Origin of the sequence: Zooshikella ganghwensis DSM 15267 (assembly GCF_000428585.1) — a bacterium.
Classification (GTDB): Bacteria; Pseudomonadota; Gammaproteobacteria; order Pseudomonadales; family Zooshikellaceae; genus Zooshikella; species Zooshikella ganghwensis.
The window spans coordinates 1-57671 of record NZ_AUAF01000008.1 but is presented as its reverse complement, the minus strand read 5'-3'; the positions used below and the strand labels follow the sequence as shown (position 1 = coordinate 57671).

Annotated in this window: 48 protein-coding genes (1 of these 48 running past the window's edge); 20 read left to right on the top strand and 28 right to left on the bottom strand. The window is 43.6% G+C overall.

Going from position 1 to position 57671, the window contains the following annotated elements; all coding sequences use genetic code 11:
* The 13 genes from rnr to F607_RS0103205 form a co-directional block, all read right to left on the bottom strand.
* Positions 1–1452, bottom strand: partial view of a ribonuclease R gene (gene rnr, locus F607_RS0103270; RefSeq protein ID WP_027706904.1) — the 5' portion only. It extends 1062 nt beyond the left edge of the window; only the first 1452 of its 2514 coding nucleotides appear in the window; the start codon lies at positions 1450–1452; the stop codon falls past the left edge of the window.
* A gap of 348 nt (positions 1453–1800) precedes the next feature.
* Positions 1801–3093 carry an adenylosuccinate synthase gene (locus F607_RS0103265; RefSeq protein WP_027706903.1) on the bottom strand — a complete coding sequence of 431 codons (1293 nt, stop codon included), beginning with the start codon at positions 3091–3093 and terminating at the stop codon, positions 1801–1803.
* 55 nt (positions 3094–3148) lie between these two features.
* A complete protein-coding gene (locus F607_RS0103260) occupies positions 3149–4336 on the bottom strand; it encodes an ATP phosphoribosyltransferase regulatory subunit (protein WP_027706902.1) in 1188 nt (395 codons plus the stop codon).
* Positions 4337–4366: 30 nt separating this feature from the next.
* Positions 4367–4558, bottom strand: coding sequence for a DUF2065 domain-containing protein (locus F607_RS0103255; RefSeq protein ID WP_027706901.1), 192 nt, complete (start codon positions 4556–4558; stop codon positions 4367–4369).
* A gap of 132 nt (positions 4559–4690) precedes the next feature.
* Positions 4691–5590: a protease modulator HflC gene (gene hflC / locus F607_RS0103250; protein WP_027706900.1), complete on the bottom strand. Its 900-nt coding sequence runs from the start codon at positions 5588–5590 to the stop codon at positions 4691–4693.
* A complete protein-coding gene (gene hflK, locus F607_RS0103245) occupies positions 5587–6759 on the bottom strand; it encodes an FtsH protease activity modulator HflK (RefSeq protein WP_027706899.1) in 1173 nt (390 codons plus the stop codon). The genes hflC and hflK overlap by 4 nt, the downstream gene beginning before the upstream one ends.
* A gap of 156 nt (positions 6760–6915) precedes the next feature.
* Complete coding sequence (gene hflX, locus F607_RS0103240; protein WP_027706898.1) at positions 6916–8193, bottom strand: ribosome rescue GTPase HflX; 1278 nt, start codon at positions 8191–8193, stop codon at positions 6916–6918.
* Positions 8194–8214: 21 nt separating this feature from the next.
* The gene (hfq, locus tag F607_RS0103235; protein WP_027706897.1) at positions 8215–8463 is read right to left on the bottom strand and encodes an RNA chaperone Hfq; all 249 of its coding nucleotides are present in this window, start codon (positions 8461–8463) and stop codon (positions 8215–8217) included.
* A gap of 214 nt (positions 8464–8677) precedes the next feature.
* A complete protein-coding gene (miaA, locus tag F607_RS0103225) occupies positions 8678–9625 on the bottom strand; it encodes a tRNA (adenosine(37)-N6)-dimethylallyltransferase MiaA (protein WP_038289837.1) in 948 nt (315 codons plus the stop codon).
* Positions 9625–11580 carry a DNA mismatch repair endonuclease MutL gene (gene mutL, locus F607_RS0103220; RefSeq protein WP_027706895.1) on the bottom strand — a complete coding sequence of 652 codons (1956 nt, stop codon included), beginning with the start codon at positions 11578–11580 and terminating at the stop codon, positions 9625–9627. The genes miaA and mutL overlap by 1 nt, the downstream gene beginning before the upstream one ends.
* A 140-nt stretch (positions 11581–11720) precedes the next feature.
* Positions 11721–13061 (bottom strand): N-acetylmuramoyl-L-alanine amidase, encoded by a 1341-nt coding sequence (locus F607_RS0103215; protein ID WP_038289834.1) that lies wholly within the window; start codon positions 13059–13061, stop codon positions 11721–11723.
* Positions 13062–13075: 14 nt separating this feature from the next.
* Complete coding sequence (gene tsaE, locus F607_RS0103210; protein ID WP_027706893.1) at positions 13076–13561, bottom strand: tRNA (adenosine(37)-N6)-threonylcarbamoyltransferase complex ATPase subunit type 1 TsaE; 486 nt, start codon at positions 13559–13561, stop codon at positions 13076–13078.
* Positions 13558–15111, bottom strand: a complete 1554-nt coding sequence (locus F607_RS0103205) for a bifunctional ADP-dependent NAD(P)H-hydrate dehydratase/NAD(P)H-hydrate epimerase (RefSeq protein WP_027706892.1) — start codon at positions 15109–15111, stop codon at positions 13558–13560. Before F607_RS0103205 ends, tsaE begins: the two co-directional genes overlap by 4 nt.
* 283 nt (positions 15112–15394) lie before the next feature.
* Here F607_RS0103205 and queG point away from each other — a divergent pair, with 283 nt between their 5' ends.
* Positions 15395–16480 (top strand): tRNA epoxyqueuosine(34) reductase QueG, encoded by a 1086-nt coding sequence (queG, locus tag F607_RS0103200; protein ID WP_038289831.1) that lies wholly within the window; start codon positions 15395–15397, stop codon positions 16478–16480.
* Between the two features lie 45 nt (positions 16481–16525).
* Here queG and orn read toward each other — a convergent pair whose 3' ends face one another.
* Complete coding sequence (gene orn, locus F607_RS27965; protein WP_084611086.1) at positions 16526–17128, bottom strand: oligoribonuclease; 603 nt, start codon at positions 17126–17128, stop codon at positions 16526–16528.
* Positions 17129–17334: 206 nt separating this feature from the next.
* Here orn and rsgA point away from each other — a divergent pair, with 206 nt between their 5' ends.
* Positions 17335–18357: a small ribosomal subunit biogenesis GTPase RsgA gene (rsgA, locus tag F607_RS0103190; RefSeq protein ID WP_027706890.1), complete on the top strand. Its 1023-nt coding sequence runs from the start codon at positions 17335–17337 to the stop codon at positions 18355–18357.
* 28 nt (positions 18358–18385) lie between these two features.
* On the opposite strand, the gene motB is transcribed toward rsgA, so the two are convergent.
* Positions 18386–19342 (bottom strand): flagellar motor protein MotB, encoded by a 957-nt coding sequence (gene motB, locus F607_RS27960; protein WP_051310800.1) that lies wholly within the window; start codon positions 19340–19342, stop codon positions 18386–18388.
* A gap of 24 nt (positions 19343–19366) precedes the next feature.
* Positions 19367–20218, bottom strand: coding sequence for a flagellar motor stator protein MotA (gene motA, locus F607_RS0103180; RefSeq protein WP_027706889.1), 852 nt, complete (start codon positions 20216–20218; stop codon positions 19367–19369).
* A gap of 188 nt (positions 20219–20406) precedes the next feature.
* Here motA and F607_RS0103175 point away from each other — a divergent pair, with 188 nt between their 5' ends.
* From F607_RS0103175 to asd, 3 genes are all read left to right on the top strand, one after another.
* On the top strand, positions 20407–22338 hold the full coding sequence (locus F607_RS0103175; RefSeq protein WP_027706888.1) for an HDOD domain-containing protein: 1932 nt from the start codon (positions 20407–20409) through the stop codon (positions 22336–22338).
* 137 nt (positions 22339–22475) lie between these two features.
* On the top strand, positions 22476–23327 hold the full coding sequence (locus F607_RS0103170) for a sulfurtransferase (RefSeq protein WP_051310798.1): 852 nt from the start codon (positions 22476–22478) through the stop codon (positions 23325–23327).
* A 59-nt stretch (positions 23328–23386) separates the two neighbouring features.
* Positions 23387–24265, top strand: coding sequence for an archaetidylserine decarboxylase (gene asd, locus F607_RS0103165; protein WP_027706886.1), 879 nt, complete (start codon positions 23387–23389; stop codon positions 24263–24265).
* Positions 24266–24425: 160 nt separating this feature from the next.
* Here the strand turns inward: asd and epmA are convergent, their stop codons facing one another.
* The gene (epmA, locus tag F607_RS0103160) at positions 24426–25418 is read right to left on the bottom strand and encodes an elongation factor P--(R)-beta-lysine ligase (protein WP_027706885.1); all 993 of its coding nucleotides are present in this window, start codon (positions 25416–25418) and stop codon (positions 24426–24428) included.
* A gap of 226 nt (positions 25419–25644) precedes the next feature.
* Positions 25645–26220, bottom strand: coding sequence for an elongation factor P (gene efp, locus F607_RS0103155; protein ID WP_027706884.1), 576 nt, complete (start codon positions 26218–26220; stop codon positions 25645–25647).
* Between the two features lie 31 nt (positions 26221–26251).
* Between efp and epmB the strand changes: the two genes are divergently transcribed.
* From epmB to F607_RS0103140, 3 genes are all read left to right on the top strand, one after another.
* Entirely contained in the window at positions 26252–27268 is a 1017-nt protein-coding gene (gene epmB / locus F607_RS27955) for an EF-P beta-lysylation protein EpmB (RefSeq protein WP_038289827.1), read from the top strand.
* A gap of 232 nt (positions 27269–27500) precedes the next feature.
* A complete protein-coding gene (locus F607_RS0103145) occupies positions 27501–29288 on the top strand; it encodes a hypothetical protein (protein WP_027706883.1) in 1788 nt (595 codons plus the stop codon).
* A 210-nt stretch (positions 29289–29498) separates the two neighbouring features.
* A complete protein-coding gene (locus F607_RS0103140) occupies positions 29499–31583 on the top strand; it encodes an EAL domain-containing response regulator (protein WP_027706882.1) in 2085 nt (694 codons plus the stop codon).
* A 132-nt stretch (positions 31584–31715) separates the two neighbouring features.
* Here the strand turns inward: F607_RS0103140 and serB are convergent, their stop codons facing one another.
* The gene (gene serB, locus F607_RS0103135; protein ID WP_027706881.1) at positions 31716–32921 is read right to left on the bottom strand and encodes a phosphoserine phosphatase SerB; all 1206 of its coding nucleotides are present in this window, start codon (positions 32919–32921) and stop codon (positions 31716–31718) included.
* Positions 32922–33242: 321 nt separating this feature from the next.
* Between serB and F607_RS0103130 the strand changes: the two genes are divergently transcribed.
* Positions 33243–34469, top strand: a complete 1227-nt coding sequence (locus F607_RS0103130; protein ID WP_027706880.1) for a hypothetical protein — start codon at positions 33243–33245, stop codon at positions 34467–34469.
* A gap of 61 nt (positions 34470–34530) precedes the next feature.
* Here F607_RS0103130 and parC read toward each other — a convergent pair whose 3' ends face one another.
* The 5 genes from parC to F607_RS0103105 form a co-directional block, all read right to left on the bottom strand.
* Positions 34531–36789 (bottom strand): DNA topoisomerase IV subunit A, encoded by a 2259-nt coding sequence (gene parC / locus F607_RS0103125; RefSeq protein WP_038289822.1) that lies wholly within the window; start codon positions 36787–36789, stop codon positions 34531–34533.
* Between the two features lie 76 nt (positions 36790–36865).
* Positions 36866–38752 (bottom strand): DNA topoisomerase IV subunit B, encoded by a 1887-nt coding sequence (gene parE, locus F607_RS0103120; protein ID WP_211233588.1) that lies wholly within the window; start codon positions 38750–38752, stop codon positions 36866–36868.
* Between the two features lie 12 nt (positions 38753–38764).
* A complete protein-coding gene (locus tag F607_RS27950; RefSeq protein WP_038289818.1) occupies positions 38765–39400 on the bottom strand; it encodes a YqiA/YcfP family alpha/beta fold hydrolase in 636 nt (211 codons plus the stop codon).
* Between the two features lie 289 nt (positions 39401–39689).
* A complete protein-coding gene (gene cpdA / locus F607_RS0103110; RefSeq protein WP_027706877.1) occupies positions 39690–40496 on the bottom strand; it encodes a 3',5'-cyclic-AMP phosphodiesterase in 807 nt (268 codons plus the stop codon).
* Between the two features lie 170 nt (positions 40497–40666).
* Positions 40667–41116, bottom strand: coding sequence for a DUF1249 domain-containing protein (locus F607_RS0103105; RefSeq protein WP_027706876.1), 450 nt, complete (start codon positions 41114–41116; stop codon positions 40667–40669).
* A gap of 462 nt (positions 41117–41578) precedes the next feature.
* Here F607_RS0103105 and F607_RS27945 point away from each other — a divergent pair, with 462 nt between their 5' ends.
* Complete coding sequence (locus F607_RS27945; RefSeq protein ID WP_051310796.1) at positions 41579–42973, top strand: TolC family outer membrane protein; 1395 nt, start codon at positions 41579–41581, stop codon at positions 42971–42973.
* 150 nt (positions 42974–43123) lie between these two features.
* Here the strand turns inward: F607_RS27945 and waaA are convergent, their stop codons facing one another.
* Positions 43124–44452 carry a lipid IV(A) 3-deoxy-D-manno-octulosonic acid transferase gene (waaA, locus tag F607_RS27940; protein ID WP_084611084.1) on the bottom strand — a complete coding sequence of 443 codons (1329 nt, stop codon included), beginning with the start codon at positions 44450–44452 and terminating at the stop codon, positions 43124–43126.
* Between the two features lie 159 nt (positions 44453–44611).
* Between waaA and F607_RS0103090 the strand changes: the two genes are divergently transcribed.
* Genes F607_RS0103090 through F607_RS0103080 form a run of 3 tightly spaced genes read left to right on the top strand, consistent with a single transcriptional unit; the run spans position 44612 to position 47569 of the window.
* Complete coding sequence (locus tag F607_RS0103090) at positions 44612–45835, top strand: FAD-dependent oxidoreductase (protein ID WP_027706875.1); 1224 nt, start codon at positions 44612–44614, stop codon at positions 45833–45835.
* The gene (locus F607_RS0103085; RefSeq protein WP_027706874.1) at positions 45835–46617 is read left to right on the top strand and encodes an aldo/keto reductase; all 783 of its coding nucleotides are present in this window, start codon (positions 45835–45837) and stop codon (positions 46615–46617) included. The genes F607_RS0103090 and F607_RS0103085 overlap by 1 nt, the downstream gene beginning before the upstream one ends.
* Entirely contained in the window at positions 46610–47569 is a 960-nt protein-coding gene (locus F607_RS0103080; protein WP_157365367.1) for a hypothetical protein, read from the top strand. Before F607_RS0103085 ends, F607_RS0103080 begins: the two co-directional genes overlap by 8 nt.
* 33 nt (positions 47570–47602) lie before the next feature.
* Here F607_RS0103080 and hldE read toward each other — a convergent pair whose 3' ends face one another.
* Positions 47603–49042: a bifunctional D-glycero-beta-D-manno-heptose-7-phosphate kinase/D-glycero-beta-D-manno-heptose 1-phosphate adenylyltransferase HldE gene (hldE, locus tag F607_RS0103075; protein ID WP_027706872.1), complete on the bottom strand. Its 1440-nt coding sequence runs from the start codon at positions 49040–49042 to the stop codon at positions 47603–47605.
* Positions 49043–49058: 16 nt separating this feature from the next.
* Positions 49059–50885, bottom strand: coding sequence for a lipid A export permease/ATP-binding protein MsbA (msbA, locus tag F607_RS0103070; protein ID WP_338112601.1), 1827 nt, complete (start codon positions 50883–50885; stop codon positions 49059–49061).
* A gap of 270 nt (positions 50886–51155) precedes the next feature.
* On the opposite strand from msbA, the gene F607_RS0103065 reads away from it, so the two are divergent.
* The 7 genes from F607_RS0103065 (at position 51156) to F607_RS0103035 (ending at position 57078) form a co-directional block, all read left to right on the top strand.
* Positions 51156–51830, top strand: a complete 675-nt coding sequence (locus F607_RS0103065; protein WP_027706870.1) for a BUD32 family EKC/KEOPS complex subunit — start codon at positions 51156–51158, stop codon at positions 51828–51830.
* Positions 51831–51836: 6 nt separating this feature from the next.
* Entirely contained in the window at positions 51837–52853 is a 1017-nt protein-coding gene (gene rfbB, locus F607_RS0103060; protein WP_027706869.1) for a dTDP-glucose 4,6-dehydratase, read from the top strand.
* Positions 52854–52987: 134 nt separating this feature from the next.
* Entirely contained in the window at positions 52988–53857 is an 870-nt protein-coding gene (gene rfbA / locus F607_RS0103055) for a glucose-1-phosphate thymidylyltransferase RfbA (RefSeq protein WP_027706868.1), read from the top strand.
* 2 nt (positions 53858–53859) lie between these two features.
* Positions 53860–54417, top strand: a complete 558-nt coding sequence (rfbC, locus tag F607_RS0103050; RefSeq protein ID WP_027706867.1) for a dTDP-4-dehydrorhamnose 3,5-epimerase — start codon at positions 53860–53862, stop codon at positions 54415–54417.
* Positions 54410–55315, top strand: coding sequence for a dTDP-4-dehydrorhamnose reductase (gene rfbD / locus F607_RS0103045; protein ID WP_027706866.1), 906 nt, complete (start codon positions 54410–54412; stop codon positions 55313–55315). Before rfbC ends, rfbD begins: the two co-directional genes overlap by 8 nt.
* Positions 55308–56180 carry a glycosyltransferase family 2 protein gene (locus F607_RS0103040; RefSeq protein WP_027706865.1) on the top strand — a complete coding sequence of 291 codons (873 nt, stop codon included), beginning with the start codon at positions 55308–55310 and terminating at the stop codon, positions 56178–56180. The genes rfbD and F607_RS0103040 overlap by 8 nt, the downstream gene beginning before the upstream one ends.
* A 1-nt stretch (position 56181) precedes the next feature.
* A complete protein-coding gene (locus F607_RS0103035; RefSeq protein WP_027706864.1) occupies positions 56182–57078 on the top strand; it encodes a DUF6625 family protein in 897 nt (298 codons plus the stop codon).
* A gap of 48 nt (positions 57079–57126) precedes the next feature.
* Here F607_RS0103035 and F607_RS27935 read toward each other — a convergent pair whose 3' ends face one another.
* The gene (locus tag F607_RS27935) at positions 57127–57570 is read right to left on the bottom strand and encodes an IS630 family transposase (RefSeq protein ID WP_084611082.1); all 444 of its coding nucleotides are present in this window, start codon (positions 57568–57570) and stop codon (positions 57127–57129) included.
* Positions 57571–57671 lie beyond the last annotated feature (101 nt).

The following is a 57671-nucleotide window of genomic DNA, read 5'->3' as shown; positions in this document are numbered from 1 at the left end:
CTTTTCTAAAAAACGTGCCGTTGCCACATTGGCACATAACATACACTCTTCAATCACTTTATGTGCATCATTGCGGACGACAGGGACAATCCGCTCAATTTTTCTGCCCTCACCAAAAATAATTTGTGTTTCAGTTGTTTCAAAGTCTATAGCGCCACGCGTCTCCCTTGCTTCTCTCAGCGCCAAGTACATTGCATATAAGTTATGCAGGTGAGGGGCGACTTCATTCAAAGTTTTGTCAACAGAAGCACTTTGTTCTGCAGAACGATCTAGCAACTTACCAACCTGGGTATACGTTAATCGGGCATGAGAGTGAATCATCCCTTCATAAAACGTATAACCACTCAAGCGTCCTTTAGCACTGATGGTCATCTCACACACCATCGCTAGACGATCAACATGAGGGTTTAATGAACACAGTCCGTTAGACAATATTTCCGGCAACATTGGAATAACATAGCCCGGAAAGTAAACTGAGTTACCTCGGTTGAGAGCTTCTTTATCCAGTGCAGAGTCTTTTTTTACATAATGCGAAACATCTGCAATAGCAACATATAAGCACCATCCACCACCTTTTTTAGGGGTGCAGAAAACCGCATCATCAAAGTCTTTGGCGTCTTCACCATCAATTGTTACAAACGGCAGGGAGCGTAAATCTACACGATTAGCTTTATCAGCCTCTTCAACCTCCGTGGTGTAACCTGCAACATCATCAGTAACAGCCTCAGGCCATTCATGAGGTAACTCATGAACCCGAGTAGCCACATCAACCTCCATACCTGGTGCCATATGATCACCAAGCACTTCTTTAATAATGCCCTGTGGTAGCAAGCGGCGTGTGGGCTGCTGAGTAATTTCGACTATGACATACTGGCCTTGTGTTGGCTGAATGGGGCCAGGTTCAACCTGAATATCTTTATCAATACGCTTATTTTCAGGAGTGACAAATTGGGTATTGCCCTTCTGGTAAAAACGCCCCACCAACTTCTGATTTTTTCTTTCCAGAATTTCTACAAGTGCAGCTTCACGACGACCACGACGATCAACACCCGCTTCTCTGACGACCACTATGTCACCATCCATGAGCTGTCTCATTTCGGTACCAGACACATAAAGATCATCAGACCCATCATCAGGCGCGACAAAACCATAACCATCACGATGGCCAATTACCCGACCTTTGACCAGGTCCATTTTGGACAGTAAGCCATAAGCACCTTTACGCGTAGACAATAATTGTCCATCACGCTCCATAGCGCGCAAACGGCGACGCAGTGCTTCACGGCCATCATCATTATCAATTTCAAGTACACGACATAACGCTGATAATGTGGCTGGCGTGCCACGCTCTTCTAACAGCTGCATGATTAGCTGTCGACTAGGAATAGGATTATCGTATTTTTTTGCCTCTTCGGCTGCCTGAGGGTCAGCTGTTTTCCACCAATCAGACATTTTTGAATTTCTTTTCAAATTTGCTTTTCTTTTCAATGAATTTCTACTTATTTATTAGCTAATGTATGCAAAGTAAAGGTTACTAATGATGTATTTCTGAAAAAATACCACCATTTATTTATTCATGTTGACATGCATTACACCGCTAATGGTTAACATATCTCGTCACCGTACAGTGAAGTGTGTGTCGTATAACAAGCAGAGTCAATGATTTGTAGGTAACCAAACCAAAGGTATTTAACAATACCTTTGGTTCAGGATGCTTCAGAGACAAGCTCTGAGCTATTTGGAAGGATGGTGTAACGTAAAGTTAACAGCCTAATTCAGAAAATAAAGTGATTCTGAGCTTTAGGCAAAAGGACTACGCACAATGATCGTTTCATTACGATCTGGCCCTGTTGAAATAATATCAATGGGAGCCCCTACCACTTCCTCTAAGCGCTTAATGTAATTGCGTGCATTTTGAGGTAAATCCTCTAATCGCTTAGCACCTACTGTTGACTCTTGCCAGCCTGGCATTTCTTCATAGACTGGCTCAACAGATGCGTAAACATCTGCATCAAATGGACAGCCATTTATCTGCTGCTGTTCACTTCTATAACTGGTACAAATCTTAATCGTTTCCAGACCGTCAAGCACATCAAGCTTAGTCAGACACAGCCCAGAAATACTATTGACATCAACTGCATACCGAAGTGCCACTGCATCAAACCAACCACAACGACGAGGACGCCCTGTAGTTGCACCAAACTCATTACCTTTAGTCGCTAGGTGACGACCAACTTCACAACTTAGCTCTGTTGGAAACGGTCCAGAGCCAACTCGGGTAGTATAGGCTTTAGTTATGCCTAAGACATAATCCAGATACAGCGGACCAAAGCCACTGCCTGTAGCAACACCACCTGCCGTAGTATTTGAAGACGTTACGAACGGATAGGTACCATGATCAATATCGAGCAGAGCACCCTGTGCCCCTTCAAACAAAATATTCTTACCTTGCTGGCGAAACTGATGCAGGGTTGCTGTCACATCTTCAATCATTGGCAGCATGGCATCACCCATCGCCAGGGTATCATCTAACACTTCACGAAAGTCTAGAGTGTCAGCTTTGTAATAGTGTTGCAGAACAAAGTTATGGTACTCCATTACTTCCTGCAGTTTATCCGCAAAGCGGTTATGGTTTAGCAGGTCCCCTAGACGCAATCCCCGACGAGAGACCTTATCTTCATAAGCAGGACCAATGCCACGTCCAGTTGTGCCAATTTTGTTGCTGCCTCGGGCCTGCTCACGAGCATGATCCAGTGCGGTATGAAATGGCAGAATCAGTGGGCAAGAAGGGCTTAGCCGGAGCCGATCACGGGCAGGTACTCCCTTATCTTCAAGCTCCTTCAGCTCTTTCAGTAATGCTTCTGGTGATAACACCACACCATTACCGATATAGCACATCACCCCATCACGCAAAATACCTGAAGGGATTAGGTGCAATACAGTTTTCTGTCCATCAATAACCAGTGTATGACCGGCATTATGACCACCTTGATAGCGGGCAACTGCAGATACCTCTTCAGTTAAAAGGTCTACAATTTTACCTTTACCTTCATCACCCCATTGGGTGCCCAATACAACAACATTTTTACCCATAACTATTTCTCTAAAGTTTCTCGTAATAAACAAAACTTTGTGCTGCTGTACTGCCTTACAGCGGTAACACCTGCCACTGACCATCAGTATGGACCAGCTGCCGATCACAGCCTAGTGATGCCGGACTTGTCTGCGCACCAGGAAGCGCACCAGGAAGCGCACAAATCACACGCTCTCCTCGCTGACGAAGTTCATCGACCACAACACGATCAGCATCGACTGGAGCCCATATACTTTTCTCACCTTGAGTGACATTTGCAGTCAACAGGCTTAATAAAACTTTTAAATCTGTACTAAAACCAGTTGCAGGCCGGGATCGCCCATAGCAAGCACCCACACCATCATAACGACCACCTTGGGCAACTGCTTGCCCCTGCCCAGCAGTATAGGCTGCAAAGAGAACCCCTGTATGGTAATCAAAGCCTCGCTGTTCACTCAGGTCAAAGTATAATGTCACTTTGGGGTTAACCTGCTGAATGCCTGAAGCAATTTCTTCAAGCTGGGTCAGTGCATTTAATACCTGCTCTCCAGCAGGTGCTAGGCTTGCTTTAGCTTGCTGGAGCACCTCAATACCACCACAGAGTGTTGGCAACATTTGTAGCATAGATGCTAGCGTTACATCTGAAACTTTCTGCTGAATAAAATCGTGTAATTCCGGAAGTGCTTTACGTTGCATTAAAAGGTGTAATTCTTCTTGGTCAGCTTTACTCAAATCAGAATTAGCTAAAACACCTTTCCAAATGCCTGCATGCCCTATTCCAACACAAACGTCGTCTAAGCCAACCAGCGCTAATGTTGCAAGCATTAAATTAATTACTTCAAGGTCACTGGCTATACCAGCATGGCCATACAACTCGACACCTACTTGAATAGGACTTCGCGAAGCCGCCAGTGAACAGGGCCGAGTATGAAAAACGCTACCACAATAACACAGCCGTACTGGTCCCTCTTTACCCAGTTTATGGGCATCAATTCGCGCTACAGAAGGAGTCATATCAGCGCGTAGAGCCATCATTCGACCTGTTAGCTGATCTGTTACTTTAAACATTTGTAACTCAAGATCACGATTACTTTCTGTCAGTAACGAATCTAAGTATTCAATATGAGGGGGAATAACTAAGTCATATCCCCAACTATGGTATAAGTCCAACAGAAGACGACGGAGTTCTTCCACCCGCATAGCATCAGGAGGTAGCACCTCATCAATACCATCCGGCAGTAACCAACGATCAGCAACAGTCATGGTCTTACCCGCTCAGCTCATTGATTAAATCTAATTGATTAAATAAAGCAACGCTGTGCCCGTTAACATGCTTACCAAGCCAATAATTCGCAATGTCTTATCATCAATCTGGGCTAACATAGCCACCAATTCACGCCACCGATGAGGATATAAAAAGGGAATAATGCCCTCAATGACCAGCATTAAACAAAATGCTACAAGTAACTCACGCCAAAAATCCATCGATGATGCATCCAAGCCAGCTGATAAACAAAAGTCTCCAAGTGTCAGGCAACAAAAAACCGGGTAATGAACCCGGTTTGAACAATCATAACATGATTTTTATGGAGTACAGTAATTGTTTAGTGGTTTCCGTTAGTCACTACTGCCAACAGGTGTTGCAGGCTGCCTATCAGAGTTTTTCAAATATTTGAAAAAGTCACTGTCAGGCTCCAGTATCATCATACCATTATTTTCTTTAAAGCTTTCTTTGTAAGCATTTAAACTACGATAAAAAGCATAAAATTCTGGATCCTGGTTATAGGCATTGGCATATATTGCTGCCGCTTTAGCATCACCCTCACCTCGAATTTTCTCAGCTTCTTTATAAGCTTCCGCTAGCAATACACGACGCTCACGATCAGCTGTAGCTCGCGTTATTTCAGCCTGTTCATTACCTTGTGAACGTAACTCTTGAGCTTCTTTTTCCCGCTCCGTAGCCATCCGCTCGAAGACTGAGTCACTTACCTGGGGAGGAAGATCAATTCGCTTAACCCGCAAGTCATTAACACGAATACCGTAGTTTTCTTCCGTAAAAGTATTAAGCACCTTAGTCAACTCATCCATTAGTTCATCTCGCTTTCCAGAAACAACCTCTTGGAGTGAGAGACGACCTACCCGGTTTCGCAGACCTGACTCAACCCGCTGTGATAACAATCGATTAGCCTGTAATACGCTACCTGCTGTAGAACGGTAAAACTTACCTACATCTTTAATGCGCCACTTAACATATGAGTCTACAATGAGCGCTTTCTTTTCTTGGGTCAAAAAGCGCTCAGGAGGAGCATCTAATGTCAGCAAGCGAGCATCAAACTTAATAACTTTGTCTATTAATGGCGCTTTAATATGTAACCCTGGCTGCACATCTGGCTCCACCAGCTGACCAAAGCGTAGCACCACAGCCCGCTCAATTTGCGTCACAATATAAAAGCTATCCCAGCCCACCAGAACAACTATGAAGGTAAGAATCAAACCAAATAACGATTTAGGAGTCATCGTACAGTCCTCCCAGTTCTAGTAGCTGTGGGAGCTCGTTTACGGAGTTCATCTGCAACCCGAGTGGCTATACTATTCATTTCTTGCTGTGTTAAACCAGTTGCAGAGCTTGATGTATTAACACTTGAGCTACCTCCAGTGAGTTTTTCTAAAGGTAAATACATCACATTATTTCCACCTTTTACATCAACCAACACTTTATTGGTCGACGTAAGCACTTCTTGCAGCGCATCCAAATATAAACGCTCTCTTGTTACTTCTGGTGCTTTTTCATACTCAGCATATAATCGAGAAAAACGCTCTGCCTCACCTTCGGCTTTAGCTATTACCTCCTGGCGGTAACCTCCTGCCTCTTCTAACTTACGCTGAGCTTCACCTCTTGCTTCAGGGATAATGGCATTACTATAAGCTTGCGCTTTGTTTTGTACCCGCTCTTTATCTTCTCGCGCACGAATAACATCATCAAATGAAGCTTGAACTTCTCTAGGAGGTTGAGTAGCTTCGACGTTAACCCGCCCAACATCTATGCCGGTTTTATAAAGGTTAACATAAGACTGCAAACGCTCTTTCACCTCATCAGCCAAAGCTTCACGCCCTTCAGTAAGCACCGAGTGCATTTCAGAGCCACCGACGACATGACGAAGGGCACTCTGTGTCGCTTGTTCTAAACTGCTGATAGGGTCCTCTACTTGCAGCACAAAGTCTTTAAGGTTGCCAATGTTGTACTGAACAGACATTGCCACTTCAACAATATTTTCATCCTCTGTCAGCATTTGCTGGCGTAAATTGTAGGTACGAAACTCAGTTACCCGTTCCTGAAACTTTTTTTCAAAAGGAGGAAAGTACATATGTAAGCCTGGACCTACAGTGTCATGATATTTCCCCAGACGCAGCACGACGGCTTGTTCTTTTTCATCGATGGTATACACCGCATTCCAAACATAAAGAACAACTGCAATGATAACGACAAGAGAAAACATGCCACCAGAGCCAGAGCCACGTCTTCCAGACGCAGAGCCGCCACCCTTTCCACCAAATAGTCCATTCAACTTTTGTTGGAATTTGCGAAGCACCTCATCAAGATCAGGAGGTCCCTGATTATTCCCCTTATTACCACCCCCCCAAGGGTCTTGATGCTTGTCATTTCCACCCGGTTCATTCCAGGCCATAGACTTCTCCGTTACACCCGTGATGATTAGATAATCAGTAAAAACGCTGTGTAACAAACAAATGTTATTACACAGCTCGCTTTAATAATGATTTGTTTTGAAATTGTAGGAACCTTAGCGCAGAGGTGCAACTTTACTTTACAAGGTTATTCATCTCTACAACGTCTGCAACTCACCCTCTCGCTTGGCCAAGCGCTGTAAATCATGTTGCTGCATCCGCACACGTATCAGCCAACCACCATGATCTTCACTACGCTCATCCAGTACCGCACCTAAGCGAAATAGCTCCGCCCTTAATCGCCCTTGTGAAGGCTTCAGCTGTAAGGTAGCTTCTACGACACTTTCACCCAGCAGCTCTGAAATAGCCTGCTTGATGAGTGCCATACCTTCACCACTGAGTGCAGAAACCCATACTCGCCAAGGTTTGCCTTCCTCATCGTAATCAATTTGCGGAGCACGATCAGCAAGCAAGTCAATTTTGTTATACACCAGCAATGAAGGCACTTTTTCAGCCCCTATTTCCAGTAAAACATCATTAACTTGTTCAATATTGCTATCACGTTCACTGTCATAACAATCAATTACATGAATTAGCAAGTCAGCAGCAACAGTCTCTTCTAATGTTGCCCGGAATGCCTGTACTAGCTTGTGAGGCAAGTGTCTTATAAATCCAACGGTGTCTGCAACAATTACCGAACCAATATCCTGTACATCAATACGCCGTAGCGTTGGATCCAACGTAGCAAATAACTGATCAGCTGCATACACTTCTGCTGTCGTAAGTGTATTAAACAGTGTTGATTTCCCCGCATTGGTATAACCTACCAACGACACAAGTGGTACATCAGCACGTTTTCTTGACCGACGACTCTGATCTCGCTGCTTACGAACTTTATCTAGCCGCTTTTGTATTGATTTGATCCGTTCACGCAATAAACGTCGATCTGTTTCCAGCTGAGTTTCCCCTGGACCACGAAGACCAATACCCCCTTTTTGGCGCTCCAAATGCGTCCAGCCTCGAACCAGACGAGTACTTAAGTGCTGTAACTGGGCTAGCTCTACTTGTAACTTACCTTCATGGGTACGTGCGCGCTGGGCAAAGATATCCAGTATTAATCCCGTTCGGTCTACCACACGGCATTCAAGCTCTCTCTCGAGGTTTCGTTCCTGAGTTGGAGATAGACTATGGTTAAAAATAACAATTTCAGCTTTCAGTTGTTTGACAGCTTGGCGAACTTCTTCAACTTTGCCTTTACCAATAAAGAACTTGGGATGGGGTTGCGGGCTTGTAGAGGTGATAAAGGCGACGGGGTTAGCCCCCGCAGAACCAACCAGTTCTTCAAACTCGCGGGGATCTTCCCGTTCTTTATCGTCAATCAGTTCAGGATGAACCAATATGGCATGTTCGCCACCTTGATGGCGTTCAAAAAACAATGCGAATCTCCTGCTAATTAACTAGCTTGTAGCTTCACCCTGCTCAGTATTCTGCATAGGCAGCCGTACAGGACGACTTGGTACTACCGTTGAAATCGCGTGTTTATATACCATTTGACTAACTGTATTTTTTAGCAGGATAACAAATTGGTCGAAGGACTCAACTTGGCCCTGTAGCTTGATACCGTTGACTAAATAGATAGAAACCGGGATACGCTCTTTTCTAAGCAGGTTTAAGTAAGGGTCTTGTAAAGAATGCCCTTTTGACATTGTTGTACTCCTTTATCGTTCAAAAAAATAAAAAAAAGTGCTTACTACAAAGAATCCGCCAAGTCAGTTTGATTAGCAGTAAGATGAGGTCAACACAGTAATCAATCTACAGCGGCAAAATGGTCGTCATACTGAAAGCCAGCATGCACCATTAAAACCATAGTGTGCACAGCGAAAAACAGCCACATGATAGCTGAAATTTATGAGCCAAACCCTATATAAGTTCCTGCTCTACTATTTTCAAGGCCGTATATTCCGCATCTGTTGTCAGAGAGTCCAACCAGATCAAGTTTTCCCAACGTCTTAACCAGGTAAATTGACGTTTAGCCAGCTGTCGGGTTGCAATCACTCCCTTTTCGATCATTTCCTCGTAACTCAGTTCCCCATCAAGATAATCCCACACTTGCCGGTAACCAACAGCACGCATACTCGGTAGTTTTTTTGATAGGTCGGGGCGTTGCTTTAGCGCCTCAACCTCATCAATAAAACCTAAGTCCAGCATATGCTGAAAGCGATCAGCTATGCGCTGATGCAACACTGCTCGCTCAGTTGGTGCAATAGCCAATTTCAGTGTGCGATAAGGAAACTCATGCGTTGCTTGTTGCTCAAGGTGATACTGGGTAAGGGTCTTGCCCGTCAGCAGATACACTTCAAGCGCACGTTGCATGCGCTGAGGGTCATTTGGGTGAATGCGCTGCGCAGACTCAGGATCAAAAGACGCTAGCCGCTGATGCAATGCTGGCCAACCAAGTTTTGCAGCATCACTTAAAATTTGCTCTCGAATAGTTTCATCCGCAGACGGCAACTCAGTCGCTATACCCTCAAACAGAACTTTGTAATATAACATAGTTCCACCCACTAAGAGTGGTATTTTTCCGTTTTTGCTTATCTCCGCCATTAGCCGCAGCGCATCCTCGGCAAAGTCTGCTGCAGAGTAAGGTTCAGCAGGATCTAAAATATCCACCAGATGGTGTGGGTACTTTGCTAATGTTACGGAATCTGGTTTTGCGGTCCCAATATCCATCCCACGATAAACCAGCGCAGAATCCACACTAATTAATTCACAAGGTAAGTGCTCAGCTAAAAAAAGCGCCAAGTCAGTTTTACCTGATGCGGTGGGTCCCATCAAAAAAATGGCAAAAGGTCGCTGCTCGTTACTCATTAACGGCCCCGAAGAAATAGCTTATCGAGTTCAGTCATTGTCAGCTGGGTCCACGTTGGACGACCATGATTACATTGCCCACTTCGCTCAGTGCTTTCCATATCACGCAGCAGGGCATTCATCTCGGCAACCGTCAGCCGCCGATTGGCCCTAACCGACCCATGACAGGCCATCGTTGCCAGTATTTCATTGATATGGGCTTCAATCCGATCACTAGCACCATATTCCATCAGATCAGTGATTACTGCTGTCACTAGTGGCTTTACATTTTGCTTACCCAAGATAGCAGGAATCTCACGAATCACGAGTGTTTCAGGCCCCATCCTGGCGACTTGAAACCCCAAAGTTTTAAAGAGCGCTTTGTGCTCTTCTGCACAGTCTGCCTCTCGCTCACTAATCGCTATAGACTCAGGTACCAGCAAAGGTTGAGTCTTAATGCCCTCACCAGCATAAGCCACCTTCATGCGCTCATAAGTAATTCGCTCATGAGCCGCATGCATATCAACCAGCACCATACCATGCTCATTTTCTGCCAAAATATAAACACCCTTTAACTGGGCAATAGCAAAACCTAATGGTGGAACTTCACCATGAGCTACTTCTTTATTCTGCAGCTCATGCCAAACCTCCTCTGCACTATTATCCAAGCGCTGCCACCCTGCGATTTGCTCACTGACCTGCTGGGTAGAAGGTGATGTATTCTGCTCCCAGCGCTTAGAAGCTAAGCCTGAAGAGTGCTTGGTAGATGTTGAAGCATACTGCACTGGAGTATCTTCTGTTTGGAAAATGGATGGCTTTTCAGTTTTGTCTGAAGCAGCTCCATTCGTATGCTCACGACTTTGCGACCAGTCTATGGCCTGCTGACCAGCGAATACACCAGCAGCAGTATTATCTTTAGCCTTAATTTCCAGCTCTTTTTCAGCCAAGTTTTGAGATATCAGGTGATGCTCTGGACTCACCTCAGCTAATGCATGGTGTAACTGGCTAAAGAGAAAGTTATGCACAGCACGGCTATCACGAAAGCGCACTTCATGTTTTGTTGGATGGACGTTAACATCCACACCAGCAGGGTCAAGCTCCAAATACAGTACAAAGGCGGGATGCCGTCCATTATAAAGCACATCACGATAGGCTTGGCGGACAGCATGACTGACTAGTTTGTCACGGATAACACGACCATTCACAAAGAAAAACTGAAGGTCTGCCTGGCTACGAGAAAAGGTAGGCAATCCAACCCAACCCCATAAACGCATATCTCCTGCTTGAGCATCAATACACACAGCCTGTTCGAGAAAAGCAGGGCCACACACTGTTGCGACCCGTCGATCTTTTTCCAGTGCGCTATGGGCTGAACGAAGCTGGTGAATAACACGCTGATTATGTCGTAGCTGAAAGTTAATATCGAAATGACTCAATGCTATGCGTTTAATCACTTCTTCCAGATGACCAAACTCAGTTTTTTCAGTCCTTAAAAACTTACGACGAGCTGGCGTATTATAAAATAGATCACGTACTTCAATCGTTGTGCCCGTGGGATGAGATGCTGGTGACAAAACTGGTTCCATATCACGACCTTCGACACGCACACTCCATGCCTCAGCCTGCCCTTCGGTATTTGCTGTCAGCGATAATCGAGACACAGAGCTGATGCTGGCCAGCGCTTCTCCACGAAATCCCAAACTTGCCACAGCCTCTAAGTCTTCTAGCTCAGTTATTTTACTGGTGGCATGGCGGCTCAGCGCTAGAGCCAAGTCATCTTTTAAAATTCCACTACCATTGTCACGAATCTTAATGAGCTTTACGCCACCACTTTCGACGTCAATATCAACGCGAGTAGCACCTGCATCAATACTATTTTCAACCAGTTCTTTGACTACAGAAGCCGGGCGCTCAACAACTTCACCCGCAGCAATCTGGTTTGCTAAACGTGGACTTAGCAGACTTATACGCTTCATGATTAATGCGTCATCTATGTTAGTTGGAGTATAAGCTTAATTTGGAGGGCGCTTAGGTTAACGGGTAACGGGCAAAGTGAAAAGCACCCTGCCCGGTTTTACCTGTCAAAAATACTTCAAATCACACTTTTCCAATGATTTTAATTAGGTATATGCAGGATCTGTCCGATACGGATTCTATCTGCTTTAAGCTTATTTCTAGATCGCAAACTACTGACAGATACATTATAGCGACTGGCAATCTCAGAAAGCGTATCACCGCGCTGAATAACATAGCGAGTTGGACCACCTCTTATTGGTCCTCTCTGCTTAAGCTGAGCAACATAAGTATTGGCTGGAGGGGATTGATAAAAGTATTTTTTAATCCCATTAAAAACGGCCTGAGCAACGCGCTCTTGGTGTGAACCTGTTCCCAGTTTCTTTCCATCAATAGGGTTGGTAATAAACCCCGTCTCAACCAAGATGGATGGAATATCAGGCGACTTTAGTACCATAAATCCAGCTTGTTCTACATGTCGCTTATGGAGTCGACTAATTTGCCCCATTTGACGCAGTACTTGCCCTCCAGCCTCAAGACTTGATGTAAGTGTCGCTGTCATGGATAAGTCCAAAAGCACACCCGCTAAGGTTGCATCTTTATCACTTAAGCTAACATTGCCCACACCACCAATTAGATCTGAACTATTCTCCCGGCTGGCAAGCCAGCGAGCTGTTTCTGAGGTTGCACCACGCTGTGATATTGCAAAGACTGAAGCACCATTTGCCCGTCTATTTTTAAATGCATCAGCATGAATAGAAACAAATAAGTCGGCACGACGCTGTCGAGCAATAACAGTGCGTTGACGCAGCCCTACATAATAATCACCCTCGCGCACAAGAAATGACTTAAATCCTGGCTCCCGCGCAAAAAGCTGATGCAAACGACGGGCAATCTTTAGCACCACATCTTTCTCTCGAAGACCACGATAGCCTATTGCTCCAGGGTCATCACCACCGTGTCCGGCATCTACCGCAATAATGATGTCCCGCCCTACACGTCCAGAAGAGGTGATGGCAACTTGAGGTGCAGACTTAACGATAGGTTTGACATTACGGTCGTATAAATCAATAACCAGTCGGTCACCATAGGTTTGATTAGGTTTTAGCACAAAGCTACGCGGCCTAACGGCTGTTTTTAAATCCAGCACCACTCTTAAGTCACGGCCATTTCGTTTACCATGACGAACTTTATTAATGGGTGTGTTACTGAGCGTCAATTCGCTGAGCGCTGACTTTAATTTGGCCTGCTTAATGTCAATAACCAGGCGGTCAGGATTTTCTAGCTCGAAAATCTTATGGTCGACGGGACCTGACAAATCAAAAACCAAGCGAGTATTATCAGGTGCACGCCATAACCTAACCCCTTTAATATCGGCTGCCTGAGTAACATTCACCAGCCACAAGCTCACGCAGGCCAACAACATGACTAACCTGTTGATCATAATGACAGGAACCCCTAATGGTTTACATTTCTATCATGAGCAAGCTTTGCAGCAATATCTTGACCATGCTGACTGAAAGCTATGACTTCTATGGTTCGAGCCCCTTGCTGATACTGAAGGGTAAGCTTAATGTCTGCAGGAGGTAAAAAGCCCGCGCCACGCTCTGGCCACTCAACCAAACACAATGCAGACTGGTTGAAATATTCTCGCCCCCCTAAAAACTCTAACTCTTCAGGATCGCCCAGGCGGTAAAGATCAAAATGATAAACTACTTGCCCTGATTCCAACTTATAAGGTTCTACGATAGTATACGTAGGGCTTTTGACAGCCCCCTCATGCCCTAAGTGCTGCAAGACACCTCGACATAGTGTGGTCTTACCTGCACCTAAATCCCCATAAAGAAAAATAACACCCTTGCCCCCGCTTGCTTTGGCTAACTGACGTCCAAAGGCAACAGTTGCAGCTTCATCTACTAACAGAATAGCCTGCCCAGAAGTCATTGCTCCTCACTTTCCGTGACTAATTGATTCAAAAGATGGCGAGCTTCAGGTATCAGCTCAGTTGCTCTTAGCCCCCACTCCCCAAACTCAGCCGCAATCACATCAGCTGCCGTTGCATGTAACCAGACACCCAGCTTTGCGGCCTTGCACGGTGGTAACCCGATCGCTAAAAAGGCACCTAACATACCACTTAACACATCCCCCATACCACCAGATGCCATACCAGGATTGCCCGCAGGACAAACCCATACTTGCTCACCATCACTGACTAGGCTACCTGCTCCCTTTAATACAACTGAAGCATTAAACACCTTACAAATACGACTAACCGCAGCAAAACGATCATGCTGGACCGACTGGGTACTTTCACCCAATAACCGGCTAGCCTCACCTGGATGCGGCGTTAATAACAACTGCTTGCGGTTGCAGCGCCAAGACTCAAGCTCTTGAGCCATCAGATTAAGGCCATCAGCATCGACTAACAAAGGCACATCAACCTTCATTACTGCTTTAAGAGCTGCCTTACCCCAGCTATCGCGGCCAAGACCTGGTCCAATGACAATCGCTGTTTTATCCGCTAAAAGACCCTCAAGGTGCGCAGGGTCATCAATAGCATGCACCATCACTTCTGGTGTTCTTGCCTGAATCGCAGCAGCATGACTCGCTAAAGTGGCAACGGTAACCAGGCCAGCCCCCATACTCAGCGCTGCTTCAGCAGCCATAGTGACAGCTCCAGCCATTCCTGGGGCACCACCAATGATAAGTAAATGCCCAAAGTGTCCTTTATGTGCACATCGAGAGCGAGGTAAAAGCACAGGCCCTATTGTTTTTTCAGTTAACAGCCAAACCGTTGAGGGCACCGAGTTAAAAATGACATCAGGTACATTTAAACTGGCATAGACCAGCTCACCGCAATAATCAGAGGCTACTCCCGTGAGCAGCCCACGCTTCATGCCGATAAAACTCACGGTCAGACTGGCTTTAATTGCAGCACCTAACACTGAGCCTGAATCGGCACATAAGCCAGAGGGAATATCAATTGCTAACACAGGCTGGTTTGCAGCATTGATACGCTCAATAATCGCTAAGTAGGGATCCCGAACAACACCAGAAAGCCCCGTTCCCAGTAATGCATCCACCAGGATATCGCCATCTATCTTGATTTCAGGGGAGTATGAGGTCAACACAACGTCAAACTGTTGACACCACTCATAGGCTAAAAAAGCATCGCCCTTTAGGCCCTCCCCCGGAACCACCATAACAACTTCTGCAGTAAAGCCAGCCTGAGCTGCAAGGCCTGCAACAATATAACCGTCTCCGCCATTGTTACCGCCACCACAAAATACCTGAATTTTGCAAGCTGGCTGCTGAGAAATTAAGCGCTGCTGTTGAGACCTTAGGTGCCAGTGCGCAATCATAGCGCGATACGCCGCTTTTCCTGCCCGCCTCATGAGCTCAAAGCCTGCTATACCTTGCTCATTGATCGCAGCATGATCTAATTCTCTCACCTGTTCAGCGGTAAAGAGTTGCTGTGGTAAACTATGGTTCATACGTTGGCATCCCTCAAGCGGAGCTAGATAGCACTTCCTCAATTATACGTTGACTGTAGTCTTTATCTAGCACTTAAAACGTTGACACTCGCTTAAGATGTGGGTTCCCCAGATAAGTAAATAATCACTTTCACTTTGCAACTGACCGTTGTAGGCAAGCTATGCAGTTGACTCCCTCAGGCTCCACCATATTTTACGAGTCCCAGAATCCTCTCAGTCAGAGTTTGCTGGCCTCTGCCAGGCAAAAACCCACTACCCATTTAATGCATAGTAGTAATGAAGCATGACAAACATTGCGACCTCACAAACTGACTTTGGCTTGCTGGCCCAACAGATTAAGCTGTGGGCAAGAGAGCTTGGTTTCCAGGACGCAGGTATTACCAGCATAGATTTAAGTGAACATGAAACTTATCTAAAGAGTTGGTTAGCTAAAGGCTTCCATGGCGAGATGGGTTACCTGGCAGACCATGGCAATAAACGCAGTCGCCCTGATGAACTCGTACCCGGCACAATAAGCATAATTTCGGTGAGAATGGATTACCTGCCAGGCGATACGCAGGCAGTCAAAGTGCTACAAAGCTCTTCGCAAGCCTATATTTCACGCTATGCCCTTGGCCGTGACTATCATAAGGTCATTCGCAAACGCCTGGCCAAACTCGCAAACAAAATAACTGAGGTTGCAGGCCACTTTGGTTACCGGGCATTTGTTGATTCTGCCCCCGTTTTGGAAAAAGCCCTTGCCGAAAAGGCTGGACTTGGTTGGATTGGTAAAAACACACTACTGCTCAATAGCAAAGCCGGCTCCTGGTTCTTTTTAGGCGAACTTTATACTAATCTGCCTTTACCTATTGATACCCCTCAAGCGACTAAGCACTGCGGCAGCTGCCAAGCTTGTTTGGATATATGTCCGACGGATGCGTTCGTTGGTCCATTCCAGCTCGATGCCCGTAAATGTATTTCTTATTTAACCATTGAGTTGAAAGAAGCCATACCTGAGGCCCTCCGCCCGAAAATCGGTAATCGGGTTTTTGGCTGTGATGATTGCCAGCTGGTATGCCCTTGGAACAAGTTTGCCAAGCCGACTCAAGAAACTGACTTTCTGCCACGCCATAAGCTTGACAGTAGTGATCTCACTACTTTGTTTTTATGGACTGAAGAACAGTTTCTTAGCGCAACTGAAGGCTCTCCAATACGGCGTACAGGATACAAAGGCTGGTTACGCAATCTTGCTGTTGGCCTAGGGAATGCTGCGACGACACCAGAGGTTATCGCCGCGCTTAATAGTAGGAAAGATTTTCCAGATGACATGGTACGGGAACATATTCTTTGGGCATTAAAGCAACACCATATGAAAACTACAGGGTGTTAAGAGACACTTAATGCAGCAGGCCCTGACCACGTATTGAGGAAAAGTCTACTCTGTTTTTGCTTGCTTACTTTTTTTCGGTGTAGGCATTTTTTTAGAGGCAGGCAAAGACAATTGAATGAAATGCTCTCGGTAGTAACGAAGCTCATCAATCGACTCATAAATATCAGCCAATGCCTGATGGCTTGACGTTTTAGTGATGCCGTCCAGCAGCTCAGGCTGCCAGCGTCGAGCTAACTCTTTGAGGGTACTGACATCAATGCTGCGATAGTGAAAGAAACGTTCTAAATCAGGCATATAGCGATATAAAAAACGCCGGTCTTGACCAATAGTGTTACCACACATGGGTGACTGGCCTGGCTCTATATATTGAGAAAGAAATGCAATAGTCTCAGCTTCTGCCTGCTTTTCAGTGATTAAACTTTTGCGAACTTTTGCTGTTAGTCCAGAGCTGCCGTGTTGCTGGACACACCAATCATCCATCAGGCTTAGATGGTCATCAGGTTGATGAACTACAAGTACTGGGCCTTCAGCAATTATATTAAGCTGTCCATCAGTCACCACTGTGGCAATTTCAATGATACGATGCAGGTCTGGGTCCAGCCCTGTCATTTCCATATCGATCCAAATGAGATTATCTGCTTTAGCCATTAACCTACCTTATAACCATTGATCAAGCTGGCAACTAAGTACAGTACAGCTCTCTTCAAGCTTTTCCAACAAGAACGCTTCTTTTCAGTATAAAACGCACTGGGCTTAAATATAAATGCCTATAAAGTTGAACTATACTCCACGGTTCATGATAATGCTCAACTATCAGCTAAAGCAAACGCCTATGGAGAGAAAGCCGTCCACCTATGGCTAAACGTCACCTTAACCGCCGCCAGTCATGGCGCATTAAAAAAATTCAAGATGAGCGCGCCAAACGTGCAAACCAGCAACAGGACAAGTTCCAGCAAGACTTAGCATCAGGTGAGCTTGGTCCAGAGCAGCAGGGCTTGATTATTGCCCACTATGGCACTCAGCTAGCTATTGAACCTCTCAACCAACCCGGTAATGAATTTCGCTGTCATCTTCGTGCAAACTTACCCGCCTTAGTTACTGGTGACTTTGTTGTGTGGCGAGCAGGTGCAGATAACACAGGTGTTGTCGTTGCTGGCTTAGACAGACATAACTTACTATCCCGCCCAGACAGTAGACAGCAACTCAAGCCTGTTGCCGCAAATATCGACTATATCGTTATTGTCATTGCACCAATACCTGAGCCTCACGCCAACTTGATAGACCGTTACCTGGTAGCGGCCGAAATAGAAGGTATTGAGCCTGTATTACTCTTCAACAAAACTGACCTGCTTAATGACAGCAACCAAGAGGCATTTTCACAGTTGCTGTCGACATATCAGCAGTTAGGCTATCGTGTGTTACAAGCCTCAACCCATCGGGCACATGGTCTTGATAACTTACAGAACCTGCTTGATCAGCACACCAGCGTATTTGTCGGACAGTCAGGGGTTGGCAAATCATCTTTAGTCAACGCCTTATTGCCAAATGTTGATACGCGTGTTGGTGCACTTTCAAAATTATCAGGTAAAGGTACTCACACTACGACATCAGCAAAATTATTCCACTTCCCAACAGGGGGAAAGCTTATTGACTCTCCGGGCATTAGAGAGTTTGCACTATGGCCTATGACCAAAATGGAATTAGCTGAAGGCTTTCGAGAGTTAAAACCTTTGATTGGGCACTGCAAATTCAGAGACTGCCAGCATGAGCAGGAGCCTGGCTGTGCCTTTCTGCAAGCCAAAGCGGATGGTTTAATTAGTGCAACACGCTTTACCAGCTTTGAACATATTGCTAATAGCTTTACTGAATCTAACTAAACGGTTACTTGCTTAAACCTAAAATGCGTTACTGCTTGAGTGACTCAGCATCTGGCTGGTTCACTCTCGCCCGCTGACGAGCATCATCCAAATTTGCCTTGCCACGCTGTTCAAAAAGTGGCTGTTGTGGGCTTGGTGTGGAATGAGTCATCCGCTCAACTTTCTCTTCGGTCTGCTTACTCATAATCAAAATATCAATCCGTCGATTAACTGGGTTGTAAGGGTTTTCAGGGTCAAATAGATTTGAGTCTCCCAAACCTACTATTTGGGCAACCTGACTCTCTGGAATACCACCATAAACCAATGTCCTTCGTGCACTGTTGGCCCGCGCCGCCGATAGCTCCCAGTTACCAAAGTCTTCCTTTTTGCTGTAAGGCGTTGCATCTGTATGACCTGAAATACTGATCTTATTGGGCACTGACTTAATGAGTGGCGACAACTCTAAAAGCACATCCTCAAAATAATACTTTAATTGTGCACGCCCACTATCAAACATAGAGCTTTTATCATCATCTACTACCTGAATGCGTAACCCATCAGGTGTAATATCCATGATCAGGTTGTCTTTAAAGCGTCTTAACACCTCATTATCTTCAACCCGTGCCTGTAACTCCTGAAGGAGTGACTCTAAACGTTTTTTCTCAATATCTTCCGCTAATGTTGTAATCTGTTCTGCAGATAAGCGACTTCTCTGGTCTTGGTCTTGCAGGGGTGATCCTATCCCCTGATCAACCACCATGGTTGGTGTACCTCCAAGATCAACTACATAAGGACTGGCTCGCTCACTCCAAGCGACGGGATCCTGAAAGTATCCTGCAATCTCAATTTTTTGTTGCTCTGTTGTGTTTTCCAGCAACCACAACACCAGAAAAAAAGCCATCATTGCTGTGGCAAAGTCAGCAAATGCAATTTTCCAAGAACCACCATGATGGTCGTGACGGCTTTTACGAACCCGTTTAACGATAATCGACTCTTCACGCTTCATAGGCATACCTCCCTCTAAAATTAATTAGCGGGAGCGAACATGCTGTTCCAGTTCCATAAAACTGGGACGACTGTGTGCATAAAGAGCCTTTCGGCCAAACTCAATTGCCAGTGCTGGCGGCATACCTCCTAGGGACGCGACCAGGCAGGCTTTAACGCACTCGTAAGCGTTTATTTCCTCCTGGCTCATATGCTCAAGGGCATGAGCCATGGGTCCCACAAACCCATAAGCCAACAAAATTCCCAGAAATGTACCGACCAATGCTGCAGCAACATGCATCCCCAAGACTTCAGGTGGCCCCCCTAACCCTTTCATAGTGATCACAATACCCATAACTGCAGCAACAATACCAAACCCTGGCAACGCATCTGCTACTTTATTTACAGAGACCCCAGGACGACCCAGCTCTTCAGCACGGGTTTCAATTTCCATATCAAAGAGGCTTTCAAGCTCATGGGGTGCCATATTGCCTGAAGACATTAAGCGCAAATAATCTGCTATAAATTCAGTTAAATGGGCTTCTCTTAAAATAGCCGGATAACGTGTAAAAATGGTACTTCCAGCTGGATCATCCAAATCACTCTCAATAGCCATCATGCCATCCCGCCGGCTTTTATTAAGCAGTTCAAACAGCAGCCCTAGTAGATCCATAAAGTAAGCTTGATTAAAACGGCTTCCAAATAGCAAGCCAGGAAAAGAGCGAAGCACTGCAGCAAAAACAGAGGGTGGATTAGCGATAAAGAAAGAGCCAATGGATGCCCCTAAAATTATCAGCAGCTCATAAGGCTGCCATAGCGCCATGAGCTCACCATGGGACAGTACATACCCCCCCAAAACACTGCTCACAACAATAATAAAGCCTAGTAATTTAAACATTGTAAGCTGCCTGCCCAGCTGGCGTGAGCTTCCATTGCTTTAACTTCATTAAGCAGAAGTCCAACCTGTAAACATATGTCGATATCCTGTGGCTATACTTGCAGATAAGAGAACACCTGTCGGCGCAAACTGGATCACTTGTTCTCTTTTCTAGTAAAGGTCATCAACTGATATTCGACAAATTTCTTATGGATAGTGTTTCTTCGGCAAAAGGGATTCAACATTGGCAAGGCCTATTAACAAAAGAGCCTTTCCCCGTTGACACTAAGATCAAAGCCAGCTTACTTAAATTCATTCAGCAACCCAGCATTGCTTTAAATGATATTGCTCAGCATATGCGCCGTTGTCCTATTGTTTGTTGGCATGTATTTTCACGAGTAAACAGAGAGATAAAAAAAGGCACTGATCCAGTACGCCATCTTGAGCAGGCTTTGAGCTTACTAGGTATTAAGAAACTTGCAGAGCTTATTAACCGTATACCCTCACTAACACTCAACCCTCATCTCGCTGCCCACCGCTTTTACTGTCGCATGATTACCTGCAGTATGCATGCGGCCTTTCAAGCGAGTTACTGGCATCAACTTCGCGTTCAACAGCGACAGACAGATGAAGTCTATTGGCTTGCACTTTTTTTTCATTCCGCTTACTGGGGGTTATGGCTCTGGGCACCAGAAGAAATGCTTATGATTGAGCGAAGGGTTAGACTTCAGCACCAACAGCGCCAAAAAACAGAGCGTGATGTACTGGGATGCACAGTGGACACCTTGCAACTTATACTCTGCAATGAGTGGAAGCTGCCCATGCTGCCCATGTCCCAACTGTCTCCTTTGCTAGCAGCACCACCCGACCTTTGGGCCAAACTGGCTTGTATCAAACAGTTACCACCCGAACAACAACAACGTGCTGACACTTTCCGGCAAAAGCTTGAAAACTCACCATCTCTTCGAATAGCTTTTGCCAGTCCTGCACTTCCTGTATTGCTATGTAATCAACTTGCTTGGGAAACCAGCTTTTCCTGGGAAAGCCGGCACGTTCATCGTGTTCTAAAGCTTCTTGCTTTTTATACCAACAGGCCAGTACCTCAAACACATCATGATGCTTTTCAACAAGCCTTAACTGCCTCCTGCTTCACGCTTCCAGCAATGAGACCTGCGCCATTAGCCACCGTTTTTTTTAAACAGGCTGATTATCATACCGTACTAGCTGATGATCCAAGCGCCCTTGCGAGTACTGACTCAATAAATACAAAAAGTGCAGCCCAAAAGCCCGCTGCTCCCGTAGAGAGAGCTTCATCTCAACAAAAAGAACAAGCGCTTTCTAACAAGAATCCCCAAATCGCTGATGACGAATTTAGCTTATGGACGGGCAAAACAACGCAAGCCAAAGACCAGCAGCAAGCTAATGCCAAGACCCCGAGTGCTCCTGGCCAAGCGTCTAAAAAGCAGGAAAGTACCCCAAGCACATTGAGCAAAAGCCCCCCTTTAAAAGTTCAGCAGCCCACTGCAACAACTCAGCCGACAGCAGAAACCAGTCAACCAAGTGCCTCTACCACCACCAAAAAGCCTGAACCAGCCGCTAAGCCACCACAAATTAAACGTAAAATTGATCTCGATAGCGTGAAAGTCAGCTTAGGGCGCTTTTCTCGTTATCCTGAACTCTATAAAAGCCTTGCTCAATTATTAGAGGAAACAGCAAATATATTACATGTCGCACTTGGTTTTGAGCGCGTGGTCATTGCCTTACCCAATAAGCAACGGGATATGCTGGTCTCTCATATATCAATGAGTAACAGCATTCCTCTTAAGTTTAAGCTTGAGCTTCCAGCTGAGTCGCCAATGAGTCAGTTACTAAATAAAGAATTGGTGTTATGGGTTAATGCGAAGGAAGCCAACAATATATGGTTTAAACTCCCAAGCCAGCTGAAACAACTTGTCAATACTCAAATGTTTTTATTAGCTACCTTGCATGCCAACAAGCGCCCAATTGCTATGATTTATGCTGACTTGGGTATTTCTCAAACTGAGCTCACTGCAGCAGACTTAAAGTATTTTAGTACTGTCTGCAAAGGTGCTGGCAAAGTACTCAAACACTTAACCCGAAGCAAAACGCAAGCCCGCTAGTACATTAAATATTTGTTTCAAGCTCAATTCAAAACACCAAAAGTTGCCAGCGCTGAGGTTGCATGGCATGGTTGCTTTTTAATAATGACTAAAGCCAATACATGTACGTCCTTTGCTAGTATGAGAATGAGTCTCACATGAGTAGCCCACAAAACACTGATCAGCTAACAGATAATAACCCCCTTCGGCACTTACCCTTGCTACTTGAGCCTGAGGAGCTTGAACCATTACTTTCAACACCCAACCTATTAATTGTTGACCTATCCAACACTGAAAACTACCTACGTGGACATATTCCTGGTGCAGTCCACTTACCAGGAGCAGCATTACAGAGTGGTGAAGAGCCTGCAAAAGGAAAGCTACCTGATCCCCAAAAGCTTGAGACAATTCTTGCAAGCATAGGCTATCACCCAGATAAGCACATTGTTGCTTATGACGATGAAGGCGGTGGCTGGGCTGGCCGGTTTATCTGGACATTAGATTGTATAGGCCACTTGCATAGCTCTTACCTTAATGGCGGACGTGTCGCATGGGCTGCTGAGAGAAGAGCACTATCAACTGAGCCATCAAAGCCTGAGCCTACTTCTCCTCAGCTGCAACTACAAATTGCCCCTCGAGCAGATAAAGAGTGTGTTTTATTGAGCCTAAAAGAACAGGACACCGTGATATGGGATGCTCGCTCTCCAGCAGAGTTTCACGGAGAACAGCCGCTGGCTCTGCGAAATGGTCACATACCTGGTGCTATTAATTTAGAGTGGACCATTTTAATGGACCCAAACCGACAACTAAGAATTCGAGAAGATTCCAGTAAAATCTTAAACAGCTTGGGTATAACTCGGGACAAATTGGTCATAACGCATTGTCAATCACATCACCGGTCTGGTTTTACCTACTTAGTTGCCAAAGTACTAGGTTATCAACGACTTAAAGCTTATGATGGCTCCTGGTCTGAATGGGGTAATGATCCAAACACCCCCATTGAACAGTAGCTCTACTGTGTGAAATAACCTGATTTTTACTTTATTGTCTGCTTTTTGAGAGTGATCGTGTGAATAGTAAACTATTTGTTGCTTTACAACGTTTGTGCCCACAACACCTGTTATCCCGAGCCGCCTATTGGGTGGCAGAGAGTCCTTCCCAACGTTTTAATCAGGCTTTTATCAAATGGTTTATCAAAAAGTACGACGTTAATATGTCTGAAGCTGAACATCCTGATCCTAAGGATTATGTTCACTTCAATGACTTTTTTACCCGTGCTTTAAAACAAGGTGCTCGTCCAATTGCTGAAGACCCAGCTCACTTAGTATCACCCGCTGACGGCAAAATCAGCCAAATGGGTGATATTGAGCATGGCCAAGTGTTCCAGGCTAAGGGCCATCACTTTAGCTTATGTGAACTTATTGGTGGCGACTTCGAGCTTGCTCAGCAGTTCAATAATGGGCACTTTGCAACTATTTACCTTTCACCACGGGATTACCACCGTGTTCATATGCCCTTCGCAGGCGAGCTGGAACAAATGATTTATGTTCCAGGGCATTTGTTCTCCGTTAATGACGCAACAACCGAAGCTCTGCCCAACTTATTTTCAAGAAATGAGCGAGTAGTTTGTGTTTTTAAAACTGACTTTGGCCCCATGATTGTTGTCTTAGTGGGTGCCATGATTGTTGCTAGTATTGAAACCGTGTGGGCCGGATTGGTAACCCCTCCTAGGCGCAGACTTCAGAGACGAAGCTACACCCAAGAAGCAAATCAACCCATTAAGCTGGCAAAAGGTGCAGAACTTGGCCACTTTAAGCTTGGCTCAACAGCCATTGTGCTATTACCAGAGCAAGCTGCCCAGTGGCTACCTGAGCTGAGTGCGGGTTGTCCTGTGACAATGGGTGAAGCGATTGCTACTCGAAGTGAGAGACAGGAAAAACCCGAGTAACTATCAATGAGTGAAGCGTGCTTGAAATGAGTGAAACGTGCTTGGCTTGTGATGCTCAATGCTTGACTAGCAACAATGTCCAATAGAGCAGCAGAGTATGATACTTGCCAAGCCAGCACTCAGGTGACTTGGCTCTATCTTTCAAGCTATGGGCAAACTTTTAGCTATGGGCAAAGTCGAACGCGAGCACATCGGCTATTGCGTGTGTCCCCGCCAGTAACATTAATAAGCGGTCTACACCCAGGGCGACACCAGCACAGTCTGGCAATCCAACTCTCAGCGCCGATAATAAATGCTCATCAATAGGGTTAACTTCAAATCCAAGCTCTTGCCGCTTGGCTTTATCATGCTTAAAACGTTTTTCTTGCTCGATCGCATCGGCTAACTCGTTATAACCATTTGCCAACTCAACACCATCAATAAACAGCTCGAATCGGCTGGCAACCTGCTGCCCTTCAGTATCCAGTTGAACTCGAGACAACGCAGCCATAGACGCAGGAAAGTCATAGACATAAACACCTGCGAGTTTACCTTCAGCAGACCAACCTAGTGAAGGCTCTATTAAGTGAGTGAAAAGTAATTCTAATAATGCATTACGCTCCAAACCAGAGAGCTCTGAGTCAACCTTTTCTTTGACTAGCTTGATAAGCTGCTGAGTTGCTGTTCGGTGTGGATTAATTCCTAGGTGCTCTTCGAACAATTGCTGATAAGAAACCCGACGCAGCTCTGTAAAGTCACATACATGGCTTAGCAAGCCTGTAACATCATCCATCAACTGGTGGTGATCAAGCCCGACCCTATACCACTCAAGCATCGAAAATTCTGGGTTATGGCGTCCACCTGCTTCCCCATTACGAAAAACTTTACATACTTGATAAATATCACCAGAGCCAGCAACCAGTAGCCTTTTCATTGCGTATTCAGGGGAAGTATGCAAATAAACTGTCTGCCCCACAGACCGACTTACAGGCTTAAACTTAGTTGAGAAACACTCAATATGTACATCACATACAGCAGCATGAGACATTGCAGGCGTTTCAACTTCTAAAACATTTTGTTGCTGGAAATAGCTGCGAATTTTACTCAATAAATCGGCTCGCAGCTTTAACGTTTCCAGTGAAGCTGTTGGTTGCCAGTCGCTTTCTGGGGTCATGACTTTTCACCCTATTAGCCAAGAAAAGAACGTGATAAAGGCTTACTTTGTAAATATATACCCATATCACAGACCTTTTTACTAAAGCTGCATACGGCAAATTAAAATACAAAAAAAAGCCACATAGCCAACGGAAATTTATTAATACTAAACGTTTAATTTCACACCAATGAAAGTGGATAAGAGCGGCCAAAATCGTCGCCTTCCACTTTCATTATGGGGTTTGCTATTTATTACTTACCCGACTCACATACTCACCAGTACGCGTATCAATCTTCAGAATTTCACCCTGGTTAATAAACAGAGGGACTTTAACCACAGCACCTGTACTCAACGTGGCTGGCTTGCTGCCGCCTTGAGCTGTATCCCCTTTCAGACCTGGATCTGTTTCCACCACCTCTAGCTCGACAAAGTTAGGTGGTGACACGGTGATGGGAGCATTGTTATAAAGTGTTACTTCGTATACATCCTGCTCTTTAAGCCAGTTAATGGTATCACCCACCGCTTTTTGATCAGCTGCATACTGTTCGTAAGAACCATCTGTGAGCATGAAGTGCCAAAACTCACCGTCGGTATAAAGATACTCCATTTCTTTATCCACTACGTCTGCCGCTTCCAGTGATTCGCCAGACTTAAATGTTCTTTCCCAGACACGACCAGAGTTTAAATTACGGAGTTTAACCCGGTTAAAAGCTTGCCCCTTGCCTGGTTTTACAAATTCATTTTCTAAAATTACACAAGGCTCATTCTCCAATAAGACTTTGAGACCTGAGCGAAATTCATTGGTAGAATAGCTAGCCATATTTCCTCACCAATAGATTATTTGAGCGCCTATGATAACGCGAACAGCAGCCTGTGTGCAGGGTAGTCGCTGGCAACAAACGCTTTCAGAATCAATTACCGATCCACATGAACTGTTCGAACTACTTGGCTTAGATGCTGATTTACTGCCAGCAGCCAACGAGGCAAGTGGTTCATTTCCACTCCGCGTGCCCCACCCTTTTTTACAGCGGATGCGCAAGGGCGATATTAACGACCCACTCTTACAACAGGTTTTACCTACTGCAGCTGAGCTTATTTCTACAGCAGGTTATAGTGTAGACCCTTTAGCTGAGCGTCCCAAAAACACTCATAAAGGAATTATCCACAAGTATAAAGGTAGGGTATTACTGGTTGTGGGCAGCACCTGCGCCGTAAACTGTCGATACTGCTTCCGGCGTCACTTTCCCTACGAGGAAAATCGGTTAAATAAACGCCAGTGGCAGGAGGCGCTGGATTATATCACTAAAGACGACACAATTCGTGAAGTTATTTATAGTGGTGGCGACCCTTTAGCCGTAAATGACCAACGGCTTAAATGGCTAACGGAAGAAATAGCCAAAATCCCCCATATTGAACGCTTACGGGTCCATACTCGGCTACCTATTGTCATTCCAGAACGCATTTGTCCAGAATTATTAGATTGGCTAACCTCAACAAGACTTAAGACGCTTGTCGTTGTTCATTGCAATCATCCCAATGAAATAGACGACAAGGTAGGCTTTGCACTGCAGCAGCTCCAGCAAGCCGGGTGTATGGTGCTTAATCAAACCGTGTTACTTAAAGGCATTAATGATAACCCTGAAGTACTCATCAGCCTGAGTGAAAAGCTAGTATCGTGGGGAGCATTTCCTTATTACTTGCACGTGCTGGATAAGGTACAGGGTGCTGCTCACTTTGATATAGACCACGCCAAAGCACAGCATATTGTAGGCCAGATGATGAAGTTAGGCAGTGGCTACTTAATACCCAAACTCACTATTGAACAAGCGGGTGCAGCCAGTAAACTGCTTCTTCCTCCTTTACCCTAAGGCAGCTAACTCTCAGACTGCAATCAATAAAACTCATGCCTACCCTGTGTACAGGAGTCCTTCCACAGCAACCTGTATAGCAGGTAAAGCATGAGTTCAACAACAGTGTCCTGCATTATATACAACGAATGTCTTACACATCTATGAAGTATACCCACCAAACTCGTCAAATGTGGTCTATATAATTAGTAAGAACGTTCGATGATAATCTGTTGACACTGTAGTTTATTAAATGAGCACTCAACACACGCTTGATTTAAAAGTTCCCAAGCAATGCCGAACCAGCCTGACATTTGCAGATAAAACTCCAGATGCAATTGAGTCCTGGCTAACTGATTTGCCCAAAGCCAACCTAGGTGTTATGGCAAAGCAGTTATATTTGGCTCTTCAAGAAGTAAACCAGCTGCAAATATCCCATACGCTGCGCTTTGATATTATGGAGTTCTTCAGACCACAGTGTTATTACGTCTGTGACCAGCTCGGTAAACACTTTTTAGGTCATTCGATTGTCCTGACGGAGCAACAACGAAAAATCGCCAATTTAGCTCAAACTATTCAGTATCAGCTCACTATTGGCTACAAACACATTGTCAGAGATATGCTACTTGGTGGTAAAAAGCCAGAGGGCAATAAAGAGCTATTGGTAAAAACTATTCACCGCGCCATGAGTGATACCTCTCATACCTTGCTACGTGCATATCAGCTTTACTGCCCTATCCCCAAAAACCTTTGGCATGAATTACACCAGCTGTATCGTTTGGCAGAGTCGCTGCAACTGCTTCAGCAAGTCGTTGATGACCCTCAAAATTCATTTATCCATGACTTCTCGATTGAAGCAAACTATAAACGTATGTTGTTGCTTGCCTGTAGCAGACCTAACCAAGTACGCCAAGGGGATTTATTACAGATTTTTAATGCCCTTGAATACTGGACAGATGTTGTCATATTAGGACCTGCCAGAGACAACGTACCCACAACATTCATTATCGACTTAGAAAGTGATGCCGGCCCAACCTATCGGGCCCTCTTTAGCAAAACATTAAAAACACACCACCGAACATTAGAGTCTACAGAGCTAACTGAAACACTGAATTTATTTCTCAAAGACCCTGATGAGTGCGAACTGACAATTCCCAAAGCCATTAGCAAAGAGCTACTTTTACACTTGGCCCATGCCTGGGGCCCCCTTCAAAAACGAAGCTTCAAGCGCATTCCCGCCACTGGAAGCCTTGAGCTATCAGTAGGACTCACTGCAACCCACTATTATTTGTGTGGCAAGCAGGAATTTCGCCTTTGGCTCGAGGTACAGCATGTCGCCGATCATATTCCTGAACATCAAAAAGAGCGTTTCAATAAAAAAGAATATGATGTTTGGTCTCCTGCATTTGATGCTCGCCATAATGAGCAACGATTACTGGCTGAAGATGAGGTCAATATTTCCTATACCCCCGAGGAAGAAAAAAATCACAAACCCATCTTCCCTGTGTTTAGTGCTAACTTACTCAACACAAGCCCTGGCGGTTACTGTGTCAGCTGGCAAGGTCATCTTCCACAGCACTTACAAACAGGTGAACTTCTGGGTATCCATGAGGTTGAGTACAACTCATGGAACTTAGCGATTATTCGCTGGCTGCACCTTGAAGGAGAAAACCAGGTAGAGCTTGGTATCGAGCTACTGACCTGCAATGCCCGTCCTTGTGCAATGTGTCTTATAAGAAAAATAGAAGACAGTAGCCAGTATATGCGTGGTTTTTTTGTGCCTGAGATTAAAGCATTAGACCAGCCAGCCTCCCTGATTACACCACGCATTCCCTTTCAAGTAGGCCACAAAATAAAGGTCAATCTTGATGGTGTCATTCATAAAGCACAGCTTACCAACTTGCTTCTTTCAACGCCCAGCTTTAATCAATTTGAATTTCACTTAACTGATCCTGGCTCCTCTATTAAGCAACCAGGTACGAATAAACCAAAAACTAAGGACGATGATGACGAATTTGGAGGGATTTGGGATATCCTTTAATAAACTTATTTTTATGTGAACTGCTACTCTATAGGTGTGTGACAAACCGATAATTTAGGTGTGTAATGTGCGCTTCCTTCACACTTTTGAGTTGAACTTGAAAGATAAGTTTAATCTGACACAATCCCACAGTTGTTTGCTCGTTCGTGCAAGACAATTAATTGCCCTGGTTGTAGCTGGAGTGGTTCAACTCCAGAAAATGGATCAAATATGCAACAAGTAGAAGCCAACACTATTCGTCTATTAATTATTGAAGCTTCGCAAAATGAAGCGGAGCAAATTGTAAGTCTTTTTCGTAATGCCGGTAGAGCAACTCGCGCTCATCGTGTCACCTCTGTTGTAGATCTGGAAGAGGTCTTAAATGGCCAGTTATGGGATTTATTAATTGCCAGTCATCCAATGGATGAAATAAATGGTGATCAAGCACTGAGCGCAGTAAAAAAACTCAATAAAGACCTACCAGTTATTTTGCTCCAAGAAAGCTACAATTCAGATAAATTCACTGAAGCCTTGCAACAAGGCTATAAAGATATCGTACTTTATGGTGAAGAGCGTCGCCTGGTGCTTGTTTCGCTGAGGGAAGTCGATAACCTGCAAGAACGACGAATGCGTCGGAAAGCTGAAGTTTCTCTTCGTGAAGCCGAAAAACGCTGTCAATTACTCCTAAATAGCTCAGTAGATGCCATTGCTTACGTTCATGATGGTATGCATATTTATGTCAACAAGTCCTATGTCGAACTATTTGGCTATGATGACCCAGAAGAAATGGAAGGCTTACCCATTATTGACTTGTTAGCATCAGAAGATCAGGCTCAATTTAAAAACTTCCTCAAAAACTATCAACAAGGCGAAAATAATTCTGAAGACCTGGTGTGTCATGGGGTTAAGGCGGATGACTCAAAGTTTAAAGCGCGCATGTCTTTCTCCCCCGCAACATATGATGGAGAGCCTTGCACACAGTTGATTATTCGTGTTGACAAAGGCAATGCAGAACTTGAAGAAAAGCTAAAAGAAATCAGCACACAAGACTTGGTCACTGGGCTGTATAACCGTCAGTTTTTTACTGAGCAGCTTGAAAAAACCGTAGAACGAGCAATTGATTGCAAGGGAAATAGCGGCCTATTTTATATTTCTCTCGATAATTTTGATGAGGTGCGTGCTCAAATAGGCTTAGCGGACTCTGATCTGGTATTAGCCGATATTAGCTCGTTACTGAAAGCTCATATCACTGCCCCCAATATTATCTCCCGTTATGGCGATAACATATTCATGGTACTGCTGAATACAGACAATCAGGATTCCCTCTCTTCTTTAGCAAAAGCGATTTGCAAAAATGTTGAAGATCACCTATCAGAAGTATCGGGTCGAACTGTTCAAATAAAAGTTAGTATTGGTATCACCATTGTTAATGAAACAACGAATAAAGTTAAAGAAATTTTAGATCTCGCCCAAAAAGGTACAGACAAAGCTAAGTCAGAGGGTGAGAATAAATTTGCTTTTTATACGGCTCAAGATGACCTGGCCGAATTAGCCAGCGAAGGTAACGTGCTTGCGATGATTCAGCAAGGGCTGGAGAAAAATGACTTTAAATTACTGTTTCAACCTATCATCAGTTTAAGGGGCGACAGTGAAGAGCATTATGAAGTCCTGCTCCGCTTATACGACAGTGATGGTAAAGAGATACCTACTAAAGAAATATTTACGACAGCAGAAAAAGCCAAATTAGCTGCAAAAATTGATCGGTGGGTGATTTTACAATCCATCAAATTACTTGCAGTTCATCGCGCTAAAGGCCACAGTACACGACTGTTTATTCATATATCTGGTCCCTCGTTACAAGATAAAACACTGGTTCCTTGGGTGAGTGTTGCACTTAAAGCTGCCCGTTTACCAAGCGATAGCCTAATTTTTCAAATCAGTGAAGAAGACGCCACAACTTACCTTAAACAGGCAAAAGAGCTAACAAAAGCGCTTGGCGAATTACATTGCAAAGTTGCCCTGACGCATTTTGGTTGTGCAATTAACCCTTTTAATAACTTAAAACACCTTACAGTAGATTACGTCAAAACGGATGGTTCATTCACTCAAGACTTAAGCAATCCTGAAACACAGGAAAACCTTAAAACAATGATCAGCTCCCTGCATAGCCAAGGCAAGCTCACAATTGTACCTTTAGTTGAAAATGCCTCAGTCCTGGCAACGCTTTGGCAGGCAGGTGTGAATTATATTCAAGGTTACTACTTGCAAGGACCTGTATCAGAAATGGATTATGACTTTAGTAGTGATGACGAATAACCTAGGGCCTGTTAACACTATTTGAATATCACTTTATCAATTAATCACTCTTTCGTGATTTTTAGTCAACTTTAAAAAAGGCACCTGTGTGGAGGTTTACACAGGTGCCTTTTTTGTAGATTAATTAACCCCTCAGGGTAAATCCTGGTCTCGATACCCTAGCAAATAGAGTAAAGCATCTAACCCTAAGGTTGAAATGGATTGTTTTGCTGCCGTTTTAACGACTGGTTTAGCTCTAAATGCGACACCAAGCCCTGCTACCCCTAGCATGGGTAAATCATTAGCTCCATCACCTACAGCAATAACTTGATCCATTACTAAATGCTCTTGACTAGCTAGCGATTGCAATAATGCCGCTTTTCTTTGCCCATCAATGATTTCGCCAATAACCTCACCAGTCAGTTTACCATCGACTATTTCCAGCTCATTGGCAAACACATAGTCAATACCAAGTTTTTGCTGTAGGAAGCGAGCAAAGTAGGTAAAGCCGCCAGAAATAATAGCGGTTTTATAGCCCAGCTTCTGCAAAGTAGGAATAAGCTTCGCAGTCCCCTCTGTCAGCTGCAGCCGTTCAGCCACTTCAGCCAAAACCGACTCATCCAAACCTTTTAACAGCTTCATTCTTTTGGTAAAGCTTTCTTTAAAGTCCAGCTCACCACGCATAGCCTGCTCAGTAATAGCTGCTACCTTGGCACCGACTCCAGCCTCTTTGGCCAGCTCATCAATCACCTCTGCTTGAATTAAGGTAGAGTCCATGTCAAAGGCTACCAGCCGGCGACTCCTTCGATAAACACTGTCTTTTTGAATAGCAAGATCAACATCTAACTCTTGAGCCACCTGTAAGCAATGGTTCCTAAGCTGTGGCAGGTTTTCAGGTAGACCTCGTAACATCAGCTCAATACAGGAAACCGTAGGAGGAGTATTCACATCAACTGGTGCGGAGAGACGTTCCATTCGTTCAATGGTAAGCCCATGCTCAAGGGCCAGCCGGCTAATTGACATTAAATATTGAGCAGTAACCTGCCTCGCAAGCAGGGTCACAATATAACGAGGGTGCTGCTTGTCAATCAGCCAACGTTGATAATCATCCTGGCTCACAGGTTCAATGTGCACATTAATACCGAAACGATGCCCAAAATATACGACATCTTTAAACAGCAGTGCCGCATCAGTGTTATCAGCCAAACTAAGTAATGCTGAACAACTGAAGTGCTCATGAGAAGCTGATTGCTCAATATCCAAAATCTGAGCCTGGTGGCCTGCAAGCACCTGAAAAAAATGATCTGCAATGGTTGGTTGGTATTTTCCCTGCAGATTGAGTACAACAATATCCGCCACCCTATAACCCCTCTTCTGTTAATAACCAGTGAACAGGCAAGCAATATTACGGTCAGTTATATTACGATTTCACTTAAAATACACCATACTTATACACAACACATATAGCTATTAGTATGTAAAAATGGCGTGATAAAAGCATAAATGAAACGCAATACTGTGTTACAACAACCCCAAACATGATTTGGAATTTACACTCATGCTTAGTGCCAAGTTTTGGGCTTTAGCCACTTGTAATAATGTAAAATAACCCAACTATGGTTGTCTAAGCTATAAGACAACATCCTTTTCTTTTTAAATATTTCCACCCCTGGTATTCCCGTGCTTGAACCTACGAACAACATATTTATTCAATTATTTCGCCGGTTTCGTCACTGGCAGTTGTCCATCAGAAAAAAATTCGCCATTTTATTTACACTCATTTTAGGGGTTTTTGGTGGACTATTTGCCTTTATTGCTCATGAAGAAATTTCTGCAGGAAACACACATTTAGCACATGCATTTGGTAAAACTATTACCCAGCAGCTTGCCGAGAGCGCAGCAAGCCTTATAACGAGTGGTGATCAGCTCAGTTTAAATGTTCTCTTAAGTCAGCTTGTTGCAAACCCTTATATTTACAGTGCAGAAGTATTTAGTATCGATAACCGCTTACTAGCAACAGTGAAAACCAAGTCCAAACTAAATAGCCAGCCTTATCCCAAAATTTTTTCGGCGCCAGTGCATTACCAAAATGTTTTAGTAGGTCATATTCGAGTGCGACTCGACCAAGTTATGACTGCCAAACCTGCACGTGAAGCTATGTTTATGGTCATACTGAGTAGTGTGATGCTATTAATTTGCGGGCTCATATTGCTAATGCGACAAACACATCAGCTTACTTTTCGTTTAAAACGGCTGGCAATTGCATTACAACGCAAAGATGAACGAGCATTACGCACCTTAAGCCAGACAACCTATCCCGATGAAGTGGGTAGTGTTCAACGGGCACTTAGTGCACTGCTTCCTGCCCCCGAAGGTGAAAGTATTCCAGAGCCAACTCAAACAGCCATTGTCGGCATTCATCTCCATAACTTGACTACGCTGCAGCAATATATGCTTGCTGGCGATTTTCAAGATCTACTCAGCCACTTTACTGAGCTACTACAAGTCATTACTGATGAATACGAAGGCAAGTTAAGTTTTACCGCCGATGGGCATGCTGTCGTACATTTTTCTGACGCATTAAGTTTTTCTGAACTCGTCAGCCACGGTCTTTATTTCATCAATGAGTTGGAAAGCCGAAGAAAAGAGGCCGCACTGGATACCCTCAAAATAGGCTGTGGCGTTGCACTTGAGATGGCAGAACAACAAACCCAGGAAAATGCTCACCCGCTACTGGCTCATAACCCACTTGCCGTTGCCCTTCAACTAGCGTCTATTGCTAAAACCAGCCCCTTGATACATAAAGATGATCTTTCGTTTTGCAAGCAACTCTCCTTTGAGGCAAACCCTATCGGTCCAGAAGCTAAAATTTTTAGCCTTTACCCACTTTCACCCGAACCGGTATAACAAAAAAAGCAGCCACTGGGGCTGCCTTTTTACTTTCCGATGACGTATGAGAAACTCTACACTAGTTGCCAGGCTCTATTTCAATTGAATCCACCTTTTGGAAACCTCGAGGTAATTTGCTTCCTCGACGGCCTCGTTCACCATGGTAGTGGTCAATATCAGCCGGCTTAAGTGTCAACTTCCGCCTTCCTGACCGAAGGGTCAAACTATCACCCGACGCAAATAACGTCATCGCTACCACAAACTCTTCTCGCTCAGCTACCCTCGGTGCGGGGATATTAATGATTTTATTACCCTTACCTCGTGCCATCACTGGCAACTCAGCCAAAGGAAATACCAGCATTCGGCCTTCGTTACTGATCACTACCAACCAATCCTGCTCAATATCATTCACTTCAACGGGTGTAAGCACACATCCCCCCTCAGGCAAGGTTAACACTGCTTTACCCGAGCGATTTTTGGTCACCAGCTCTTTAGTGGGTACAACAAAACCATAACCTGCATCTGAAGCCATTAAATAGTAACTAGGCTCTTCTTCAGCAGACAAAATACCAATAAAGTTTGCACCAGAAGGTACATTGAGACGCCCAGTAAGAGGCTCACCTTGCCCCCTTGCAGAAGGCAGGGTATGCGTAGGCAAAGTGTAGGCTCTTCCTGTAGAGTCTAAAAAGACGGCAGGTAAGTTACTTCGCCCTCGCATAGACATTAAGTATTTATCACCCGCCTTATAGTTCAAGGCTGTAGGATCGACTTCATGTCCTTTTGCAGCTCTCACCCAGCCTTTTGCAGACAATACGACAGTTACAGGGTCAGAAGAAAGCATGTCTGTTTCATCCATTGCTTTCGCTTCTGCTCGACTCACAATAGGTGAACGACGATCATCTCCATAGGACTTGGCATCAGCCAGCAGCTCTTTTTTGATCAACGTACGCATCCGTGCAGCTGAGCCTAACGTTTTCTCCAGCTTGTCTCGCTCTTTGGCTAAATCATCCTGTTCGCCACGAATTTTCATTTCTTCCAGCTTAGCGAGGTGCCTTAATTTTAAGTCTAAAATGGCTTCTGCCTGTTCAGATGACAAGCCAAAGCGCTCCATTAATACTGGCTTAGGCTGATCTTCTGAACGAATAATTTCGATAACTTCATCAATATTCAAGAAAGCAATTAACAAGCCTTCTAAAATATGCAACCGTTTCAGTACTTTATCCAAACGATACTGTAAACGACGACGTACTGTATCAGTTCGATACGTCAACCATTCAGACAGAATTTCATTAATGGGTTTAACATGAGGACGGCCATCTAACCCGACCATATTCAAATTGATACGGTAAGATTTTTCCAAGTCAGTGGTTGCAAATAAGTGCGCCATTAAACGCTCAACATCCACCCGATTGGATTTAGGCACAATTAGCAGTCGAGTTGGATTTTCATGATCAGACTCATCACGTAAATCCGACACCATGGGAAGCTTTTTACTTTGAATCTGTGCAGCAATCTGTTCGAGAATCTTAGCACCCGACACCTGATGGGGTAACGCGGTAATCACTATATCGCCATTTTCCTTATGGTAAACGGCTCTCATTTTTAATGAGCCTCGACCTGTCATATAGGTCTTAATTATCTCATTCTGTGGGGTGATAATTTCAGCTTCAGTTGGAAAATCTGGAGCCGGTATAAATTGACAGACATCTTCCACTGTCGCTTTTGGGTTATCCAGAAGATGGACACAGGCATCCACAACTTCACGTAAGTTATGCGGGGGAATATCCGTCGCCATTCCTACCGCAATACCCGTACTGCCGTTTAGTAACACATTGGGAACCCGGGCAGGTAAACAGGAAGGCTCCGACATTGTGCCATCAAAGTTAGGCACCCAATCAGCGGTTCCCTGACCAAGCTCGCTCAGTAATACCTCAGCATAATTCGCTAGTTTGGCCTCGGTATAGCGCATGGCTGCAAATGACTTGGGGTCATCAGGCGACCCCCAGTTACCTTGACCAGAGACTAAAGGGTAACGATAGGAGAATGGCTGAGCCATTAATACCATGGCTTCATAACAGGCTGAATCACCATGAGGGTGATATTTACCTAGTACATCCCCTACTGTACGCGCGGATTTTTTAAACTTGGCTGTCGCTTTTAACCCAAGCTCACTCATCGCGTAAACAATACGCCGTTGAACAGGCTTCAAGCCATCACTAATGTGCGGGAGTGCTCGATCTAAAATGACATACATCGAGTAATTCAGATAGGCATTCTCTGTGTAGGAATGCAACGACTGACGTTCTACACCATCATCGCCAATCACAATATTTTCCATAGCAACCAACTCACTTAAACTTTGCTAGTGCTTATATACCTTGAGCTACACAAGGTATATCAACTAAAGACGCGGACTAATTAACTTCAGCCTGATTACCCACTAACTCCAACCAAGCTTTACGATCAGCAGCGCGTTTTTTGGCTAGTAACATATCTAATGTTTCGAAGGCTGCTTCCGCATCATCTAATGTCAACTGGACCAGCCGTCGAGTATCGACAGACATTGTCGTTTCCCTTAGCTGTAAGGGGTTCATTTCACCTAACCCCTTAAACCGCTGTACATTGATTTTGCCTTTTTTCTTTTCCGCTTCAATGCGATCCAGAATGCCCTGCTTTTCAGCATCATCCAGTGCATAGTAAACATCTTTACCTACATCAATTCGGTAAAGGGGAGGCATGGCAACATAAACGTGGCCAGCCTCAACCAATGCCCTAAAATGGCGAACAAAGAGTGCACAGAGCAGTGTGGCAATATGCAACCCATCTGAGTCTGCATCCGCCAAAATACAAACCTTGCCGTAACGCAGCCCAAAAATATCTTCTGTCCCAGGATCTACTCCCAGTGCTACCGCAATGTCATGAATTTCCTGAGAAGAAAGCACATCCCCTGAATCCACTTCCCAACTGTTTAGAATCTTACCTCGAAGCGGCATGATGGCTTGAAACTCTCTATCTCTGGCTTGTTTTGCTGAGCCTCCTGCCGAATCACCTTCAACTAAAAACAGCTCACTATAAGCAGGGTCCTGACTAGAGCAATCCGCTAACTTACCAGGCAATGCGGGACCTGCAGTGACTTTTTTACGGGCTACCTTTTTAGATGCTTTTAATCGCTGCTGGGCATTACTGATACAGAGTTCTGCAAGTTGTTCAGCTTGTGCTGTATGTTGATTCAACCACAAACTAAATGCATCTTTTACGACACCAGATACAAAGGTTGCACACTCCCGAGATGACAGGCGCTCTTTAGTTTGTCCGGAAAACTGAGGATCAGCGAGCTTTACAGATAAAACATAGCAGCAGCGATCCCAGATATCATCAGGTGCCAACTTCACCCCTCGGGGAAGCAGGTTACGAAACTCACAAAACTCACGCATGGCTTCTAAAAGACCTGTTCTCAGGCCGTTAACATGAGTTCCGCCTTGCGCAGTTGGTATCAGGTTTACGTAGCTCTCAGCTATTTGCTCTCCCCCTTCGGGTAACCACTGTACAGCCCAGTCAGCCGCTTCTGTTTTACCAACCATAGAGCCGACAAAGGGGTCACTCGGTAATGTTTCAGCATTTTTAGTGGTAGCAACAAGGTAATCTTTCAAACCATCTTCGTAGTACCAACTTACTGTTTCATTGGTTCCGAGATCTTCAAACTCAACATGAAGCCCTGGACACAGTACGGCTTTAGCACGCAGCACATGATGTAGCCGAGAAACCGAAAACTTTGCTGAGTCAAAGTACTTCGCATCAGGCAAAAAGCGAACTGTAGTACCTGTATCACGCTTTTTACACGTACCCACAGCTTGCAAGTCTTGGGCTTTTTCACCATTCAAAAAACCCATGCGATACGTTTGACCACTACGCTTAATAGTGACTTCCAAATGGCTAGAAAGCGCGTTTACAACAGATACCCCTACACCGTGTAACCCACCTGAAAACTGATAGTTTTTATTTGAAAATTTACCTCCAGCATGAAGGCGAGTAAGTATCAGTTCAACCCCAGAAATACCCTCTTCAGGATGTATATCCACCGGCATTCCGCGTCCATTATCAGAAACTTCCAGCGAGTGGTCAGGGTGTAAGGTCACTTTCACATGGGTTGCATGCCCTGCTAAAGCCTCGTCAACACTGTTATCAATCACCTCCTGAGCGAGGTGGTTTGGACGAGTTGTATCCGTGTACATACCAGGCCGCTTGCGAACTGGATCAAGACCACTTAATACTTCAATGGATTCAGCGTTATATGTACTCATAATTAATCTGTACTAGCCCCTGTTATGATCGACAGGTGGTAACACTCCGAAAAAGTCATAGATCTTTTCCAAGTGTTGCTCAAAATGGTCAAAGTGGTGACTACCACCTGGTTCAATAACCTGTGGTGAGCTTTGAAAATAATTGACTGCTTGACGATAATCTAATACATCATCAGCTGTTTGTACCATCAACAAACAGTCCACTGGATGACTCAACTGACTAACCTTTAGTGCTTTAAGTTCAGCAATATGCTGCTCTGTAAGGGTAAACCTTTCCTCTGTATATGGGTTAACATTGTCACCCAAATAATTACATAGTAATTCATAAGGCTTAATTGCAGGGTTAATCGCAACGAGTTTTACGCAACCGATATCTGTTTTTTCTGCAATTAAGCGCTCTCGTAGCCAAATACCATAATAACCACCTAATGAACTGCCGATCAAATATACATCAGAAGCTACCGACTTCGTAGCAAGTAATTCCCACAAATATTCTGCAGCTTGTGTCGGATAGCACGGTAGCTGTGGCACTATATACTGATGTTTAAAGCACTGCTGCGCTAAAGACTCCTTCATTAGTTGTGCTTTTTTTGAAGTAGGAGCACTCAAAAAGCCATGAATATAAATAATGATAGATTCGCTTTGCATATCTTACCTTGAGTTGCTAACACTGCTCTAACAATAACCAACAGTGATTCTTGTTTATCAGCAATGACTAGTATAATGCTAGAGCCAGCTATACATAGCTCAACAGCAGTCTGAACAATACTCAGCTAGCGAATAGATTGAGCTATGGGAGAGTGATGATGGACTAATCGCTCAATGTTGTACATAAATACAACAGTTAGCGCTTTTAGGCGATAATAAAAAGGATTAATTATTCTGGGGATAAGCGGCTGCTTATTACTTCACACTCAGTCTTTAGTTAAGAGACAAATTAGTAACCTTTGACACTGTAGTCAATCTCAAAGTCAATATGCGTCACTCTCTCAACAAATGTATCTATCTGCCCATCAGCACCTAGACGGAAAACCCGATAACCTGGCGCACTCTCATCTGCCTGAAAAGTTTCGCTACCTGGCGAAAACTGTACACACGTAGATGGAGAGGCGAGCACTCTAATACCGTCATGAACTTGATCATATTCCTGATGAATATGCCCACAGGCAATAGCACGAACACTGTCATAATTAGCAAGCGTTTCAAACAAAGCTTCTGCATTACGCAAACCAATTTGATCAATCCATGCACTATTTACAGGTACAGGGTGGTGATGAAGACAAACAAGTACATTAGGTCGCTCAGCATTTTTGAGGGAAGTATTTAAAAAGTTCAGCTCAGCCTGACTCAATTGACCAAATACCTTACCAGGAACCGTTGAGTTCAGCATAATAATTTGCCAGTTCCCAGTGGTAATCTTTTTATACAGGTTTGTTTTACCGGCAAACAGTTGGGCCATCACTCGAAACTCATCATGATTCCCTGGCAGCCAATATGACGACACGCCCATACCATTTACCAGCCGAGCAAACTCTTTATAAGATCGGAGTGAGCCATCTTGGGATATGTCACCAGTAGCTAATATTAAGTCTACGTTATCAATATCCAGTTGAATTTTTTTAATGACTTCTTTGAGACTATCTTGGGTATTCATACCCAATAAACGACCATCAGCCGTTTGAAAAAGGTGAGAGTCCGTAATCTGAATTATGGTAACTGTGTTATTAGAATTGTCGGCAGACAACGTCTGACTCCTGCAATCGAGTGAAAAGCTGACCAACGATTTTAACTCAATAAAAACTCACTTATTGGTGAGCGTCTTACCTACCCTACAATTTACCTACTATAGCAATCTTGTTTCCATCCCCAACTTAAGATCGCACATAATCAAACACAGTTCACATAAAAACTGTTTCACTGTGAGGGTATGCTAACCATATCAAGATCATACCCATGCTCCAAACAGTTTACCAAGCACTCCGACAATAGCCGATTATGCTGAGCCTTTTCATCAGGATAAAACATCTGAGGGTTTGGGTAAGGGTATTTTGCTGCTGTATTGCGTTGTTTATGAATACTTATTACCTCTGCCATGCTCACATCATGGTAAAGACGCACTTGAAATAGTGGAAGTATTAGCCAAGAGCCAAGCCCTTGCTCATAGCGCATACTTAAAACAGTGGTATATTTACAGCGCTCAACCACAGTAAACGTCACCATAAACTGCTGGCTTCCCATTCTTACAGCGAGATGTGCCTGTTCTTTTGTTTCCAGTCCAGGCAACAGCTTAAGAAAGCGAGCATAGTTTGTTTCACACTGTGTTTGTAGCTCAACGAGGTCAACTTTGTATTCAGCTTTACCCATGTTCTGCTCACTGCTTTGCAATATCTTTCAAGCATAAAACTTGACAAAAAAAACGCTTTATACTTGGTAATTTCCTGATTATAAAGGCTTTTAATAACACTACTTTCTTAGAAAAGCATATCATTGAAGCCCTATTTAGGGAAATAAGCTGCCGAAATAACAACTGTATAAATTTCACCCTTCTACCAACTTTTTATTCCGCTGATTTACAGGAATCCTGACGCCATAAGATTATCCTTGTTCGCTTACAAACCTCCCTAGGGAAAGCAGGTCGTTGTTCATTTCACCGCTCTAAAATTTGTTACTCTTTGTTATTACATATCAATATTTGATAATCTTCTCTTATTAAATATTGTTTAGCGCAATAATTAACTATTTGAGTACAGTTTTTTGTTATAACAGTATACCCGTTCTTGCCAACCAAACTGACGAGAACCCTAAAGGCTCAGGAATCTTTTTACTATGAAAAAGCGACGTTCACCCAAATGGTTTTTGGTGACAGCACTAGTCCTCGTCCCCCTGTCCTCTTTTGCTGATAAGCCTCTTGATCTTATGGAAGTTTATCAATTAGCTCTGGATAATGACGCAGAATTTGCTGCCGCCAAAGCTGCACTAAAGGCGGGAGAAGAACTGGATGACCAGGGCAGATCTCAACTTTTACCCCAAATCTCAGCGAGTGCCAGCACCCAAAAAACCAAAACTCACCTGCTGGATGCCAACGATTTAGCTTCGACTAACCGCACCACTAGCGGTAACTCGCACGGCTGGTCAGCTCAATTGCAACAGCCACTGTTTGACTTAAGTAAGTGGTTTAACTACACACGTTCCAAAGTGCTAACAGAACAAGCCCGCCACCAGTTTCAGCTTGAACTACAAAAACTCATCTTGCGAGTGGCAGAAGCATATTTTGATGTGTTAAGAGCACAAGATACCTTGGCTACAGCAAAAGCTAAAGAAGCAGCCTTCAAGCGGCAATATGATCAGGCAGAGCAACGTTTTGAGGTTGGCCTTGTCGCCAAAACTGATGTATTAGAAGCTAAAGCCAGCTATGACACTGCACGGGTCGACCGAATTGTTGCAGAGAACGATGTCGATGTCAGTTTAGAAAAGCTGCGTACCATTACTGGTGAGTACGTCCCCTCTATCGGTAAGCTTGATAAACAAATGCCTGTCAAAACGCCTATCCCCAACCGCCGCAAAGACTGGGTTGACAATGCAATGACACAAAACCTGGATATCAAGGTTGCCCGAGACTCAGTTCGTGCAGCAGAAGAATTATTAAGACAAAATAAATCAGGCCACGCCCCTACTGTTAATGCTGTGGCTCAATATGAGCATACCGCAGGAGCTTCAAGTACCAGCTCAATTGATGATTTTTCTGGAAAGTCAGATAGAACTGTTTACAAGCTCCAAGTTGACCTGCCTATTTTTTCAGGTGGCTTAACGAGTTCTCAAGTCAGAGAGTCCACCCATAAGCTGACTCAGGCTCAAAAACAAGAGGAGTTTGCTCAGCGGAATGCCTTTCAGAATACCCGCAATCTCTTCAGCACCATTGTGGCTGACGTGCAAAAGGTTGATGCACGCTGGCAAAGTACCATTTCATCTATGAGTGCCCTTGAGGCCACTGAAAGCGGTTATGAAGTTGGAACTCGGAATATCATTGATGTCTTGCAAGCCCAGCAAGTACTGTATAACTCTCAGCGAGATTATCTCAATGCCCGCTATGACTACATTATCAACTCTTTACGCCTAAGGAGAGCAGCAGGCACGCTTGATGAACGTGATTTAAAAACATTGAACAACTGGGTGACTAAAAAGCAAGATACTGAACTGCTCCCACCACTCAACTATCAATAACAACATTGTAAACTGAACTTTACTGCCTAACCCATAAGCCGAGACGCTGATAATAATGAAGAGTCTCTTGGCTTGTGGGTAGTTTTTGCTTGTGATGAGCGAGGCTACCGTACTATCGCCCTTCATTATCCTCCTTTCACTTCGCGCGATTTATTCCTTTATTTGTGAGCTTGGCAAAGACCCCCTTTCTTGGTGAGCTAAGCCAGTTATTGCAGCAATGTGCACAAGCAGCCGGTCAATAGCACCTCGGTGCTGAGAAACCAGTTGCAACCCCTTCTGCCCTAATATCTCAGCCTGTGCTGGGGATTTTAAAAGCTTTCCAACTTCTATAACCAAGGTTTCTGCATCATTAACCCACAGCAACCCTCCACTCTCACTTAACAGCTTGCTAATCTCCATAAAATTAAAAACATGAGTTCCAGTTAGCACAGGTTTACCAAGAGCAGACGCCTCAAGCATATTATGCCCACCATGAGGTACTAAGCTGCCACCGATAAATGCCACATCACATGCCGCAAAAAACATTAATAGCTCACCCATAGTGTCACCTAAAATAACTTGGGTTTGCTCATCTGCTAGTTGCTGACTAGTCCGGCGTATATAGCGAAGTCCAGCTTGCTCAATGAGTGTTGCCACCTGATTAAACCGCTCTGGATGCCTTGGTACCAATATCAAAAGTACCTGTGGATGAGTTTTTAGTAACTGTTGATGAGCCCTTAGCACCTGCTCATCTTCCCCTGGATGCGTACTTGCTGCTACCCAAACCGCCTGTTTTTTGCCACTTTCCAGCCATTGTTGCCTCAAGGTGCAACCTGTAGCCACTTGGTCTTGATCTGGCTGAAGATCAAACTTGATGCTTCCTGTCACTGATACCTTGTCAGCAGCAACCCCTAAATCTTTAAATCTATCTGCTGATGCCTGATCTTGAGCAGCTACCAGCGATAATTGCCTTAACATTGGTTCGACGAGCGATCTGAACTTAGCATAACCATTGGCAGATTTATGCGATAGGCGCGCATTTGCAAGTATCACGGGTATTTCTTGAGCATGACATGCTGCAATGGTATTCGGCCAAAGCTCGGTTTCCATCATAATTGCTAGATCTGGCTGGATTTTGGCTAAAAATCGCTGTACAGCTCCTGGTAAGTCATAAGGCGCATAGACATGAAAGACTTGATCACCCAATTTACTTTTTACTTGAGCTGAGCCTGTTGGGGTCATTGTCGTTACCACAAGCTGATGCTGAGGGTAGCACTCTTGAAGCTTATTGATCAGCGGGATCGCAGCGAGGGTTTCACCGACCGAGACTGAGTGAACCCATATTGCTGGCCGACGAGTATTCCGCGGGGTAAACCAGCCAAAACGTTCTCTCCAGCGCTTTGCATAGTCTGGTGCTTTAACAGCACGATAGCTTAGCCTTAATAGCACAAATGGCATTACGCTATAAAATAACAACGTATAAAGCAGGCGTGATAGCAATGACTTCTCCCAACTGACATAGAATCAAAAAAATTAAGGTCCCTAATGATGAATACAGCACAGCATGCTAACTCATCCACTCTGCAGAGAGATGACCAATCCAGCTTGCTGGCGTATACTCCCAGATTCCTTATTGGTTGAGCAAGCAGTTAGATACATATGCAGCAAGTACGTATAGAAACTGATGTAATTGTGATTGGTGGAGGAATTGCCGGCCTTTGGTTAACCAATGCCCTGCATAAAAATGGGTTCCAAACCCTGTTACTTGAAGAGCACCAATTAGGTGGCATTCAAACCAGCCGCTCACAAGGTATCATCCACGGTGGTACCAAGTATGCCCTGTCAGGCAACTTAACCAAGGCCTCAGAATGCATTGCGGGTATGCCAGATCGCTGGCGTAAATGCCTGAATGGAACCGGGGAGTTCGACCTTAGCCAAGTAAAAGTTCTTTCGCCTCATCATTACCTCTGGTCTACTGCTGGCATTGGATCAAAACTTACAACATTTTTTGCCAGCAAAGCTTTGAGAGGGCGAGTCACCCCACTCAAACCTGACAATATTCCACACATTTTTAGAAACCCTAAATTCAAAGGCAGTGTTTATCAACTTAATGAGTTGGTATTGGATATACCTAGCTTAGTTGATGAACTTGTAAAGCCAATAAGACAGCAAGCCATTAAGGTTGACTGGCAAAATACCACACAGCTACTCACCAACGAGCAGCATGAAATCACAGGTATAAAGCTTCAATATCAAGATGTTGAGTACCTTTTCACTGCCAAACGCTATGTCTTCACCTCTGGAGAAGGGACGGCCTCACTTATGACCAAGTGGGGAGTCAATGAGCCTAAGCAGCAAACACGTCCACTCCATATGGTGATGGTTAAGCATAGTCATCCTAACCCACTCTATGCTCACTGCATTGGCACCAGCACAGTACCCAGGCTTACCGTCTCTAGTCATCCAACTGCAGATGGTGATTGGGTTTGGTACTTAGGTGGTGAAATCGCAGAGACAGGGGTAAAACGCTCTGCAAGCGAGCAGATTGAAATTGCTCAGAAAGAACTGAAGAAACTGCTCCCATGGATCGACTTTTCCGAGGTTCAATGGGCAACCTTACATGTTAACCGAGCTGAGCCAAAACAGCTTTCCTATATTCGACCTGATGCAGCTTACTGCAAGCCTGTGCATAATGGCATTATATGCTGGCCAACTAAGCTTGCTTTAGCTCCCAACCTTGCGGATGAAGTGATCAAACTACTTAATCTTGATGGTATTACTGACAGATTGACATCACCAACCGACCAAAGTCATACCCAGCATTTACCAAACAATCTGCCCCTGGCCCCCATAGCTCCTCCATTTTGGGAGGACTTTTTTTAATGCAACGTCGACAGGTGGCAAAGACTGATTTGTGGGTTTCAGCCTTAGGGCTAGGTACCGTTAAGCTGGGTCGAAATCAGGGAGTTAAATACCCCAAGCAGTTTTCCATTCCAGATGATAGAGCCGTACTGAGTTTATTGTCACAAGCGAAAGAGCTTGGTATTAACCTGATTGATACAGCACCCGCTTATGGCTCCAGCGAGGAACGCCTAGGCTCACTTCTACATAAAGTTAAAAATGATTGGCTCATCTGTACAAAAGTGGGTGAGTCATTTGAACAAGGCCAGTCTTCTTTTGACTTTACCCCAGAAGCGGCAAAGCTAAGCATTGAGCGAAGTTGCCAACGTCTTAATGTCGACTGTTTGGATATGGTACTTGTGCACTCAGATGGTAATGATGAATATATTATCCAGCACTTTGGTATCCTGGATTACTTAAGTGACCTCAAAAAAACAGGAAAAATACGTGCCTTTGGTATGTCCACCAAAACTGTTGAGGGTGGCATTTTAGCTGCAAGTCAAGCAGATATAGTTATGGCAACCTATAACCTGGCAGATCAAACAGAGCAACCTGTTCTTGACTATGCTGCTTCTAACCAAAAAGCCATATTTGTCAAAAAGGCGTTAGGTAGCGGCCATATTTGCCTAGAAGATGGCGACCCAGTAAAAAAGAGTATGGCATTCATTTTTGCCCACCCAGCGGTTACAAGCACTATTGTGGGAACCATTACCCCAACCCACTTGGCTCATAATGCCGCTTGTATTTCTGAGGTCCTTGATTAATTTAAATATGCTTGCTTCTGGTACTTTGTTACACACATACAGCAGTAGTCTTTTTACAACATACCGCCAAAGTGTCTGGCTTATTAGGCAGCATGATTCAAGCTACCAAGCCAATTTCCAAAGCTGGGGGAAAGCACTATCCTTTACTCAGTTGCAGCAACTAAGAGCTGCAGCAAGCAGATCAACGTTTAAGCCAGCCAGTTGCTCCAGTAATGTAGCCTGCATCCTGCTTAATAACCTGGGGGTTTCAGCACATATTACTGTGCAATTGCAGGACTCACGCTGGCTGCTACTAGTCCCTCAGATCCGGCCAGATTTTGGGGATACTGTACTCAAGCTACCTTCAGGCTTCGTACCCTCAGAGTCATTATCTTCACCACAAAATACTGTATTACAAGAAGTTGCAGAAGAGTTGCTATGGCTAACACCTGATAGAAGCCAGTGTTTGGTCACAAGCTTTGACCAAAAGCCCCTACCTATTGTTTACCCATCAATCCCTCTCCACTCACAATCTCAAACAGCAGTAATGCTTTCGCAGGCACAGCGCCCCCATCACAAAATAGCGACATATTACAAAAATCAACTTAAGGGAGAGCAGTGCCATCTTTATCTGCACCAACCCACACAGTCTGCTCAGCTAGTAAGCTACTTTGAGTTTAAGCTTCTTCCTGACTTTATTCAGAAGGAAAAACTATCACTCTTCCATTGTGAAGATGTCTGGAGTGATCAGTCGCAGAGTATTGAGGTTAGGTTTAATGAGAATACATTGGTGGTTTGGGCAGAAATTAATGAAAACAACCAGCTAACAGGAAAAGCGACCACCTTACACAATGGTCAGCTTATTCCTATTTGTGACACTAGCAAGTTTTACTTGTCAGAGTACTTTTGTAGCCGGCAAGGTATTTGGGTTAAAGACAATAACCAGCCTTTTCAAGAAGGCACTGATACTTAAAGGCTCATAACAGCAAACACAATATCCAGCACTTTATTTATCAGTAAGCTTAGGTGATTTGATTTTGTTAACAATTGCAGTTGTTGAGCAGTCATCTAAGAAGTCCAATACAGCCACTTGACCACCATAGCTGTGTACAATTTCTCCTCCGACCACTTTATCTACTGTGTAATCCCCACCTTTTACCAAAACATCCGGCTTTAGCTTTTGCAGCAAAGACTCAGGAGTATCTTCATTAAAACTGACAACCCAATCCACCGCAGCCAATCCAGCCAACACTGTCATACGTCGATCAACGGGATTAACTGGACGCCCTTCACCTTTAAGGCGACGAACAGAAGCATCATCATTAATAGCCACCACCAGCCTGTCACCCAGAGAACGCGCTTGCTCCAAATAACCCACATGGCCCGCGTGCAAGATATCAAAGCAGCCATTGGTGAAAACAACCTTTTCACCTTGTGCCCTTGCCTCTTCAATGGTGCTTAGTAGCTGATCTGCCGTCATCACACCTTTTTCAAGATCAGGCTCACCCTGAAGTGCTCGACGCAACTCAGGAGCACTTACGGTAGCAGTTCCCAGCTTGCCCACCACAATACCCGCAGCCAAGTTAGCCAATGCAACAGACTCAGGCAATGACAAACCTGCGCCCAAAGCTGAAGCAATAACAGCAATAACTGTATCGCCAGCCCCTGTTACATCAAACACCTCTTTCGCTTGGGCAGGTAAGTGTAAAGGGATACCTGAAGGCCGTAGCAAGGTCATGCCATGCTCACTTCGTGTCACTAAAAGAGCATCCAGCTCCAGCTCCGCAAGTAAAGCCATTCCTTTCTGTGTAAGTGTCGCTTCATCAGGACAAGCACCAACCACAGTTTCAAACTCTGATAAGTTTGGTGTGATTAACGTTGCCCCTTGATATTTGGCAAAGTCAGTTCCTTTCGGGTCAACTAGCACTGGTTTGCCAGCTGCTTTAGCTGCTTGAATTAATTGCTGAGGCTTTGTCAGTGCACCTTTGCCGTAGTCAGAGAGGACTACCACATCAACATTTTGCAGAAGGCTAGTAAAGCGCTCAGTAAATCCTACTTCATCAAGAGACTTAAAAGCTTCTTCGAAGTCCAGTCGAATCAACTGCTGATGTCGACTGATAATTCTGAGCTTTGTGATAGTAGGTTCATCCTTAACCTGCTGAAAGCTACACCATACTCCAGCCGCCTCAAGACAGGCTTGTAACACATGACTCGCTTCATCATCTCCTGTTACACCCACTAGATAAGCTGGTGCACCCAGTGCTGCTATGTTCAATGCTACATTTCCTGCCCCACCTGGCCGGTCTTCTTTTTCTCCCACCTTGACCACTGGAACAGGGGCTTCAGGCGAAATTCGAGAGGTAACACCATGCCAGTAACGGTCCAGCATGACATCGCCAACAACAAGAACGCTACTGTGATCAAAACGAGGCATACTCAACTTCATTAGTTATATCTCACACTTAGTTAATGGCGATATCTGAGGACTCGGATGCTTCTTCTTTAAATTGCATATGATGTAGCTTTGCGTAGTGGCCTGACTGATGAAGTAACTGCTGATGGGTGCCAACTTCAACTATTTCACCTTTATCCATTACTACAATTTTGTCCGCATTTTCGATAGTGGATAATCTATGAGCGATGACAATAGTGGTTCTTCCCTTCATCACCTGATCAAGCGCCTTTTGAATCATTCGTTCGGACTCAGTATCAAGAGCTGAGGTCGCTTCATCAAGAATAAGCAAAGGCGCATCTTTCAAAATTGCCCGAGCAATAGCCAGTCGTTGTCGCTGCCCCCCTGAAAGCAGTACGCCATCCTCTCCTACCAGTGTATTCAAACCTTCAGGTAAGTCTTTAATAAATTCCATCGCATAGGCTGCTTCAGCGGCTTTTTTAACTTCATCCTGAGTTCTGTGCTGAAGGTCACCATAAGCAATATTGTTAGCGACGGTATCATTGAAGAGTGTCACTTGCTGAGTAACCAAAGCAATTTGCTGACGCAAATTCCGCAGTTTATATTGCTGAATAGGTATACCATCCAGAAGTATCTCTCCAGTTATATTGTCATAAAACCTTGGGATTAAACTCGCCAGTGTTGACTTACCACTACCTGAGCGGCCAACAAGGGCAACGGTCTCACCTGGCTCAATGTGGAGAGAAATACCCTTAAGAACCACTTTTTCAGTATTTGGGTAAGAAAAGCTTAAGTGGTTAAGTTGAAGTCTGCCTTCAACCCTTGTCACCTCATGCTTGCCACTATCTTCTTCAGCTGGCTCATCTATTTGCTCAAAGATGCTCTGTGCAGCCGCAATTCCTTTTTGAATAGTGGCATTCACTTCACTTAGTTGACGAATTGGTTTGGGTAACATTCCCGCTGCAGTCACAAAGCCTACTAGCTCAGCCGCTGTTGCGTCTCCTCGCATAAACAGTACTAAGAACATAAGTAACGCAAGCGAAGTAAGCACCAAAAACTGTAAAGTAGGGGTATGTACCGCTGATGTTTTAACCATTTTCAGGTTTTGCTTGGTATTTAGAGAACTTGCTTCGTGAAAGCGCTTCTGCTCATAGTCCTCACCACCAAAACTGCGTACTACACGATAACCATTGATGGTCTCTGAAGCCACATGAGTCACATTCCCCATAGCATTTTGAATTTTGCGGCTTAGTTTGCGAAACCGCTTGCCAGCTTTACTGACAACCAACGCAATCAGGGGGGCCATACCTACAAAGATGAGAGACAACTTCCAGTTAGTGATAAACAGGAATCCCAACAAGAAAGTCACTGTGAAGCCTTCTCTTATTACGACCTTGATGGCATCTGTCGCTGCTCCAGTCACCATCCCAACATTGTATGTAATACGAGATATTAAGTGGCCAGAATTATGATTATCAAAGTAGTGGTTAGGTAGAAGGACAAGCTGGTCAAACAGCCCACAACGCAGGTCATGCACTACCCCCAGTGACACTCGTGCAATAAAGTAGTTACCCAGGTAAGAACCTAAACCTCTAAATAAGGCTATGATAACAGTCCCTATCGGCACCAAATAAATCAAGCTTGTATCTGAGCCTTCCAGGCCAGCTACAAAATACTCCATCATTTTGGCAAATAATGGTTGGCTTAAGGCAAATAGAATATAGCCCACAATACTAATAGAAAACCAACCAGTGTAAGGCTTGACATAAGAGAGCAGACGTAAGTAGACACTCAAACCACTTTGTGGAGGGTAATTTGGATCTGTACTCATAATGCCTCGATCAATTACATGGTATAAGGCGCCGGATTCTAACACAGATTGCCATCAGAACGTCATAATACACACAACACATCTATAGACATCCTTCTTGCTTTATAAAAGTCCATGCGTACAATAGCCTGAGTTACAAACAGGCTAAATCAGCAGCACACCTTTCTAATTTCTTTAACCAGAGCAACATTTTCAGGTGCTTTTGATATTTTCCAAGAAGACTTATGAGGTTAAAAGTGAGTCTCTCCTGTTAACTTCCTGTCATAATCTTGCTGCCTGCTTACCGATATCGTGTAAATCATATACAGTGGTGCAATGAAATTACTCTCTTTAAGCGAATACAACCAATTAAAAGATGGAGCCACTGTCATTGAGGAAGATGCCTGCGGAGAAAAGGTCATCACGTTAAAGGATGGTTCTTACATTAAACTTTTCCGCAATAAACGGCTCATTTCTTCCGCTCTTTTTTTTCCTTATGCTAAACGCTTTGTTAAAAACGCTCATACTTTAAACGAGCTGGGCATCCCCTGTGTCCAAGTTATTGATATGTTTAAAATAAGTAAACCACCACGTTGTATTGTTCGTTATTTACCTCTGAATGGACAAACGGTTAGGGAAGCAGCCGCTGCAGCAAATTCTGGCTCAATTGAGCCTACCTTAATTAAACGCATCGCTGAATTTATCAGCACGTTACATAATAAAGGAATATATTTCCGTTCCTTACACCTGGGTAACATTTTGCTGCAAGATAGCAATCAACTAGGTTTAATTGATGTAGCTGACTTGAAGTTTTACAGAAAACCTCTTTCCATTAACAAGCGTATACGTAATTTCAACCATCTCATTCGATACAAAGATGATGTCTCGCTGCTTTTTGCTCAGTCACCTATAAACTTTATTGATGCTTATTTAAAAGCAAGTCAAAGCTACATTTCCAATAAAAATCAGCAAACCATCAGCAATGCATTAAATACTCTCGTTAGGTGTTAAATTAACATGAAAGTCCTTGTCACAGGTGGTGCAGGTTTTATTGGCTCTGCGTTAGTTCGACATCTTATCAACAATACATCAAATCATGTGGTTAATGTTGATAAACTGACCTATGCAGGCTGTATTGATAACCTTGCTAGCTGCAGCTTGTCTGATCGTTATGCCTTTTACCGTACAGACATTTGCAACAAAGACGAGCTGCAGGACATTTTTACCAAGGAAAACCCTAATGCTGTTATTCATTTAGCAGCAGAGTCTCATGTCGATCGGTCTATTCAAAATCCTCGTGCCTTTTTAGATACCAATGTTATTGGTACCTATAATCTATTAGAAGTGACTAAACAGCATCTTCAACAAAACAATCAGAGTGACTTTAGATTTATCCATGTATCAACAGATGAGGTTTTTGGCAGTCTTGCTGAAACAGGTCTGTTTTCAGAAACAAGCCGCTATAAGCCAAACTCCCCATATTCCGCCTCCAAAGCTGCTTCAGATCACTTGGTAAGAGCATGGCATAAGACGTATGATATCCCCATAATCACTACAAACTGTTCAAATAATTATGGTCCCTATCAATACCCAGAAAAGCTTATCCCGCTTACCATCATGCATGCTATTCAAGGTAAACCTATTCCAGTATATGGGAACGGCTTGCAAGTGAGAGACTGGCTTTATGTTGATGATCATGTTGATGGCATAATGACTGTACTTGGTCATGGTAGAGTCGGAGAAACATACAATATTGGTGGATTTAATGAGCAAACCAATATTTCAGTGGTTAAAACAATTTGTGCCTTATTAGATACCGCCATTGAAGATAAACCCCAAGGTATAAAACACTTTGAGCGGCTCATTCAACATGTTACAGACCGTCTTGGTCATGACACACGTTATGCAATAGACGCAACCAAAATGGAAACTGAACTACACTGGAAGCCAGCAGAGACATTCCAATCAGGCTTAGATAAAACTGTTCAATGGTATCTAAACAACTTAGATTGGGTGAAAAATAAACAATTTTAAGAAATATCCCACTGTGAATAACATGGTAAAGGCTCACTAAAATCAACTGCTAACAATGCACTTAATCTATTCACTGAATACTTTAAAAATAAGCCTTTAACCTAAAGTTCCATGGGTAAATATATGGTTAGACTATGAAAGGCATAATACTCGCAGGTGGTTTAGGAACCAGGCTTTATCCAATTACATTAGGTATCTCTAAGCATCTTTTACCAATTTATAATAAGCCGATGATTTACTACCCATTGGTAACACTCATGCAGGCAGGTATTAGAGATATCGCTTTGATCACAACACCAGAGGATTACCCTCTCTTCAATAAAATTCTTGGTGATGGACAACAGTGGGGTATAAATATTCAATACCTCATCCAGCCTAATCCTGAAGGTATTGCCCAAGCATTTATTATTGCTAAGGACTTTCTACAAAATGATAAGTGCTGCTTAATCTTAGGTGATAATATATTTTTTGGAGAAGGCCTTGAGCAGCAAATGATCCAAGCTCAAGAGGCCCCTGGAGCAACGATTTTTGCCTATCATGTAAGCGATCCAGAACGTTATGGTGTGATTTTTCTGGATGACAATAAAGTCCCTCTTTATATTAAAGAAAAACCTGCTAACCCAAACTCGAGCCTCGCCATCACTGGCTTGTATTTTTATGACAACGACGTCATCTCTTTTGCCGAAAACCTAAAACCCTCTGCAAGAGGGGAATTAGAAATAACCGACATCAATAATATTTACCTGAAGGCAAAACGATTAAATGTTAATATATTTGGCCGAGGTATTGCTTGGTTAGACACTGGTACTCACCAATCATTACTTGAAGCCTCCCAGTTTGTTCACGCGCTCGAAACCAGACAAGGCGTCAAAATATGCGCTCCAGAAGAAACTGCCTGGCAAAAAGGTTGGATTACTGATGACCAACTTATTCATCAGTCCAAATATTTCGATAAAAGTGATTATGGCCCTTATCTTAGAAGCCTGATTAAGCAGGATAGATAATCGTGATCGTTAAAGAAACATCACTCCCAGAAGTACTTGAAATTACACCTCGCGTCTTTGCAGATAGTCGAGGATTTTTTTATGAAGCTTATAATGCTGAACGCTATAAAGAGTTTGGTATTGCTGCAACATTTGTCCAAGATAACCGTTCAAAATCACAAGCAGGAACAGTTCGAGGTTTACACTATCAACTAAATAATCCTCAAGCAAAACTTGTGCGTGTCACTCACGGAGAAGTGCTTGATATTGCTGTCGACATTCGCAAAGGGTCTCCTCGATTTGGCCAATGGGTAGCCGTTAAATTATCAGCTGATAACCACAAACAACTTTTTATTCCAGAAGGCTTTGCTCATGGCTTTATCGTTTTATCGAAAGAAGCCGATTTTGAGTATAAGTGTTCAGACTATTATCACCCAGAGGATGAATACGGTATCTTTTGGCAAGATTCCACGCTTAAAATTGATTGGCCTGACATGCCAAATCACACGTTGTCACCAAAGGACTTAAAGCTACCAGTGCTTAACGAAGTGAGCGAAAAGGAGTTACCTCACTATGAATAAAAAAATCCTGCTTACTGGTGCTGACGGTCAGCTTGGTCAATCAATATTACGTGAATCAAGTAAATTTCCTTCATTTACGTTTATACCCACAGACCAACATAATTTGGATATAACTAATCCACAAGAAGTCAGTAATGAACTGGATAAAATAAAACCAGATTACATCATCAATACCGCTGCCTACACTAATGTTGATGGAGCAGAAAGTGATTATGATACTGCCTTGGCAATTAACAGCACTGCAGTAAACAATCTTGCTATAGAATGTAAAAAACGAGGTATTTTTCTAGTTCACTACTCGACAGACTATGTTTTTTCTGGTGAGAAAAAAGAACCTTATAATATCCATGATAAATGCACTCCACTTAACACATATGGAAAAACAAAGTGGTTAGGTGAACAGGCAATCGTATCTGTTAACCCCAATGCACTCATTATTAGAACAAGCTGGATTTTCAGTATTTTTAATACCAACTTTGTCAAAACAATGATAAGTCTAGCATCAAAAAAAGAAGAACTATCAATTATAAAAGATCAGATAGGACAGCCCACTTCAGCACACGATTTAGCCTCTTTCACACTGAATTTTCTTTTTCAAAACCAACCTACTGGCTTAGATACAATACATTTTTCAAATAAAGGTATTTGTAGTTGGCATGAGTTTGCATCTGAAATTATTTATCAAAGTTATAACCTACACATTGTACAAAAAAAGCCTTTAATCAATGCTGTAACCTCCGAAGAATATCCGCAAAAGGCAACCAGACCAAAAAACTCTGTACTTGATATCAGTGATACTGAAGCTCGATTTAATGTAAATATTCGTAACTGGAAAGATGCACTGAACGATGTATTAATATTAATATCAAATGCCAAGCAGGAAACCATCGATGGCTAACTCACAACCATTAGTTTCAGTCGTAATATCCTGTTATAACCATGAAAACTATATCACGGACTGCATAAAAAGTGTTTTAACTCAAACTTATAGCAATATTGAACTTATTGTTATAGATGATGGTTCAAAAGACAAATCCCCTGAAATCCTAAAAGCATTAAGCCAAAAGTTTAACTTCTTTTTTAAACATCGAGAAAATAAAGGCCTTGCAACAAGTTTAAATGAAGCGATTACGCATGCTAAAGGAAAATATATTTGCCCCTTAGGGTCAGATGATATTATTCTCCATGACAAAATCGAAAAACAAGTTAACTTCTTAGAAAAACGAGAAGATATAGCGGTATGTGGCGGTAATATTATTTGTATTGATGAACAGAGCCAAGTGAAGTCCAAACAAAGACTTAAGCCTTACAGAGAAGTCGATTTTCATAAAATGTTCACTCACTCAAAAGAAGGTCCTGCAGCACCCACCGTTATGATTAGAGCAGAAGTACTAAATAAGGTTGGCGGTTTTGATACTGATATTCGTCTGGAAGACTTAAATCTTTGGTTAAAGATCACTTCTCATGGCTATAAAATTGCTGTTCTAAGTGATATCCTGGCTTACTACCGGGAACATGGTAACAATACCTATAAAAACTATCAGTTAATGACTGAAGAAATTCTAAAAACATATCATAAATATAAAGACAAGCCTGATTACCTAAAGGTAAAAAACCAATTTTTACTCAGTATGTTTGTTAAAACCTCCAAAAAAGATGCAAAATATGCATTAACAATATTAAGATCAATTGATCCTAAGTTTTACAATATAAAAGTTGTAAAAGGATTACTTAACCTCCCAGCTTCTTACTTAAAAAAATAATATGTCATTAAAAACTATAGCTATCATCATACCTTATTTTGGCCAATGGCCTGAATGGATTGACTTATATATAGAGTCCTGTAAGCATAACCCAACCATTGACTGGCTATTATTTAGTGACTGCCCTCCCCCTAACAATACAGCAAAAAATGTCAAACTCACTTATATTTCTTTTCAAGACTACAAAAAAAAAATAAGTGACGCACTAGATATTAATTTCGAAGACGCTGATCCATACAAATTATGTGATATAAAACCAGCCTTGGGTTTTATACATCAAGACGAAATCAAAAATTATGACTATTATGGTTTCGGTGATATTGATGTTATTTATGGGGATATACGATCTTTTTATAATGAGCAAGTGTTAACACATAATCTAATATCAACTCACTGGGATAGAATTTCAGGCCATTTAGCTCTTTTTAAAAATACTCAAAAAAATCGAACCGCTTTCAAACTAATTAAAAACTGGCAACAGTTCATGGCTGATACCAAGCATCATGGTATCGATGAGTCAAAATTTTCTAAAATATACTTACGTCATAAAAAGTACTCTGCCTGGTTAAGAAAATGCTATGCCATGTTCAATGCATACAACAGAAACTGCTACTTTAAAGAACAATATAGCACTATTCTTTCGCCTATTTTATGGATAAATGGTTCTGAAGAACACCCAACCGTATGGTACTGGAAGAGTGGAAAACTAACAAATAATACAGATGGTGATAGAGAGTTTTTATACCTTCATTTTATGAACTTAAAGTCAGCTGCTTGGTTACCCAAAAAATATGGAAACAAAGCAGCCTGGGAAAGTTTGAGCCACATTAACCTTGTCCCACCTAATAAGGTTACTGACGGCTGGATAATTTCTGAAAAAGGTTTTCTACCAGCATAAAACCAACTCTTTATAGGAAACTTTAACTATACCTAAAGCGTTTGAGTTTTAGGTGCAAATATTCTCGAAACCACCACCGAGTAGTGACTTTAACGCATAGGCGTGCTGATCGATTTTGCTAAAAAAATCAATCGCTGCTTTTCTAAATTCACAAACGGTTTTGTAGTATTTGTTGTAGAGCACTTGTTTTTTAAAATACTTCCAAACCCGTTCAATTAAATTCAGTTCAGGTGAATAAGGCGGTAAATAGACTAGCTTCAATCTTGGGCTTTTTTCTTCGAGTTGTTTCACTTCTTTGGAATAGTGATATCTAGCATTATCCAAGATGACAACAACTTGTTTTGCGCTTTCGTATTTCTTATCCAGTATAGAAAGCAATTGAACAGTGGATTCTTTATTAATGGTGTCTGATTCAATCACCGTCATCTCCATTGTCTCTGCATTCACGGCTCCATGGAGATTGAGTCGTTGGCGACCACTATTTGTTGGCAATGGCCTCTTTTAATCCAGCCATATGCCGCCATCGTGTTATGCTCAGGGTGAACCGCATCAAGGAATAGAACCTCTATGTCCGCTGACTTCGTACTCATAAA

Bases quoted from the DNA above. Each gene is read 5' to 3' on its own strand.
- F607_RS0103265 (WP_027706903.1), bottom strand. From the start codon at position 3,093: ATGGGTAAAAATGTTGTTGTATTGGGCACCCAATGGGGTGATGAAGGT.
- F607_RS0103260 (WP_027706902.1), bottom strand. From the start codon at position 4,336: ATGACTGTTGCTGATCGTTGGTTACTGCCGGATGGTATTGATGAGGTG.
- F607_RS0103255 (WP_027706901.1), bottom strand. From the start codon at position 4,558: ATGGATTTTTGGCGTGAGTTACTTGTAGCATTTTGTTTAATGCTGGTC.
- hflC (WP_027706900.1), bottom strand. From the start codon at position 5,590: ATGACTCCTAAATCGTTATTTGGTTTGATTCTTACCTTCATAGTTGTT.
- hflK (WP_027706899.1), bottom strand. From the start codon at position 6,759: ATGGCCTGGAATGAACCGGGTGGAAATGACAAGCATCAAGACCCTTGG.
- hfq (WP_027706897.1), bottom strand. From the start codon at position 8,463: ATGTCAAAAGGGCATTCTTTACAAGACCCTTACTTAAACCTGCTTAGA.
- miaA (WP_038289837.1), bottom strand. From the start codon at position 9,625: ATGAGTAACGAGCAGCGACCTTTTGCCATTTTTTTGATGGGACCCACC.
- mutL (WP_027706895.1), bottom strand. From the start codon at position 11,580: ATGAAGCGTATAAGTCTGCTAAGTCCACGTTTAGCAAACCAGATTGCT.
- F607_RS0103215 (WP_038289834.1), bottom strand. From the start codon at position 13,061: ATGATCAACAGGTTAGTCATGTTGTTGGCCTGCGTGAGCTTGTGGCTG.
- tsaE (WP_027706893.1), bottom strand. From the start codon at position 13,561: ATGACTTCTGGGCAGGCTATTCTGTTAGTAGATGAAGCTGCAACTGTT.
- F607_RS0103205 (WP_027706892.1), bottom strand. From the start codon at position 15,111: ATGAACCATAGTTTACCACAGCAACTCTTTACCGCTGAACAGGTGAGA.
- queG (WP_038289831.1), top strand. From the start codon at position 15,395: ATGACAAACATTGCGACCTCACAAACTGACTTTGGCTTGCTGGCCCAA.
- orn (WP_084611086.1), bottom strand. From the start codon at position 17,128: ATGGCTAAAGCAGATAATCTCATTTGGATCGATATGGAAATGACAGGG.
- rsgA (WP_027706890.1), top strand. From the start codon at position 17,335: ATGGCTAAACGTCACCTTAACCGCCGCCAGTCATGGCGCATTAAAAAA.
- motB (WP_051310800.1), bottom strand. From the start codon at position 19,342: ATGAAGCGTGAAGAGTCGATTATCGTTAAACGGGTTCGTAAAAGCCGT.
- motA (WP_027706889.1), bottom strand. From the start codon at position 20,218: ATGTTTAAATTACTAGGCTTTATTATTGTTGTGAGCAGTGTTTTGGGG.
- F607_RS0103175 (WP_027706888.1), top strand. From the start codon at position 20,407: ATGGATAGTGTTTCTTCGGCAAAAGGGATTCAACATTGGCAAGGCCTA.
- F607_RS0103170 (WP_051310798.1), top strand. From the start codon at position 22,476: ATGAGTAGCCCACAAAACACTGATCAGCTAACAGATAATAACCCCCTT.
- epmA (WP_027706885.1), bottom strand. From the start codon at position 25,418: ATGACCCCAGAAAGCGACTGGCAACCAACAGCTTCACTGGAAACGTTA.
- efp (WP_027706884.1), bottom strand. From the start codon at position 26,220: ATGGCTAGCTATTCTACCAATGAATTTCGCTCAGGTCTCAAAGTCTTA.
- epmB (WP_038289827.1), top strand. From the start codon at position 26,252: ATGATAACGCGAACAGCAGCCTGTGTGCAGGGTAGTCGCTGGCAACAA.
- F607_RS0103145 (WP_027706883.1), top strand. From the start codon at position 27,501: ATGAGCACTCAACACACGCTTGATTTAAAAGTTCCCAAGCAATGCCGA.
- F607_RS0103140 (WP_027706882.1), top strand. From the start codon at position 29,499: ATGCAACAAGTAGAAGCCAACACTATTCGTCTATTAATTATTGAAGCT.
- parC (WP_038289822.1), bottom strand. From the start codon at position 36,789: ATGGAAAATATTGTGATTGGCGATGATGGTGTAGAACGTCAGTCGTTG.
- parE (WP_211233588.1), bottom strand. From the start codon at position 38,752: ATGAGTACATATAACGCTGAATCCATTGAAGTATTAAGTGGTCTTGAT.
- F607_RS27950 (WP_038289818.1), bottom strand. From the start codon at position 39,400: ATGCAAAGCGAATCTATCATTATTTATATTCATGGCTTTTTGAGTGCT.
- F607_RS0103105 (WP_027706876.1), bottom strand. From the start codon at position 41,116: ATGGGTAAAGCTGAATACAAAGTTGACCTCGTTGAGCTACAAACACAG.
- F607_RS27945 (WP_051310796.1), top strand. From the start codon at position 41,579: ATGAAAAAGCGACGTTCACCCAAATGGTTTTTGGTGACAGCACTAGTC.
- F607_RS0103090 (WP_027706875.1), top strand. From the start codon at position 44,612: ATGCAGCAAGTACGTATAGAAACTGATGTAATTGTGATTGGTGGAGGA.
- F607_RS0103085 (WP_027706874.1), top strand. From the start codon at position 45,835: ATGCAACGTCGACAGGTGGCAAAGACTGATTTGTGGGTTTCAGCCTTA.
- hldE (WP_027706872.1), bottom strand. From the start codon at position 49,042: ATGAAGTTGAGTATGCCTCGTTTTGATCACAGTAGCGTTCTTGTTGTT.
- F607_RS0103065 (WP_027706870.1), top strand. From the start codon at position 51,156: ATGAAATTACTCTCTTTAAGCGAATACAACCAATTAAAAGATGGAGCC.
- rfbB (WP_027706869.1), top strand. From the start codon at position 51,837: ATGAAAGTCCTTGTCACAGGTGGTGCAGGTTTTATTGGCTCTGCGTTA.
- rfbA (WP_027706868.1), top strand. From the start codon at position 52,988: ATGAAAGGCATAATACTCGCAGGTGGTTTAGGAACCAGGCTTTATCCA.
- rfbD (WP_027706866.1), top strand. From the start codon at position 54,410: ATGAATAAAAAAATCCTGCTTACTGGTGCTGACGGTCAGCTTGGTCAA.
- F607_RS0103040 (WP_027706865.1), top strand. From the start codon at position 55,308: ATGGCTAACTCACAACCATTAGTTTCAGTCGTAATATCCTGTTATAAC.
- F607_RS0103035 (WP_027706864.1), top strand. From the start codon at position 56,182: ATGTCATTAAAAACTATAGCTATCATCATACCTTATTTTGGCCAATGG.